Here is a 41,596-nt window from a genome sequence, read left to right as displayed (position 1 = left end):
CGGCGCGCCCGGTCGCGCCCGCGGCGGCGCCAAGGCGGCGAGCGCGCGCAAGCAGGATGGCGACCGGCCGTTCAAGTCAGGCGGCAAGCCCGGCACCAAGTCAGTGGGCAAGCCTCGCACCAAGGCCCCCGTCGCCAAGGCGGCGACACCGACCCCGGCGGTCGCGGCCAAGTCCAATCCGGCCAAGGGCGTCAGCCTGGACGTGCGGCAATATCGGGTGCAGGCCGATGACGATGGCATCCGCCTCGACCGCTGGTTCCAGCGGCATCTGCCCGATGTCGGCTTCAACATCGTGTCGCGCTGGTCGCGTACCGGCCAGTTGCGTGTCGATGGCGCCCGCGCCGCGCCCGGCGACCGCATCGCCGAAGGCCAGATGATCCGCGTGCCGCCGGCCGAGCCCAAGGTGGCGGCGGCCGACAAGCCCAAGCGCGTCCGCGTCATCGACCTGACCGAGGACGAGATCGCCTATGTCCAGGACATGGTGATCCACCGCGACAAGCAGGCGATCGTCATCAACAAGCCGCCCGGCCTCGCCACCCAGGGCGGGACCAAGACCGACGAGCATGTCGACCGGCTGCTCGACGGGCTGATCTTCGACGCGGAATCCCGGCCCAAGCTGGTCCATCGCCTCGACAAGGACACGTCGGGCGCACTACTGCTCGCCCGCTCCAGCCGCTCGGCCGCGCATTTCGCCAAGGCCTTTTCCAGCCGCACCGCGCGGAAAGTCTATTGGGCGATCGTCATCGGCGTGCCCAGCATCGACGATGGCATGATCGAACTGCCGATCACCAAGCAGCCGGGCACCGGCGGCGAGAAGATGCATGTGGACGAGGAAGAGGGCCTGCCCGCCCGCACCCGCTATCGCGTGATCGAGCGCGCCGGCAATCGCGCCGCCTGGGTCGAGTTGCAGCCCTATACCGGCCGCACCCACCAGTTGCGCGTCCATATGGCGGCGATCGGCCACCCGCTGGTTGGCGACGGCAAATATGGCGGCAAGGACAGTTTCCTGTCCGGATCGATCAGCCGCAAGATGCACCTCCATGCCCGCCGCATCCGCGTCGACCATCCCGATGGCGGCCGCATCGACATGAAGGCGGAACTGCCCGAACATTTCCTCAACAGCCTGGTCGCGCTCGGCTTCGACCTGTCGCTGGGCGATATGCCGCTGGATGACGAGATCGACCGGACGCCGACCCGCGAGGACGAGAAGAAAGCGGCCCGCGCCCATGCCAAGCAGATCCGCAAGGGCCGGCGCGGCGAACGGCGCGGTCGCGGCGAGAAATAAGGGGCGGGGCATGAGCAACCGCCTTGCCGTCTTCGATTGCGACGGCACGCTGGTCGATAGCCAGCACAGCATCTGCACCGCGATGGCCCATGCCTTCGAGGGCGAGAAGCTGACACCGCCCGACCGGCTGGCGATCCTGTCGATCGTCGGCCTGTCGCTGCCCCATGCGATGGCCCGGCTGCTGCCCGATGCGGAGCCGGACTATCACCAGTTGCTGACCGATCGTTACAAGGCGGCCTTCCACGCCCTGCGCAGCGCCAATGCCGTGTCCGAACCGCTCTATCCCGGCATGGCCGACCTGGTGCGGGCGCTGGACGGCGATGGCTGGCTGCTGGGCGTCGCCACCGGCAAGTCCGATCGCGGCCTCAACCTGTGTCTTGCCCATCATGATCTGGCGCATCATTTCGTGACCCTGCAGACCGCCGATCGCCACCCGTCCAAGCCGCACCCTTCGATGCTGCTGCAGGCGATGGCGGAGGCGGGCGCGGTGGCCGAAACCACGGTGATGATCGGCGATACCCATTTCGACATCGACATGGGGCTGGCCGCCGGTACCCGCGCGATCGGCGTCGGCTGGGGCTATCATGCGCCGGCCGAACTGGTGCAGGCCGGCGCCCATGCGGTGGCGATGGACAGCGACGAATTGCGCCGCCATATCGACGCGCCATGAACGACATGCCTCCCATCCCGCCGGTCGACCCGGAAAAGATCGCGCGCCAGCGCCATTTCGCGCTTGGCCTGTTCCGCCTGTCGGGTGCCTTCCTCGTCATGTTCGGTTTCCTGGCGATCATGCAGCGCTTTTCCTGGGTACAGGGCGACAAGGCCAAGGCGTTCGGCCTGATCATGGTCGTCGCCGGCCTGTTCCAGTTCATCATCGTGCCGCGCCTGATGCTGGCCCTGTTCAAGCGGAGCCGCCCGTGAAGCGTTTCTACAAGGATGTGACGGTCGAGCCGGTCGAGGGCGGTTTCGCGATCCGGCTGGATGGCCGCCCGGTGCGCACGCCGGCCCGCGCTGAACTGGCGCTGCCCAATGCAGTGCTGGCGGAGGCGGTGGCGCAGGAATGGCGCGACCAGGGCGAGACGGTCGATCCGGCGACGATGGCGTTCACCGGCCTTGCCAATGCCGCGATCGACCATATCGCCGGCAACCGCGCGAAATTCGCGGCCGACATTGCCGAATATGGCGGCACCGACATGCTCTGCTACCGGGCCGAGGGGCCGGAGGCGTTCGTCGCGCGTCAGGCCGCCGCCTGGGATCCGCTGCTCGACTGGGCGAGTGCCCGGTACGACGTTGCCTTCGTCACCACCCAGGGCATCATCCATGTCGCCCAGCCCGACGCGACGCTGGAACGGCTGGCGGCGGCGGTGGACGGACTGGATCCCTTCACCCTGGCCGGCCTGTCGCGGCTGGTGACCTTGAGCGGCTCGCTGGTCTGCGGCCTGGCGGTGCTGGAAGAGGCGTTCGACGCAGATTCCGTATGGGAAGCGGCCGAGATCGACGAGCGCTGGCAGGCCGAACAATGGGGCGAGGATGCCGAAGCGCTGGCCCGTTCGGCGCGCCGCGCGGGCGAGTTTGCCGTGGGTCGAGCCTTTTGCGGGATGGCACGAGCCTAGGGGGCTGGGAACGGGACCGCTCGTTCGTTCATTCTTGTGTTGGCGGATGCCCTGACTGCATCCGCCACATTGGATCAACGACCAGGGAGACCCTGACCTTGCAGTCCCGCCTTTTGGTTCCTGCCTTTCTTGCCCTTTCCACCCTCGCCGCACCGGCCCTGGCACAGGATGCCCCGGCAGCCAGCGCTGCCCCCGCCGCCGGCCAGATGACCCCCGAACAGATCAACGCCTTCAACCAGGCGGTGACCGATTTCACCGCCGGCCAGACCGCGCTGCAGGCGGGCGACAATGCCACCGCCGCAACCAGATATGAGGCGGCGATGCCCGCCATCCGCACCGCGGTGGAGGTCGACCCGACCAAGATCGACAATGTCAATTTCCTCGCCAACGCGCTTTATGCCGATGCCGCTGCCCAGGGCGCGCTCGGCAAGATGGACAAGGTGATCGCGCTTTATGGCGAATCCCTGCCGCACTGGCGCAAGGTGGTGGAGGCCAAGCCCGCCGATGCCACCAGCCGCAATATCCTGGCCGGTATCCTGATCCAGTTGGGCAACCAGAAGCTGGGCGCGCAGGACAAGGCCGGCTCCGCGCCGCTCTATCAGGAAGCGCTGGGCCTGGCCCGCAAGTCGGCGGCGGCCAATGCGGCCGATCCGGTGACGAAGAATATCCTGCTGTCGGCGCTGATCGGCGCCAGCCAGGCGACCGACGATGCCGCGCTCAAGACCGAAGCGGCGACGATGAGCAAGGCGATGCTGGCCGACGGTTCGGTCGATGCGTCGAACAAGCCTGCCGCCCAGGCGCTGAGCGGCGTCAAGGCCGGCTGAGCATGAAGAGGCCTCGCCCGGTGATCCGGGCGGGGCCTTTGCCGGTCAGGCTTCGACCATGCCGGTAATCTTGTTGGCATAGACCATGCGGCCCGGCCCCAGCATACCCAATACCTGCGGCACCATGTGGCGGGCGAGCGCGAAACAGCCCTCGCTGCGGCCGCACTTGCCCCAGGCAGCGACATGGTCCTCGCTGACATAGTCGGCGCCATGGATGACGATGGCGCGCATTTCGGCATTGTTGTTCTGCGGATCGAGCCCCGCCAGCCGCATTGACCGGCCATGCTGGCCATCATAGACGGTCAGCGTCTTGTAGGCGCCCGACGAACTGGCAAGCGAATTGGGCTCGTTGGAAAAGCTCTGCAGCCAGCCCGAATGGCCCGGATCGGACCCGCGGCCGTGCGACACCAGATAGCTGTTGGCCTGGCCACCGATCAGGTCGACGATATGGAACCGAAATTCCTTCGACGGCGCGTTGAAGTCGGCGATGGCGATGCGGTCGCGCAGGGTGAAGTCGCGCGCATGCTGGTCGAGCGCGGCCTTCGCCTCTTCCAGCAGCAGCGCATAGGGCTTGCGCGAAAAAATCGGTGCGGCCGATGGAGTCGCGGGAACCGGAGGGCGGTTCGCGGGTTCAGGCGCTACCGGTAGTGCGGCCTTGCCAACACTATCGGTCAAAAACGAGAAGGCGAGTCCGCTTAAAGCGAACTTCGTGAATTTGCGGCGATCCATGTGCCGTCTATAACAAATCAACGCCCCCGCTCCAAGACGGGGGCGCCCTTCGTCACAGGCTGCTATTGCCCGCTTCGTCCGCTCCCTGGCTCCCCTCGCCGTTTTCGCGCAGGCGTGAGGTCATGCCGCTGGCTTCGGCATCATCCAGAATCTGCTGCTGTTCCGACACGGACGGCGGCGGTGCCGGAGTCGGGGTGACGACATTTTCCGGCTCGGGCGGCAGCGCTTCCGGCTCGTTCACGATGACATTCTCGACCGGCGGTTCGACCAGATTATTGGTCGCCGGGGCTTCCTCTTCCTTCTGGCCGCAGGCGGCAAGCAGCAGCGCGCCCGACAGGGCGGCGAAGGTCAGGGGGCGGGCAAAATGGCGCATGGGGATCAGTCCTTGGCTGCGGGGGCGGTCGAATTGACCGCAGTGGGGTCGACGCGGCGGCTGGAGGCCTCGATCTTCTGGGCCAGCAGCTTGTCCCAGTCATAGGGATCGGCGCGGAAGTTCATGGTGCCGTTGCTGCTGGCAAAGGCGGTCCAGTAGAGCAGATAGACCGCGACCTGCGAGGGCAGCGACACGCGCTGGGTCTTGTTGGTGTCGATCAGGCTCTGGATCTGGCCCGACAGGCTGGGATCGCTCGCCACCATGAGTTCGGCCAGCGATACCGGCTTTTCCAGGCGGATGCAGCCATGGCTGGCAAGCCGGTCATAGCTGGAGAATTTCCCGCGCGAAGGCGTGTCGTGCAGATAGACGGCGAAGGGATTGTTGAAATCGAACTTCAGCCGGCCGAGCGCGCTGTTGGGACCGGCGGGCTGGACGATGCGCTCGCCGCCCTCGGGCGTCTTCACGATCTTGTAGCCCTGCTTGGCCAGGGTTGCGCGGCCCTTGGGGAACAATTCCTTCCTGGCGATCGACATCGGCACGTTCCAGGGCGGATTGACCACGATGGAATGGATGTTCGACGACAGCATCGGCGTCTGGTTAGTCGGGCTGCCGGTGACGGCGCGCATCGATGTGACGGGTTCGTCGCCCTGGAACACGGTCAGCACGGCGGCGGCGATGTTCACCTGGACGCGGTTTACCGGCAATTCGCGCGGCATCCAGCGCCAGCGTTCCATATTGGCCATGATCGCGGCGATGCGATCATCCACCGACACGTTGAGCGCGGTCAGGGTGCGTGCGTCGAGCAGGCCGGTGGGGTTGAGGCCATAGCGGCGCTGCGCGCGTTGCAGCGCGGCGGTCAGCGGCTCGGTGCCGGTGACGCTCTTGTCCTCCAGCGCCAGGCGGGCGCGCACGACATCGGCCGAGGCGCCGGCCGACAGGCTGGGCCAGCCGCCGGTGTCGCGGATCTTCTCATAGGTGGCGAGGCCCTTGCGCAGCCCGTCATAGCCCGAATAGGGCGGGGTCAGGCTGGCGGCCCATTGCGGCAGCCGATCCTCGGCAATCGCCTTGGCGAGCGAGGGGCGCGGATCGAAGGCGGCAGGGCGCAGCGCCCAGACCTCCAGAAAATCGGCGGTATCGACCCGGCCGGTGCTGAGCGCGCGGCCGCGATCCAGCAGTGCGTTCAGCAATTGCTGCCCGTGCATCGGCGCGGTCGGCTTGCTGCGCGCCATCAGCCCTTCGGCCATGCCGCTCTTGAGCCATTCATTCGCCCAGTCATCCTGCGCCTGGGACAGGGCAGGCAGCGGCACGGGCGGGGGCATCACCGCCATCGGCGGAGGCAGCACGACCTGGCCGGCCGGCGGCGCGCTCTGGGTCGGTGTCACCGCCGGTGGCTGCGCGACGGCCGGGATGGCGGCGGCGGCCAGCAGGGGCAGGGCGAGGAAACGGATCAAATCGGGACGGTTCATGCTGGACCAGATAGCGCAAAGCGGCCATCTATCAAATCGCGATAGCGGGAAAAGATCATGCTGCACGTCGTTCACCATCCCGCCTATGTCTCCCCGGCCACAGACGGCCAGCAGGCGCGCTTCGACAAATATGGCCTGGTGATGGACGTGCTGGCCGAAAGCGGCGCGCCGATGACCGTTCATGCGCCCGATCCGATGCCCGCGTCCTGGATCGCGGCGGTGCATGATCCCGCCTATGTCGAAGAGGTGCTGGCGCTCGCTGTGCCGCCCGAAAAGGAACGGCGGATCGGCTTTCCGGTAACCGAGCGGGTGATGCGCCGGGCGCTGCTGTCGCCCGGCGGCACCTGGCTGGCGGCGAAGCTGGCGCTGGTCCATGGCTATGCCGCCAATGCCGCCGGGGGCAGCCACCATGCCCTGGCCGACAGCGGCGCGGGCTATTGCGTGTTCAACGATCTGGCGATCGCGGCCAACCGGCTGATCGCGGAGGGGGATGTGAACCGCATCCTGATCCTCGACCTCGACGTGCATCAGGGCGATGGTACGGCGTCGCTGATGGCGGGGCGGGGCGATGTCTTCACCCTGTCGATCCATGCGAAGAAGAATTTCCCGGTGCGCAAGGCGCGCTCGACGCTGGATCTGGGCCTGGCCGACGATACCGGCGACGCAGACTATCTGGCGGCGCTGGGCGAGATGCTGCCGCGCGTGCTGAATGATTTCGTGCCGGACCTGATCCTCTATCAGGCCGGAGTGGACGGTCATGTGGATGATCGGCTGGGCCGGCTGGCGCTCAGCGACGAGGGGCTGGCCGCGCGCGACGGACTGGTGATGGGTCAGGCGCTGGCGCGCGCCATTCCGGTCGCCAGTTGCATGGGTGGCGGCTATGGCGCGGACCGGATGGCGGTCGCGCGGCGCCATGCCGCCTGCATGCTGCGGATGGCGTCAGTGGAGCGTGCTGTCTGACGCGCTGGGCTTCGCGGCGCGCCCTTCCATCAGCTTCGCGGCGATCAGCCCGGCCACGCTCAGCGCGACCAGATCGCTCAGCGCCAGATAGAGGCTGTAGCCCCAGGGCGCATGGTTGAACACGGCCTGGCCGATATGCAGCCACAGCACCGTGGCGAGCGCGAACAGGATCGACACCCGCGCCCGGCTGTTGAAGTCGCCGGTGACGAAGCGCAGCGCGAGCGCAATCAGCACACCGGTCGCCAGCGCCAGCAGCAGCCCGCCGATCAGGCTGGAGCCGTCCATCACCGGGAAGCCGCCATTATTGTAGAAAAGCATCGCCACCGGCCCCTTGCCATAGAGGATCGTGCCCTGCGCCGTGGCGGGATCGGGGATGACATAAACGCCGGTGCCGCTGCGGGCCAGCGCCTGCGCCATCGCGGCCTGGAGATTGGCGCTCGCCTGCGGATCGGCACGACTGAGCGCCAGCGCGCTCAGGGGCGTGCCCCAGAAGAGGAAGCCGATGATGAACATGGCGAAACCGCCAAGCAGTCCGCCCAGGATGGTCCGCAGCATCATAGCCTCACTCCCCGTTCCAACGCGCTCCGACAGTGGAGGCTGATCTACAAACGCCGGGAAGGCAATGTCTTTCCGTGGAGCGGATCAATCCTTTGGACGGGCGGCCTTTTCGACCAGGCCCGACAGGCCTTCGCGCCGGTCCAGTTCGTCGAGCACATCGTCGAAGGGAATGCCGCAATCGGCCAGCAGCACCAGCAGGTGGAAGAGGAGGTCCGCGCTTTCGCCGACCAATTCGGCCCGATTATCGGCCATGGCGGCGATCACCGCCTCGACCGCTTCCTCGCCGACCTTCTGGGCGATCTTGCCCCGGCCGCGGGCGGTCAGCTTCGCCACATAGGATGCCGATGGATCGGCCTTCCGTCGCTCGGCGATGGTCTGTTCGAGGGTTTGAAGGGTCGCGCGCATGGGCTGCATCAAGCGTCCCGCGCGCGACCCGTCAAATGAATTTTACTTCTGCTTGCGGCGCGCGAAGAAGACGCGGCCGGCCAGAACGGCGGCGCCCATGCCGAACAGCGCCATCTGTTCGGGTTCAGGCACCGGGGTCGGCGTGCCACCGCTGCTGCCGCCCGACGAGGTGCCGCCGCCGCTGGAGCCGCCGCACTTGAACCAGCAGAAGGTGGCGTTGGCCGGGGCGGGGATGGCGAGGCCCATCAGGCTGGCCGAACCCGCTACGAGAAGAAGTTTGCTGATCTGCATAAAAGTCACCCTGTTTCAAAATGGACAAATCGCTTCGAAACGACCCTGCGCCCTGTCTACGCAGTAACCGTGCCAATTTTGCCAAGTGACGTTTTTCTGCGGTTGGCGACCGATGGCCGCCAAAAGCCCCATATGGTTAATGTCAATTAACCCGACATTTTGGCGCTTTTCTGCGCTTTAATGGCCCCGAACGGGGATGCCGGCGCGGGCCAGCGCCTGATGCGCTTCAGCAATAGTATGTTGACCGAAGTGAAATATCGAAGCGGCCAGCACCGCGCTGGCATGGCCTTCGACCACGCCCGCGACCAGATGGTCGAGCGTGCCGACGCCGCCGCTGGCGATCACCGGGATCGACACGGCATCGGCGATCATGCGGGTCAGCGCCAGGTCATAGCCCTGCTTGGTGCCATCGCCATCCATCGAGGTGACGAGCAGTTCGCCTGCGCCAAGCTCCGCCAGGCGCAGTGCATGTTCCAGCGCGTCGATGCCGGTCGGCTTGCGGCCGCCATGGGTGAAGATTTCCCAGCGCCCCTCGCCCACCTTGCGGGCATCGACCGAGCCGACGATGCACTGCGCGCCGAAGCGATCGGCGATGTCGGCCACCAGTTCGGGGCGGGCGACGGCGGCGCTGTTGACCGCCACCTTGTCCGCGCCCGCCAGCAGCAGGGCGCGGGCGTCCTCCGCGCTGCGCACGCCGCCGCCGACGGTGACGGGCATGAAGCAGACTTCCGCGGTGCGGCGCACCACGTCCAATATGGTGCCGCGTGCCTCATGAGTCGCGGTGATGTCGAGGAAGCAGAGTTCGTCGGCGCCGGCCGCGTCGTAGAGCTTGGCCTGCTCCACCGGATCGCCGGCATCCTTGAGGTCGACGAAATTGACGCCCTTCACCACGCGGCCATTGGCAACGTCGAGGCAGGGAATGACGCGGGTGCGGACGGTCATTGAAACAGGCTCCCAGATCCGGTGGGGAGGGGGTCAGGCCGCCGCCTGCGCGACCGCTAGCGCGGTCTTGAGGTCGAGGCGGCCGTCATAGATGGCGCGGCCGGTGATGACGCCTTCGATCCCGTCATCGGCATGGAGGCTGAGGACGCGGATATCCGCGATCCCCGCCACGCCGCCGCTGGCGATCACCGGCATGTCGGTGGCGCGCGCGAGATCGACGGTCGCATCGATATTCACGCCCTTGAGCAGGCCGTCGCGGCCGACATCGGTGAAGAGCAGGCTGGCGACGCCCGCATCCTCGAACCGGCGGGCGAGGTCGATCACCGGCATGTCGCTCTTTTCCGCCCAGCCGTCGGTGGCGACGAAGCCGTCGCGCGCATCGACCGCGACGACGATGCCGCCGGGGAAGTCGCGCGCGGCCGCCTTGACGAAGGCGGGGTCTTTCAGCGCAGCGGTGCCGATCACGATGCGCGATACGCCCAGGTCAAACCAGCGTTCGACCGATTCCCGGTTGCGGATGCCGCCGCCGAGCTGGACATGGCCGGGAAAGGCCTCGACGATGCGTTCGACCGCTTCGGCATTGACCGCATGACCGGCAAAGCTGCCATCCAGATCGACGACATGGATATGCTGGGCGCCGGCCGCGGCAAAGATCAGCGCCTGCGCGGCGGGATCGTCGCCATAGACGGTGGCACGGTCCATGTCGCCCTCGGCCAGGCGGACGACCTGGCCGCCTTTGAGGTCGATGGCGGGGAAGACGATCAGGGACATTATCCGATTTCCGTTCGGTTCGAGCTTGTCGAGAACCCACGCGCAACGGTTCTCGACAGGCTCGAACCGAACGGGGGTAGGGGCGGTATCACGGCTTCCAGTCCAGAAAGCGCGCGAGGAAGGACAGGCCGTAGCGCTGGCTCTTTTCCGGGTGGAACTGGCAGCCGATGATGGTGTCGCGCGCGACGGCGGCGACCAGCGGCCCGCCATGGTCGGTGACGGCGGCGACATGGGCCGGATTTACGGCCTCAAAATGATAGCTGTGCAGAAAATAGGCCTCGCCGGCCTCGATCAGCGGCGGCTCGCCGTTCAGCACCACATCGTTCCAGCCCATATGCGGCACCTTGATCGAGGCATCGGTCGGTTCGATCAGGCGCACCGTGCCGGGAATCCAGCCCAGCCCCTCATGCCGGCCGAACTCCTCGCCGGCGTCGGCGAGCAACTGCATGCCGACGCAGACGCCCAGAAAGGGGATGCCGCGCTGGTTCACCGCCTCGTTCATCGCGTCGACCATGCCGGGGATCGCGACCAAGGCATCGCGGCAGGCGCGGAAGGCGCCGACGCCGGGCAGGACGATGCGGTCGGCCTTCGCCACGACATCGGCATCGGCGGTGATGGTCACATCATCGGCGCCCGCCTTGCGCAGGGCATTGTGGACCGAATGGAGATTGCCCGCGCCATAGTCGATCAAGGCAATGATCATGGCAGCAGCGTGTCCAGATTGACGCTGGCGGCACGCGCCGGGAGGAACTCGATCAGGTCGAACGATGCCGCGCCGTTGACGACGAAGGGATCGGTCGCGGCCTTCGCCGCGATCTCGTCACGTTCGCCGCGCGCCAGCAAAATGCCGCCGGTGCGCGGTTCGCGCCGGCCGGCGAGCAGCAGCCAGCCATCGGCAATGCCCTGGTCCAGCCAGGCCCGATGATCGGCCAGATGGCCGTCCAGCACATCGATCGGCGCCGTATAGGTCAGCGAAATGATGAACATGGGGTCGGCCTTTCTATGGAAATGATGCTTAGAGCATGCCCTTGGTCGAGGGGATGGCGTCGGCCTTGCGCGGGTCGATCTCCACCGCCTGGCGCAGCGCGCGGGCCAGGCCCTTGAACGCGCTTTCGACGATATGATGATTGTTGCTGCCATAGAGCAGCTCGATGTGCAGCGTGATGCCGGCGGCCTGGGCCAGGCTGTGGAAGAAATGCTCCACCATCTCCGTGTCCCATTCGCCGACCTTGGTGACGGTGAAGGGCAGCTTGCACACCAGCCAGGGGCGACCGGAAATGTCGAGCGCGACGCGGCTCAGCGTTTCGTCCATTGGCGAATAGACGCTGCCGTACCGGCTGATGCCGCGCTTGTCGCCCAGCGCCTTGGCCAGCGCCTCGCCGATTGCGATCGCCGTATCCTCGGTGGTATGATGCTGGTCGACATGCAGGTCGCCGACGGTCTTGACGGTCATGTCGATCAGCGAGTGACGCGACAGCTGCTCGATCATATGGTCGAGGAAACCGATCCCGGTGGAGACGGTGTAAAGACCGGTGCCGTCGAGGTTGACGGTCACGTCGATCTGCGTTTCCGCAGTGTTGCGGTGAATCTCGGCCGTGCGCATGCGCGCCCTATAGCGCGTCGCGCGCGCCATGCAATCTGATGATGTACCTCTCGGGCGGGGGTTGACCGCCGCTTTCGCGTCGTTAGGACATATGCCCCATGAGTGAAGACCTGCCCGACAGCCTGATTCCCTATGACGAAATCGTGCAGGAGGCCCTGCGCGCGGTCGTCGGCCGCGTGCTGGGCGAAGTGCAGCAGACCGGCGGCCTGCCGGGCGCGCATCATTTCTACATCACGTTCAAGACGCATGCCGCCGGGGTGGATATCCCCAAGCATCTATCGGAACGTTTCCCGGACGAGATGACCATCGTCCTCCAGAACAAGTTCTGGGATCTCAAGGTCAGCGACCGCCATTTCGAGGTCAGCCTGACCTTCAACCAGGTCGCGGCGCATCTGGTCATTCCCTTCAGCGCGATCACCGCCTTCGTCGATCCCGCCGTCAATTTCGCGCTGCAGTTCCAGGTTCAGGCCGACGAAGAGCCCGAACCCCATGACGTGGCCGAAAATGACGCGCCGCTGGTCACGACCGAGGATGGCTCCAACGTCGTCACGGTGGATTTCGGCAAGAAGAAGTGAGCCCGGCGGCCGGCATCGGCCGCAGGCTCAAAATTCGTGGCGATAGGAGAAGCGCAGCTTCTGGCTCGTCCCGAAACTATTGTCGACATAGCTGATATTGGCGCCGACCGTGTCGCGACGCGTAAGATGGTAGGACAGGCCACCACCCAGCGCCACGCCCGAAAAATCATGGGTGCCCTTGGTCACATTGCCGCCCGCCATCGCGGTCAGCTTCGGTCCCAGCGGCCGCAACAGGAACAGCCCGACATAGCCGCTGTTGCTGCTGAGCGCGATCGGCAGGCCATCGCTCTGGTCGATATCGCTGACCGGGCCATGCCCATTGGTATAGGTATAGCCGAAGGGCACGAATATCTGCAATTTGCCGGTCTTCAGCCCGATTTGCGACAGGGGCACGAAGCCGCCGAGCGAATAGCGCGTCTGTTCCACGCCCGAATCGAAATGACTCTTGCCGGCCGAGAAGGTCAGGATCGCGACCGGGAGCAGATAGGATGCGCCGACCGACCAGAGGCCCGATTCCGACACGCGGGCATTGAATTTCAACTTGGGGCCGACCGCGACCGATCCGGACAGCGAAAATTCGTCGGAGGCGCGGGTGATGCCGACCTTGGTCGCGATCTTGGTGGGGTCGTCGGACGATTTTTCTTCTTCTGCTGCGTGGACCGGAGCCGTCGTGGCGGCAAGGCAGAGGAGGAGGGCAAGGACGGGGCGATCGGACATGCGGTTTTCCTCCTGGATGCCGGGCAGGATATCGGGCCGCGTGCGCCGATCAATTGCGGTAAACCCCGGTAAAGGCGCAGATCCTGCCTCTGCATGACGGCCTGTGGCCCGCCGTGCGGATGGGCCATAGGGATATGCGATATTCGCAAGTTTCGCCTTGGAATTTCCCGCCCCGGCCCTACATCGGAACCAGTTTTGCGATTGATTCTTAACTGGGAGTTCTGAATGTCCGCTACCCGCACCGAAACCGACAGCATTGGCGCCATCGAGGTGCCGGCCGACGCCTATTGGGGCGCCCAGACCCAGCGCAGCATCGAGAATTTCCCCTTCGGCGCGACCGAGCGGATGCCGATCGGCATCGTCCATGCGCAGGCGATCGTGAAGCAGGCGGCGGCGCGGGTGAATGCGAAACATGGCCTAGACGCGACGATCGTCGCGGGCATCGAGAATGCCGCGCAGCAGATCGTCTCCGGCGCGCTCGACGACCAGTTCCCGCTCGTCATCTGGCAGACGGGCAGCGGCACCCAGACCAACATGAACGTCAATGAGGTGATTGCCGGCTATGCCAATGAGCAGCTGGCCGGCACGCGCGGCGGCAAGAGCCCGGTCCATCCCAACGACCATGTGAACATGAGCCAATCGTCGAACGACAGCTTCCCGACCGCGCTCCATGTCGCGACCGTGCTGGCGACCCGCGACAAGCTGATCCCGGCGCTGGAGAAGCTGACCGGCGTACTGACCGCCAAGGCAGAAGGCTGGGGTCATATCGTCAAGATCGGCCGCACCCATACGCAGGATGCGACGCCGCTGACGCTGGGCCAGGAATTTTCCGGCTATGCCGCGCAGCTGGTCAGCAGCAAGGCGCGGATCGAGGGGGCATTGAACGGCAATATCCGCAAGCTGGCGATCGGCGGCACGGCGGTCGGCACCGGTCTCAACGCACCCGATGGCTGGGCGGACGACATGACGGCGGCGATCAGCGACATTGCCGGCACCCCGTTTGAAAGCGCACCCAACAAGTTCGAGCAGCTGGCCGCCAAGGATGGCCTCGTCTTCTTCTCCGGCGCGCTCAACACGCTGGCGGTGGCGCTGACCAAGATCGCCAATGACATCCGCTTCCTGGGCTCCGGCCCGCGCTCGGGCCTGGGTGAGCTGGACCTGCCCGCCAATGAGCCGGGCAGCTCGATCATGCCGGGCAAGGTCAACCCGACCCAGTGCGAATCGCTGACCATGGTGGCGGCGCAGGTGATCGGCAATCATCAGGCGGTGACCGTCGGCGGCATGCAGGGCCATTTCGAACTCAATGTCTTCATGCCGCTGATCGGCGCCAATGTGCTGCGCTCGATCCATCTGCTCAGCGTCGGCATGGAAAGCTTCGCCGACCGCTGCGTCGAAGGGATGCAGGCCAATGAGGGCCGGATCGCCGAACTGGTCGAACGCTCGCTGATGCTGGTGACCGCGCTGGCGCCCGAGATCGGCTATGACAATGCCGCGACCATCGCCAAGCATGCGCACAAGAAGGGGCTGACGCTCAAGCAGGCGGGCCTCGAACTGGGGCTGGTCGATGAGCCGACCTTCGACCGGCTGGTGCGGCCGGAAAATATGGTCTGATCCAGATCAACTGGCGGAACCGGGGCGGGTGCGATACATTAATCCCCTATGAAGAAAACGCCCGCCCCGACCGCCGCAAAGCTTCCGTCCACCGCGACGCGCGTTCGCAAGTCGAGCCTGTTTCGCAAGGCGGCACGGCTCGGCGCGACGGTGGTGGCCGCACGGGTCGCCGCCGACACGGGCAAGAAGGGCGTGATCGGCCTGATCGCCGGGGCCGGCGCCAAGCGCCTCATCATGCGCTATCCGGTCGGCGCCATGGTCCTTACCGGCGCCTATCTGGCGGGCAAGCTCTATGAGGCCAAGCGCGAGGCGGACCGCAAGATGGCGACCAAGCTGCTGACCGACGCCAGCGCCAAGCCGATCCTGATCGACGAGGCGCGTGCCGCCCGCAAGAAGGCGGGCTAAAGCGCGCCCTGCCAGGCCTTGATCGCGTCGATCGGCCAGGCGAGCATCAGGACATTGAGTGTCAGATTGTCGCGGATCACCGCCAGTGCCAGCAATTCAAAGCCGATCGCGACGATGATTGTCAGCCAGACGGGCGCGCGCGACGCGAACAGGAAGCCCAGGGCCATCATGCCGATATCGCTCATCGAATTGAGGATGGAATCGCCTGAATAGCCGAGTGCGATCGTCGCCGTGCGGTAACGGTCGATGATGATCGGTGAATTTTCGAGGATTTCCCACACCGCCTCGATCGCCACCGCCACCGACAGGCGGACGCCGAGCGGCCTGCGTCGCATCAGAAAATGGGTCGCGCCATAGAAGAGGAAGCCGTGGATGACGTGGCTGAGGCTGTACCAGTCGGACAGATGCTGGCTGTTACCGCTGTCGATCGGCCCATGCCATAGCGCGATCGTGCCGCAGGTGCAGATCGGCGGGCGGCCCATCAGATAGAGGATCGCGGCAGCCGCCAGCGCGATCAGCAGGGCGAGGATAAAGCCCCGCTGTTTCATTCCTTTACGCGATCGCGCCAAGCCTCTTCTCCCCCAACCTCTTGCAAAATGCCGTCCACGACGCCACTAGCGGCCATGGCCGACAACATTCCCACCGACACCCCCGATTTCAAGCGCCGCGGCGTTCTCTTTGTCCTGTCCTCGCCCTCGGGCGCCGGCAAGTCGACGATTGCACGCAAATTGCTGGCCTGCGAACCGGACCTGTCGATGTCGGTGTCGGCGACGACGCGGACGATCCGGCCGGGCGAAGTCGATGGCAAGGATTATCATTTCGTCGACCTGGAAGAGTTTCGCCGCATGGCGAACGACCATGAGTTCCTGGAATGGGCGCATGTCTTCGGCCAGCGCTATGGCACGCCGCGCGCGCCGGTCGAGGCGATGCTCAAGAGCGGCAAGGATGTGCTGTTCGACATCGACTGGCAGGGCGCGCAGCAGCTGCATCAGATTGCCGGCGGCGACGTGGTCCGCATCTTCATCCTGCCGCCCTCGATGGAGGAGCTGGAAAAGCGTCTGCGTGGTCGCGCGACCGACAGCAATGAAGTGATCGAGGGCCGCATGGCGCGCGCCGCGGGCGAGATCGCCCACTGGGACGGCTATGACTATGTGCTGTGCAATGTCGACGTCGAGGAATGTTTCGAGCGCGTGCGCACCATCCTGCACGCCGAACGGATGAAGCGCAGCCGCCAGACCGGCCTCATTGGCTTCATCCGTCGCCTCAGCCGCTATCATCAGGAAGATTGAAATCTAGTGGATTGATTTTGACATTTGCATCCCTTGTCGATGGGCTGGATTTGCAAATGTCAAAATCGTAAAATCCACTAGAAACAAATATTTCTAGTGGTCCGAACAGATTCTGACATTCGTGTGCGACATCGCCTCAAGCGGTATCGAATGTCAGAATCGGACCACTAGCGGCCAACGGGGCCGCTATTTCTCGAATCCTGCCGGGTCGGCCCAGTCGGGGTGGACCCAGGCCATCACCTTGAACAATGTCCCCATCTCCGCTTCGTCGGTGAGGCGGTGGCGCTGCGCCTCCAGTTCGGCGGCGCGCTGCGGGCTGCCCTTGGCCAGCACGGAAGCGCGCACGTCGATGCCCAGATGCTGCAGGAAATGGCCCTGCGTCACCGCGCCATGGACGCGCAGCCCGGCCTGGCGCGCGACATTGGCCAGCATCATGAAATCGACATGGGTGGTAAGGTCGCTCTCGCCCGGATCGGTGAAGGGATCGGTGAACTGGTGGTTCTTCACCGCCTGCAGCGTGTCGCCCAGGGCCGGGCCTTCATAACCATAGTCGATGATGATCGCGACGCCGCCCTGGCGCGCGATCCGGCTGGCAAGGGCATAGCCCGCGGTGGCACCGGCCTGCGCCACTTCGATGATCGCGCCCTCGGGCGCCTGCGCGGCGATCGGCGGCAGGCCCGATTCGATCCGGCGATAGCCCGGCACCGCCATGAAGCGGCCTTCTTCCTCGCGCCGGATCACCACCCGTTCACGCCATTCGTCGCCGACGCGGATCATCTGCCGCACGGGCAGGGCATCGAAAAATTCATTGGCGACCACCAGCAGCGGCGACTGGTCGGGCAGGCTTTCGACGCTGTCATGATGGACGACATGGGGAATCTGGGCGCGCTGCCGCTCGCGCAGGGTCGGGCTGGTCTCGACGAAATGGATGCGCGAGGTGACGTCGGCGCCCTCCAGCGCGCGCAGCGCATCGCCTGCCAGCGTGCCGCGCCCCGGCCCCAGCTCGACATAGAGCGGATCGGCGCGCCGGCCCGATCGCAGCCAGACATCGGCCAGGCACAGGCCGATCAGTTCGCCGAACATCTGGCTGATTTCCGGGGCGGTGGTGAAGTCCCCCTCCAGCCCCAGCGGATCGCGCGTGCCATAATAATGCTGGTTCGCCTCGCCCATATAATGGGCGATGGAGATCGGCCCGCCGGCGTCGATCTGGCGGGCCAGGCGCTCGGGCAGGCCCATCGCGCCGGGCAGGGCGTCAGCTGACACTGGCGCTGCCCGCGATCGGTTCGACGCGCACACGCCGGCCCTTGGCGGTGACGATCAGGTAGAGGCCGCCCAGGATCATCGGCACGCACAGCCACTGGCCCATGTGCAGGCCGGTGCGAGCGGCAAATTCCATCAGCTGGGCATCAGCCTCGCGGAAATATTCGACGCCGAAGCGGAACACGCCATAGAAGAAGACGAACAGGCCGACCAGCATGCCCGGCTTGTAGCGCGCCTTGGTCTTCCAGAAGGCGAAGGCAAGGATGCAGAACAGGATGATGCCTTCGAAAAAGGCTTCGTAAAGCTGGCTCGGATGGCGGGCGAAGGGGCCGCCGGTCGGGAAGATCATCGCCCAGGGCACGTCGGTTTCCTTGCCCCACAGTTCGCCATTCACGAAATTGGCGAGGCGGCCGAAGAACAGGCCGAAAGGCACGACGCAGGCGACATAGTCATGGATGCGCAGCCAGCTCAGCTTCTCCTTGCGCGCCATGTAGAGGATGCCGAGCGACACGCCCGCCGCGCCGCCATGGAAGGACATGCCGCCATTCCACAGCTTGAAGATGTCCAGCGGATGCTGGAGGATTTCGGGCTGGTAGAAGAAGACATAGGCGAGCCGGCCGCCGATGATGATGCCCAGCGTCGCATAGAAGATCATGTCGTCGGCATGGCGCCGGGCCATCGGCGAACCGGGCTGGGCAATGAGCTTCAACAGATACCAGTAGCCGATCAGGATGCCGGCCAGATAGGCCAGGCTATACCATTTGAGCGTGAAGAAGCCCAGGTCCAGGGCGACGGGGCTGAGCCCCAGCTGGTCGAAGCGGATGGCGCTCGAAGCGGCGGCGACAAGGTCCAGGATCAAAATGGCATTCCCTCGGCAATCAGGCCTGCGGCCATAGAACAAGCGGCCGGCAAGATGAAGAGGGGCGATCCCGATTGCAGGATGATCGGGGCAAATAGGCCGGACATGCCCGGCGCGGCGACGTCAGGCCGCTTCGCTACAGTCCAGCAGCGCCGCGCGATCCCGGATTTCCACCATGCGGCGGCCGGGCAGGGCGATGATGCCGATCCGCTTGAGGTCGGTCAGCTGCCGGCTCACCGTCTCGATCGTCAGGCCCAGCACGTCGGCGATCTGCTGGCGCGACAGCGGCAGGTCGAACCGGTCGAGCGGGGGCTGGCCTTCGCGGGCCAGCCGGCGCGACATGTCGAGCAGGAAGGTGGCGATCTTCTCGCGCGCATTCTTGCGGCCGAGCAGCAGCATCCAGCTGCGCGCCCGGTCGAGATCGTCGAGCGTGCGTTGCAGCAGCCGATGCTCCAGCTCGGGATGCTCGCGGGCAAAGCCGTCAAAGGCGCCGCGGGTGAAAAGGCACAGGCGCGCGTCGGTGAGCGCCGTGACGCTGTGCGGCGTGCTGCGGCCGAAGGGGCGGCCGATGAAGTCGGATGGATAGACCACGCCGACAATCTGCTCGCGCCCGTCACCGGTCGAGGCCGACAATTTGAGCGTGCCGTCGATCACATTGGCGACGATGGTGGCGTCGTCGCCTTCCCACATCACCGTCTGCCCCGCCGCGATCGTGACGCGCCGGCCCAGGCGATTGAGCGCGCCGCGCTCATCCTCTTCCAGCGTGGCGCAGATGGCGCGGTCGCGCACCTCGCAGCGCTGGCAGAAGCTGGCGTCGGAGCAGGGGGCAGGAACGGGCATGCCGCCGGGCAGGGTTTGCGCGAGATCAAAATGCATGTTCATGACCGCTGCTTGGCGCGGCGGCGGGGCGGGCACTATCCGTAAATCCCCTATGGGACTTTCTGTCCTATTCGACCCCCGCCTGGAAGGCGATGCGCAGCGTTTCCGACAGGCTGTGGACCTGCAGCTTCTGCATCAGGTTGGCGCGATGAATCTCCACTGTGCGCGGGCTGATGCCCAGGTCATAGGCGATCGTCTTGTTGGGCAGGCCGTCGACCAGGCCCTTGAGCACTTCGCGTTCCCGATCGGTCAGGATGTTGAGCCGGGCGCGGGCGGTCTCGCGCTGGCTGTTGCGGCCCTGGTCGGCGCTTGCCTGCGCGCAGGCGGCTTCGATCGCGGCGAGCAATGCCGCCTTCTCGAACGGCTTTTCGATGAAATCGGTGGCCCCGGCCTTCATCGCGGCGACCGCCATGCCGACATCGCCATGGCCGGTCATGATGATGACCGGCAGCATCATGCCGCGCGCGCGCAACTCGCGCTGCACTTCCAGCCCGTCAATGTCGGGCATGCGCACGTCCAGCAGCACGCAGCCGCCCTCCAGCGTCCCGACCTCCTTCAGGAATTCGGTGCCGCCCGAGAAAAGCCGCACCGAAAAGCCGCTGGTCTTGAGCATGAAAGAGAGAGACCGGCGGATCGCCTCGTCATCATCGACGACATGGATGGGCTGGTCGGTGGGCAGGCTCATGGCAGGCGGTCCGCAGAATCGAGAGTGAAGTGGAAGGCGACGCCGCCCCAGTGCGAGGCGTCGGCCCAGATCCGTCCGCCATGCCCCTCGACGATGGTGCGGCTGATCGACAGGCCTACGCCCATGCCGGCGGGTTTCGTCGTGCTGAACGGGGTGAAGAGCGATCGCGCGACCGCCGGATCGAGGCCGGGGCCACTGTCGGCGATGATGAGTTCGACCTGTCCGTCCTCGGCCGGCACCGCCGACAGGCGCAGGATGCGGCGATTGCGGCCGTCCATCGCCTCGACCGCGTTGCGCACCAGGTTGATGATGACCTGCTGCACCTGCACCCGGTTGGCGATCACCCGGCCGACGCGCGGGTCGACGACGATGTCCATGTCGATGCCCCGGCTGTCGATGCCGATGAAGGCCAGCGCGACCCCCTCGGCCAGCAGCGTGGCGGCCGGTTCGGCCTGGCGATCGGCTTCGCCTCGGCGGATGAACTCCCGCAGCGACCGGATGATCTGGCCCGCGCGCATCGCCTGGCGCGCGGCTTCGTCCATCGCCTCGCCCAGCAAGTCGCGGTCGACCGGTGCATCGGTGCGCAGCAGGTCGCGGCCTGCCTCCATATAATTGGCGATCGCAGTCAGCGGCTGGTTCAGTTCATGCGCCAGCGCCGCAGCCAGCGTGCCCATCGCCGTGACGCGGGCGGCATGGCTGAGTTCCGCCTGCAGATCCTGCAGGCGGCGCTCGGCCTTCTGCCGATCGGTCAGGTCCCGCACGAAGCCGGTGAACAGCTTTTCGCCATGGTCCTGCACTTCGCCGACCGCCAGCTCGATCGGAAAGGTGGAGCCATCGCGCCGGCGCGCGGTGGTCAGTCGGCCGATGCCGATGATCCGCTTTTCGCCGGTGTCATGATAATGTTGCAGGTAGGAATCATGGCGCTCGCGATCGGGCGAGGGCATCAGCATCGCGACATTGCGGCCGAGCACATCGGCCTCGGCATATTGGAACATGCGCTGGGCGGCCGGGCTGAACGAGACGATATGCCCGGTCGCGTCGATCACGATCAGCGCATCGGGCACCGTTGCCAGGATCGATCCCAGCAGAGCCTGTTCCCGGCTGGTCGCATTATCCTGCGGATCGCCATCGTTGAACGCCATGTCCGATCACTGACCGTAAATCAGTGCGCCAGCAAGAGCGGAACCCGTGTTTCGGCCAGAATATAGCGGGTTACGCCGCCAAAAATGGTTTCCCGCAGCCGGCTGTGGCCAAAGGCACCCATCACCATCCAGTCGATCGACAGTTCCTGGCAGGCATGGGACAGCGCTTCTTCCACGCTGCGATCCTTGCGCGGCCATTCGTGAATCTCGACCGCAATGCCGTGGCGCGAGAGATATTCGGCCGCTTCGGTCGGCGGGAAGTCGCGCTTCGACCGCTCGTCCACGGTGACGACATGGACTTCGCTCGCCACCCGCAACAGGGTGCGGCTCGCGGTCAGCGCCGACGCCGCCTCATGCGATCCGTCCCAGGCAACCATCGCGCGGCCGGTGCAGCGAAAGCCCTTGGCCATGCTCGGGATCGCCAGCACCGGGGCGCGGCTGTTGACCGCCAGGTCGGCGACGATCGGCGCTGGATCATCGGCCTGCCGGCGGCCCGGCGGCGGCAGGGAAACGAGCATCGCGTCGGCCAGGCGACCGGTTTCCAGCAGGCCCTGGACCAGGTCGCCGCTGCGATAATGCCAGTCCCACGCCATGCCCTCGCGCCGCAGGCGCTCTTCCAATCCGAGCCGCATTTCCTCGTCCCGGCGGCGCACCGCATCGATCGCCTCGGGCACCAGATAGCCGCTGCCATAAAGATCTGCGGCGACCAGTTCGGGCAGCGGCGCGATCTGCAGGCAACTGATATGGGCGCCGGTCGCGCGCGACAGGTCGAACGCGGCCTGCAGGCGGCTTTCCATGCCGTTGTCCGCGCGGATGTGCAGCAAGATGGTCTTCATCGAACATGTCCCGACAAGAGGGCGCCGATGCAGCGCCGCATGATCGTCATCCTGACTAGTAGCCCGCTCGGCTCGTCTCTATCCGCAAATTTCCCTATTTCGATCGCCGATCCAATGGCACATTCGGGGGGCAACGATCATAGCAAGGGATGCCTTCTTCATGACCGACAAGGATATTCTGGAAACCCGCACCGGCATTCGCGTCCAGGTGCGCCCGGCGCAGGATGGCGATGCCAAGGCGCTGGCCCATTTCTTTTCGGCCGTATCCGATGATGATCGCCGCTTCCGCTTCCTCAGCAGCGCGCCGGGCGTCAGCGCCGGGCAGATTCATGATCTGATCCATGGCGACCCCGATAATTGCGAGACCTTCCTGGCGACCGACGAGAAGGGCGCCATACTGGCGGCCGCGACCCTGGCCGCCGATCCCGACCGGACACGCGCCGAAGTCGCTATTTCGGTGCGCGCCGACCATCGCGGCAAGGGCGTGGGCTGGAGCATGCTGCGCCACGCCACCGACCGCGCGCAGGAAATGGGTGTCGGCCTGCTGCAGGCGATCGAGAGCCGCGCCAATCATGCCGCGATCGAACTGGAGCGCGAACAGGGCTTTGTCGCCCGCAGCGTCGATGACGAGCCGTCGCTGCTGATCCTGGAAAAGCGTTTCTGATCGCATGGCTGGTAAAATGATGAAGGGGCCGGAGCGGCGATCCGCTCCGGCCCCTTCCTTCTGGTCCACCCCCCGGAGGATCAGAAGCGCATGCCGACGCCCACGCCGAACACGAAGGGATCGAGCGATACCTTGACGTTCTGGGTGCCGGCCGCCGCGGTGGTCAGCCGCACCTTGGTGTCGATGTCGATATATTTGACGTCGAGGTTGAGGAAGATCTTGTCGTTGAGGTCGATGTCGACCCCGACCTGGCCGGCCCAGCCGAAGCTATCGGACATATGGACCTTGGTCTTGCCGACCGCATCCTCCAGCCCGCTCGACGCATCCTCGTTGTAGAACAGCGTATAGTTGACGCCGGCGCCGATATAGGGGCGGACATGGCCTTCGACGATCGGGTGATATTGCATCGTCAGCGTCGGCGGCAGCACCCAGGTGGAGGCCAGCTTGCCGATCCCGCCGGTGGTGCCGCTGCGGCCGCTGGCGCTATGCTTGGTGGTCGCGGCGATCAGTTCGAAGCCGATATGGTCGGTGGCCATGTAGGTGACGTCGACTTCGGGCGCGATGCCGTTGTTCACCGACACCTTCTCGCCGGGGAAGCCGGGCAGGATGCTGCCGCTCTTTTCGGTGGGGGCGACCATGATGCCGCGCACGCGCACCAGCACGTCGCCCTGCTTGGCTTGGGCCGGGGCGGCGGCCAGCGCCGTGCCCATGGCGCCCATCGCGGCGACAATCATCATCTTTTTCAAGTGCATGTCTTTTCTCCATCCCTGATCGTGGGTCAGTGATGGCGCTCTGCTCCCGATCGGGGCGGCCTTCCTTGATGCGGCGCAATCGGCGATTTGATCCTGCGCAATGTTCGGCATCGGGCGCCATGGCAGGCGGGGCGCCATGTTCCGCTATCATCCCGACCTGCTCGCCGCGCCGGTGCCGCGCTACACCAGCTATCCCACTGCTGCCCAGTTCGGCGAGGATGTCGGCGCGACCGACATGGCGCAGCGGCTGGACGCGATGTCGGCGGACGCGCGCCTGTCGCTCTATGTCCATATCCCCTATTGCCATGACATTTGCTGGTATTGCGGGTGCAACACCGGGGCGGCGACCCGGCCCCGCCGCCTGTCCGCCTACGTCGATGCGCTGGAGCGGGAAATGGCGCTGGTTTCGGCGCGGCTGGGCGGGCGTGGCCGCGTCACCCATGTCGCCTTTGGCGGCGGCAGTCCCAATTCTCTGCCGCTGATCGACTGGGTCCGGCTCAATCATCAGTTGCTGCTCTGCTTCGACGCCAGCGCGGCGGCGATGGCGGTGGAACTGGACCCGCGCCGGATCGACCGGGCCTGGATCGACGCCATGGCCAAGGTCGGGGTGACGCGCGTCAATCTGGGGGTGCAGACCTTTGCCACCCATGTGCAGCAGCGGATCGGCCGGGTGCAGCCGGCCGAGACGGTGGCGATGGCCGTCGGTGCGTTGGCCCGTGCGCGCATCCAGGTGGGGTTCGACCTGATGTATGGCCTGCCGGGGCAGAGCGAGGCGGATCTGGCGCAGACGCTGGAGGACAGCATTCGCCTGTCTCCCTCGCGCATCGCGCTGTTCGGCTATGCCCACATGCCGCGCCTGCTGCCGCGCCAGCGGCGGATCGACGCGACCGAATTGCCGGGCGTCGAACAGCGCTTTGCGATGGCGAAGCTTGGCCATGCGATGCTGACGGCGGCCGGCTATCAGGCGATCGGCTTCGATCATTTCGCGCTGCCCGACGATCCGCTCGCGGTGGCCGCCGCTGCCGGAAGGCTGCGCCGCAATTTTCAGGGCTTTACCGAGGATGACAGCGATGCGCTGATCGGCATGGGCGCGAGCGCGATCAGCCAGTTTCCCGACCTGATCGTCCAGAATGAGAAGAATGCGGGCGCCTATCGTGAAGCGCTGTCGGACCATCGGCTGCCCGCGGCCCGTGGAGTGCGGCGCAGTGCCGACGACCAGCGGCGGGGCGCGTTGATCGAACGGCTGCTGTGCGACGGTCGGGCGGCCTGTGGCGACCTTGCCGAACCGGCGCTGCTCGACCGGTTCGAGCGGATCGGCCTGCTCCGGCGGGAGGGGGACGAGTTGCTGCTGCAACCCGGCGCGGCGCCCTATGCCCGGTCCATCGCCGCCTGTTTCGATGCCTATCTGCGTCCGGCCGAAACGCGCTTCAGCGTCGCGGTCTGATCGCCGGCCCGGCCACTGCCGGGCCGGCGATCGCACGTCGGATCAGAAGCGCACGCCCACGCCCATCCAGACACGGGCCGGGTCGATCAGATAGCCCGCCGTGTCATAGTTGAGCCGCTTGTCGAGCAGGTTCTGCACCCCGGCATGGACGGTGAAGGCGGGCGTGATCTTGTAGGATGCGCCCATGTCCACCACCGTATAGTCGGGCGACACGATATTATTGCCGCTGATCTGCGCCTCGGTGACGGCTTCCTCGCCGCGATAGACGGCGCGCACGAAGGCGGAGAAGCGCTTATCCGGGCGCCAGTTGAGCGAGGCGCTGGCCTGCTGCTTGGGCGTGTCGTTAAGTGCCGCGCCGATATTGGCGCCGCTCAGCTGTTCCGAATCCGTCAGCGTGCCGGTGGCGTTGAGCCGCAGCGTGTGGGTCAGCGGCACGTCGACCGAGACTTCGACGCCGCGTACCCGCGCTTTGTCGACATTGACATAGGTCGTGGGAGGACGGCCGATCGAGCTGAGCGGTTCATCGACGCACCAGGCCCCCGCCACTTCGCAGGTCACGCGCGTGATCTTGTCGTTGAAGCGGGTGTCATAGGCAGTGACGCTGGCGTTGAAGCCATTCCGCGAGAAGAGCAGGGCAGCCTCGATCGTGCGGGAGGTTTCGGCTTCTAGGTCGGGATTGCCATAGATGGTGCCGCCACGGCTGGTCTGGCCCCAGTCGGGAATCGTCTGGCGCAGGCTCGGCGCGCGGAAGCCCTGCGAATAACCGCCCTTCAGCGTCAGGGACGGGGTGATGTTCCACACCGAATAGACGCGCGGGGTCCAGTGGACGCCATATTGTTCGTCATGGTCCATGCGGATGCCGCCGGTCAGCGCCAGTCCGTCGAGCAGCTTCAGCTCATTTTCGGCAAACAGCGCCCAGCTGGTGCGGGTGGTGCCGGTGGTGGTCGATCCCGACAAAAGGTTGCCGGTCAGGTCCGACAGATCCTCATAGCGATAAAAGCCGCCGACGGTCAGCGTGTTGGACGGCAGCGGGATCACCCACAGGCTTTGGCCGACCGTGTTCTTGATCCGCTTCTGCGCCTCGACATCTTCGGCATCCTCATATTGCAGATAGGATTCGGAACTGGCGAAGCCCCACTGGCCGCTATGGCTGATCGATGCGACCTTGCGCTTCTGGGTCTGGGTGGTTTCGGTGCCGAGCGGCGCGGTCGCCGATGTCTCGGTCGTCTCGCCGGCAACCTCGATCACCTTCTGCCGATAATAGCCGCCCTCCAGCAGGATCTGGTGGTTGGCGCTGAGGTTGAAGCCCAGCTTGCCGGCCAGGCTGTCATCATGCCGCTCGGGCGTGCCGCCGATTTCCGTGTCGCCCTCGCGCCGGTTCATCGATCCCTGCAATTGCAGGCCGATGCCGTTGGTGACGGGGCCGGACAGATAGAAATTGCCGTCGGTATAATTGCCGAAATTGTCCGCCAGCTGCATCGTGCCGTTGACGCGTGCGCTGCCGCGCCAATGATCGCTGATCCGGCGGGTGATGATGTTGACGACGCCGCCCATCGCGTCCGATCCGTAGAGCGAGGACATGGGGCCACGCACCACCTCGATGCGCTCGATCGCTTCGAGCGGCGGCAGCAGGCCACCTTCGCTGACATTGCCGCCATTGGTGCGGGATTCGCGCGACGACAGCCGCTTACCGTCGACCAGGATCAGCGTATATTGCGGCGCCATGCCGCGGATCGAGATGTCGCGGCTATTGCCTTCGCCCGGCGTGACGGTGACGCCGGGGATTTCCATCAGCGCATCGGTCACTTCGCGATAGGGCATGGCGTCCAGCGTCTCGCGGGTGATGACGCTGATCGAGGCTGGCGCGTCGCGGACCTCCTGTTCGCGGCCGGCGGCGGTGACGACGATCTGGTTGGAATCCTGGTCGGCCTCGGCCGCCAGCGCCTGCTGTGCGCTGGTCAGCGCGACAAGGGCCGCGGTCGCCCGCAGCAAATGGATGGATGGCATGGAAATCCCCTGTTCTGGATAGACGGGCACCCGCCAGCCACCCGGCCGGACGGGTGCCGGAAATCAGTGGTGCGGGCCGGGCCCGATCGGTGGAACGAATATCATGGCGCGTTCATTTGCGATCGATTGTCAATTGCAAGTGGCCGTTGCCAGAAGCGCGGGGCGGCGCCAAATATCGATATCGGATAAGGCTTATGCGGCCTTGCTATGGGGCAGGGCTGCGTCGCTGCCGCAATGGTCGGCGAACATGTCGCACAGCCAGGCGATGGCCGGGTCGCGATGCGACCGCTCGTTCCACAGCAGCCGATAGCCGAAGGTGCCGACCAGGTCCGGCGCGGGCAGGCAGGCCAGGTCATGGGTCCGGGCGATTGCCTCGGCCGCGCGCGTCGGCAGCGTCATCAGCGCGTCCGATCCCCGGATCATGTGCGGTGCCGCCTGGAAATAGGGCAGGCGGGCGATCACCCGCCGGCGCGGCGCCAGATCGCCCAGGCGCAGTTCGATCCGGTCGAAGCCGCTGTCGCTGACGACGAAGCTGATATGCGGGCAGGACAGGAAATCCTCGACCGACAGGGATCGGTCGGTCGGATGCGCCGCCAGCTTGTGATGGCGATCGACGACGCAGCTGAACGTTTCGGTGAACAGGAAGCGCTCATAGGTCTGGGCCGGATCGGGATCGAGCCCGCTGATGATGAGGTCGATCTCGCCTGCGGTCAGCCGCGCCACCATGTCGCCGGTCAAAGGCACGATGTCGATCGCCGCCAGCGGCGCCGCGCGGCCGATATGCGGCAGGGTCGGCGCCACCACGGCGGCGACGCCGAAATCGGTCGATGCGACGCGGAATCGGCGATCAAGCGTCGCCGGATCGAAACAGGGCGGTTCCAGCAGGCCGGCGGTCGTCGCCAGCCAGTCCTGGAGCGAGGGCGCCAGTTCCTCCGCCCGCCGGGTCAGTTCCATGCCGCCGGCGGTCCGCACCAGCAGCGGATCGCCCAGCAGGCTGCGCAACTGCGCCAGCGACCGGCTGACCGACGGCTGGCTGACGCCCAGTTGCTGCGCCGTGCGGGTGACGCTTTTCGTGCGCAGCAACAGGCCCAGTATCACCAGGCTGTTGAGATCGAAATGCACGCCGCCAAGCAAGAGAGACCGGTCCGTTCCTTAAGGATAATGCGGACCATTCTTAACTTCAGGGGTGGTCAGGGTCCAGTCCCGTTGCATTTCCGGACTGTTGCGCGGCGCGATCGGTGCCGATTGACAGGCCCCTTAATCCGGATTTATGAAATAACCTGTATCACATCTTCGTCGATCAAGAGGCTGTGCGCCTGCAATCATTGTGTCCGGGGCAACAGGTGCGACGATGATGAAAGGGATGGGCGCCGTCTGTGCGGCGCTCGACGCCGTGACGGTCGATCCAGCATATAAGGGCCGCGCGGTCTGGATGGGAGGATGCCATGACACGCCGTTTCCGGACGTTGCTTCTCTGCGCCTGCGCGACTCTGCCCACCCTGCCGATCGAGGCCCAGGCGCAGGATAAGGCGCAGGACAGGGCCAGCGTGACCCAGGACATCATCGTCACCGCCCGCCGGACCGAGGAACGGCTACAGGACGTGCCGATCTCGATCACCGTGTTCAATCAGGAAGAACTGGCCAACCGCAATGTCGTCAATGCGCAGGATCTGGCCGCCTATACCCCCTCATTGTCCGCCAACGGCAATTTCGGCAGCGAAAATAGCAGTTTCGCCATCCGCGGCTTTGCCCAGGACATCGGCACCGCGCCCTCGGTCGGGGTCTATTTCGCCGATGTGGTCGCGCCGCGCGGCGCCTCCAACGGCCTGCCCTCGGGCGATGGCGCTGGGCCGGGTGCCTTTTTCGACCTGCAGAATGTCCAGATATTGAAGGGGCCACAGGGCACCCTGTTCGGCCGCAACACGACTGGCGGCGCGATCCTGCTGGTGCCGCAGAAGCCGACCGACGAATTTTCCGGCTATGTCGAAGGATCGGTCGGCAATTTTGACATGTGGCGCGGTCAGGCGGTGGTCAACGCGCCGCTCGGCGACCGGGCGCGGATGCGCATCGGGGTCGACCGGCAGAAGCGCGACGGCTATATGCGCAACGGCAGCGGCATCGGCCCCGACCGGTTCGGCGATGTCGATTATATCGCGCTGCGCGCCAGCCTGGTCGTCGATCTGACCCCCGATCTCGAAAACTACACCATCCTCTCTTACAGCGATTCCAGCAATAACGGCCCGATCCAGAAGCTGGTCGCGGCCGCGCCGGAGGGGCTGGGCCAGCTCGCCTATGGCCAGTTGCTGCGCCAGGGCAACGGTTTCTATGATGTCATGCAGTCACTGGAGGATCCCTATTCCAGGACCGAGCAATGGCAGTCGATTAACACCACCAGCTGGCAGGCGAGCGATACGCTGACGGTCAAGAATATCGTCAGCTATGCGCAGTTGAAGCAGCGCATGAACGCGCCGCTGTTCGGCACCGATTTCGTCGTGGATTTCGCCGCGATCAATCCTTTCCTCGCCGCGCTGGGCAGCTATCATCTGCCCTTCACCACGGTGACGTCGATTCCGGGCGGCTATACCGCCAACCAGTCGACCTTTACCGAGGAACTGCAAGTGCAGGGGCGCTCGGGCGATGGCCGGCTCAACTGGCAGGCGGGGGCCTATCTGGAGGTCAGCGAACCGCTGGGCATGAGCGGCAGCCAGTCGCCCTTCCTGGCGTCCTGCACCGATTCCGCCACGCTGCAATGCACCGATCCGATGGGCTTCCTGTCCAATCTCGATCCGACCATCCCGGCGTTCGCCAAGCCGATCCATGCCGGCACCGTCAATTACACGGCGGGGCGCACCAATTTCCACAATGTCGGCCTCTATGCGCAGGCGACCTATGCACTGACCGAGCAATTGAAGCTGACCGGTGGTTTCCGCTACACTTGGGATCATTCGCGCAATGTCAGCGACCAGCGCACCTATATCGTCGCCTATCCGCCGCAATATGGCGCCTTCAATCCGGTCGCACCCTATCGCTGCACCAATCCGCAGGCGGCGGCGACCAATTGCGTGTCGCACTATTATCAGTCGTCGGAAAAGCCGACCTGGCTGGTCGACCTGGATTACAACCCGACCCAGGACATATTGCTCTACGCCAAATATGCGCGCGGCTATCGCGCCGGCACGATCGTGCCGAACATCACCGCGCCGCTCAACATCGTCGAGCCGGAGAAGGTGGACAGCTATGAGCTGGGCCTCAAGACCAGCTTCGGCGGGGCGCTGCGCGGCACCTTCAACCTGGCCGGCTTCTATAATGATTTTTCCAACCAGCAATTGCAGGTCGGCTTCAATGCGCGGCCGCTGTCGGGGCAGGCGTCCACCGCCGCGCCGGTCAATGCCGGCAAGTCGGAGATATGGGGGCTGGAGGCCGATGCCTCGCTCACCCCGTTCCAGGGACTGGTGCTGACCGGCGGCTACAGCTATTTGCGCACCAAGATCAAGTCGGTGCCCGATTTCTCCAGCTTCAACGATCCCAATTATATCCTTGCCGCGCCGTTCCAGCCCGGCGATCCCGAAGTGCTGTCGCCGCGTCACAAGGTCACGGTCAGCGGCACCTACACCCTGCCGCTGGACGAGGAGAAGATCGGCCGCATCTCCTTCGGCGCGACCTTCACCCATCGTTCCTCGATGCTGGTCAACTATACCGACCGCACCAATCCCGATCCGTCGATCGCCGCGCTCAGCACACTGGCGCCGCTCGATCTGCTGAACCTCAACGCCAGCTGGAACAGTATCGCCGGCGCCCCCATCGACCTCAGCCTGTTCATGACCAATGTGACCAAAGAAAAATATTACAGCTTCATCGCCGGGCTGGGTTCGCCCAGCGTCAATTTCGAGACGGCGACGCTGGGCGAGCCGCAAATGTATGGCGCGCGCCTGCGCTTCCGCTTCGGCGGATGAACGGGCGCCGACGACTGCGAAAATTGATCCATGTCTAGGACGGCGCTTCCGGCGGCTGATAGGTTGCATGGCAATCAAGCGGAGTCGGTTCGATGGACGTGATCACGGATGCTGCCTATCTGTTTCGCCGGTCGCGCGACGAGACGCGCAAAGCCGACGAAGCCCGTGCGCGCGGCGATGCGGTGTGCGTGATTGCTGCGCACAATGAACTGGCGCTGCGCTACAAGGTTCGCGCCCTGTCGCTGTCCAGCGGCGCGGTCCCCTGCATCGACGCGACCGGGCGACGATCGGCCTAGGGGCGATCGACATTCAGATGATGACGTGACGAAAATGGTGGTTTTCCGTGACCCGGAGCGCAGCGTACTTAAAGTACGTGAGCACCGGAAGCGCGGAGAACCGCCATTTGCAGGCCGTCAGGGCTGAATGTCGATTGACCCTAATCCTTCTCGCCCTGCAGGCTGATACGGCCGGTTTTCAGCCCCGGCGCGCTGACCTGTAGCGTGATTGCGCCCGGCTTGCCGGTGCCGCGCAGGAAGGCGACCGCCTTGCCGCCCACCGCCGCGCGCTGCGGCGAGGCAAAGGCGGTATGGTCGGTGACGCTGCCATTGTCGAAGGCGACGACGCGGCCCGGCCCCGATACCGTCGCGCTGAGCAGCGGCGTGGCGCCGGGCACCAGCACGCCCTTCGCGTCCACCACTTCGGCCCGCACCGCGACGACATCGTCGAAGCCGCCGCCGACTGCCTTGGCCTCCGGCACCAGCCGAATTGCAGCGGGCGCGCCGGCGCTGCGCAGAATATCTTCCGCCACCTTTGCGCCGCCGCGATAGCCGACCGCGCGCAACTCGCCCGGCGCATAGTCGACGTCCCATGTGATCGCGCTGTCGTCCGCGTTGCGCGGCTTGCGCCCCAGCGACTGGCCGTTGAGGAACAGCTCGACCTCGTCGCTGTTGCTGTAGACCTCGACCTTTTCCTTGTGCGCGGCGCGATTGTCGGGCGACCAGTCGGCTAGCGCGCCCGGCCCCTTGGGTTGGGGCAGGGCGATGCCGACCATGGTCGGCATTTCGCTGATGTCGATCACCTCGGTCACGCGCCGGGCCAGCTTCACCACCGGCTTTTCCGACCACCAGCTCGCCCGTTCCCAGCCGATCGGCTTCACGCCATCGACCCGGTCGACCAGACCGGACGGGTTGCTGATCGCCGGCCAGCCGGCCCGGTCCGCCTCGCCCAGATAATCGACGCCGGTCCACAGGAACATGCCGGCATAGGCCGGGTCGTCGCGCACCACGAGCCAGCTTGACCGGTTCTTGCTGTTCTCCGTGCCGATGATCTTGCGGCTGGGCTTGTCGGCATGCGCCTTGGCCAGTTCATTCTCGCGATAATTCTGGCCCACCACGTCCAGCAGGTCGGCGGTGCCATTGTCATAATCATGGGTGGTGTTAGGGCGGAACAGCGCCATCGTCACCGGCCGGGTCGGATCCTCGGCATGGAAGATGTCCTGCAGGCGGGTGATGATCGACTGCGCCACCAGCGGATAGGGCGTATCGTGAATCTCGTTGCCGATCGACCAGATGACGATGCTGGGATGATTGCGATCGCGCCGCACGAAATCGCGTGCATCGATCGACGACCAGTCGGTGAAATAGAGGTGATAATCCTGCGGATTCTTCGCCACCGTCCACATGTCGAAGCCCTCGTTCATGACGATCAGGCCGAGCCGGTCGCACAGGTCGAGAAATTCGGGCGAGAAGGGGTGATGGGCGGTGCGCACCGCATTGATGCCCAGCGCCATCAGTCCCTTGAGCCGCCGTTCATAGACGGCCAGCGGCACCGCCATGCCGAACGGTCCGCCATCGGCATGGATCGCCACGCCCTTCAGCTTGATGTTGCGGCCATTGAGCCAGAAACCGCTCGCCGCCTCGAACCGGGCATCGCGCATGCCGAAGGGGACGCGTTCCTCATAGAGCAGCCGCCCGTCGGTCGCGCGCACACGCAGCAGCGCCTGGTGCATCGCCGGATCGCCAATGTCCCAGCGGCGCGGATCGGCCAGGGTGCCGGTGACATCCATCTGGGTCGCGCGCCCGGCGGGCAGGCTGATGCTCTGGCCGGTGAAGGTCGCGATGCTGCGGCCGTCCGGCCCCTCGATCACCGCCTCCAGCCGCGCCTCGACCGGGGCACTGCCCTGGTTCATCACGCTGCTGCCGATGGCAAGGTCCGCGCTCTTCGCGTCGAGCCTGGCCACGCGCACCGTGCTGCCCCAGGTTTCGGCATGGACATCACCCAGGGTGATGATGCGGACATGGCGGTAGATGCCGCCGCCCGCATACCAGCGCGAGGCTGGCTGGGCGGACGTGTCGGCACGCACCGCCAGTACATTCTCCTGCCCGGCGGGTTTCAAATGCTGGGTGATCTCGTAGCGGAAGCTGGCATAGCCGCTCGGCCGATGGCCGACATGCTGGCTGTTGATCCACACGCCCGACCGTTCCATCACCCCGTCGAACTCGACGAAGACGCGCTGGCCGGCGCTGGCAGGCGGCAGGGTGAAATGCTTGCGATACCAGGCGACGCCGGTGGGCAGGAAGCCGCCCGATCCGGTCGCGGGCGCATGTTCGTCGAACGGCCCGGCGATCGCCCAGTCATGCGGCAGGTCGACCGACTGCCAGCTTGCATCGGCAAAGCCGGGCTGTTCCGCGGTCGCGACATCGCCCTGATGGAAGCGCCAGCCGGCATCGAAATTCTGCGCGCCGGTCGGCTGGGCAAAGGTGGGGGCGGGCAGAGCGATCAATAGCGCCAGCGCCAGACCGGCGGCACTCCGCCCGATCATCCTGCGCATCCGTGCGGTCCGTCCCGTCGCCATATCGGCCCCCTCTCCAGAATATGTCCACTATGTGGCGCTGTGGCGCCCTATGTGGGTATATGGCTACAGGAGTGGCGGGCCGATGCCAAGCGGCTTTGCTGGCCCTGCGGAACGGGCGGTGACGCGACAGGCAAATCTCCTACGAAGTTCACAGTGTCGTGCGCGGATTCGAGCGAAATGCGCCGCAAACGCCCCCATGACGCGCCTGCCACGCGACGGCGACGCGTCGGTCGGGTCATGATGCGGGTCATCCCGACGCGTCGCCGACGCGACATCCAGGCGACAGATCAGCGCTGCTGATGCGCGTGAACGGAGGGAGGCATGGAGGGGGCGGGCCATCCGACAGGATAGATCAGAGAAAGGCCGAGTAGGAAAGCGGGTGTCCGGAAGCGTCCCGCGCGTCATCGGTGTCGGTGCGGACTGAGGGCCATGCTTGCAGGCAAGCTACAAAATTATTGGGACAATTGCATGTCCAGGCCAAGCAAGCTGGCAAGTTTGAAGGTGGCGAACAGCAGGCCGACGAGCAATAGCGCCAGGATCGCGCTTATCTTGCCAACGGCGGTCAGGACATCGCCTTTCCGTGCCTTCCTGTCCTGATCATAATGCCATTTGACGGCAAAGAACATGCCGGTGCCGAGGACCGCAATCTTGAATATTATGAATATGACAGGGAATGAATCCATCACCCAAATTATTCCGGTGTAATTCTTGAAGCTAATGATTTTTTTACGTCGCTGGAACGGTGGCGAACATTGGACATAATGCCCGCCCTCGATCGAGGCCGCTTTCAGTGTCAGACCTGACCCGCTGGTGGAAAGCGAGGATGTGCCCCTTCAGCGCACCTTGAAACTATATGTGCCGCTGACCGGCTGATGGTCATTGCCCATCACCGTCCATTGAAGATCATAGCTGCCGGTCGGCAGGGCGCGGGGCAGGGTGATGACCAGGCCCTTGCCATCGGCGGCCGCGGCGGTGGTGAAGCCCTTGATCGGCATTGGCGGATGATCGGCCATGCCCGGCATGCCGGTCATGGTGAGCGTGATGCTGCTATGGTCGGCCTGCAGCGCTTCGGAAAAGCCCAGGGTCAGCCGGGTCGGCTTGGCAACGCTGGCATTGGCGGCGGGGTTGGCCGCAACGAGCTGCGGCTTGGCGAAGGCGGCGCCGGGCAGGGCGGTCAGCACAAGGGCAGCAGCGATCAGGGGCAGGCGGGGCATGGCAAACTCCGAAAAAATGCGCGTCTTGCAGGGGAATACGCATTGTCCTGTCGCATCCCTCACGCGCCGCGCTATTTTGTTCGAGGGATGGGCCGGCCGGATGCGTATCGTCAGGCAGGACATGAAGGACGGGACGATGGACGATCTGGATGACATGCTGGCCGGGCTGCGCGACGCGCCGGCGGCGGCGCGCTTCGACGGGCTGGAGGCTGCGGTGATGCAGGGGCTGGACCGCCGCCGCGAACGCAGCGTCGCGCGGCGCAGCCTGATGCTGGCCGGCGTGATGGCGATCGGCATCGGCTGGATCGGCAGTAGCGTGCCCGCGCAGCCGGCGCAGGCGGCGCCCGGCCCGCTGCTGATCGGCATGTCCGACTATGCGCCCTCGCGCCTGCTGGAGCGATAGGCATGGGCAAACGCTATTGGCTGGTGGCGCTGGTCGCCTTTGCCGCGGCGCTGGCCGCCGTGCTGGTTGCGCGCACCTGGCTCGCGCCCGCGCCGCCGGTGGAGAATGAAGTTCATGCCCTGCTCCATGATCGGCTGACGCTGGACGCCGGCCAGAAGCAGCGCATCGCCGATCTGGAAGCCGCCTTCGCCCAGCGCAAGGCGGCGCTCGACGCGGAAATGCGCGCCGACAATCAGCGGCTGGCCGCGGCGATCGCCGCCGAACATGGCTATGGCCCGCGCGTCGCCCAGGCGGTCGACCGGTCGCACCAGGCAATGGGCGAATTGCAGAAGGAAACATTGAAGCACATCTTCGCGATGCGCGGCGTGCTGCGGCCCGATCAGGCCGCGCTGTTCGACGCCGCCGTCGTCAAGGCGCTGACCCAGCCTGCCGGGTGATAGCCGACGATCCCGATGATGCCACGCTGGCGGCGCAGGCGCTGGCCGGGCGGCAGGCGGCCTATGGCGCGCTGATGCGGCGGCACCGCGATGCCGTCTATCGGCTGGCCCGCGGCCATGTCGGCGATGCGGACGCGGCAATGGACATCGTGCAGGAAAGCTTCGTCGCCGCCTTTGCGTCGCTGGCCCGCTATGATGGACGCCGGCCCTTTCGCGGCTGGATCGCGCGGATCACGATCAACAAATGCCATGACTGGGCCCGCCGCCGCGCGGTGCGTCGCTTTTTCAGCTTCGCCCGGCCGATCGAGGACGCCGCCCATGTCGCCGACGCGGCGCCCGATCCCGAGCAGGCGGCCCAGTCCCGCGCTGGCGTCGCCCGGATCGAGGCCGCGGTAGCGGCGCTGCCGGTGGCGCTGCGCGAGGTGGTTTTGCTGCGCGGGATCGAGGGCATGAGCCAGGCCGAGGTCGCGGCGATATTGGCCGTCAGCGAAAAGGCGGTGGAAACCCGCCTTTACCGTGCCCGCCGGCAATTGCAGGAGATGTTGAGGGAAAGCGACGCGAACCGCGTATAGAGCAGCATGACCGACCTGCCTTCCCTCCCTGTCGACCGCCGCAGCCTGATCCGGGGGGGCGCCGCGCTTGCACTGGCGCAGGCCTTGCCCGGCTGGGCCGCCACCGGCACGCAGGACGCGGCGCAGGGCGCGCTGTCGGGCGAGGCGATCGCGCTCAGCATCGGCGACGGGCATTTTGCGACCGGCGGCCGATCGGCCCATGCGATCAGTGTCAATGGCGGCACACCGGCGCCGCTCATCCGCCTGCGCGAGGGGCAGCATGTCAACATCGCCGTCACCAACCGGCTGAAGGAGGATAGCTCGATCCACTGGCACGGGCTGATCCTGCCCTTCCAGATGGATGGCGTGCCCGGCATCAGCTTCCCCGGTATCGCGCCGGGCGAAACCTTCACTTATCGCTTCCCGGTGCGGCAGGCCGGCACCTACTGGTATCACAGCCATTCCGGCATGCAGGAGGCGATGGGCCTTTATGGCCCGATCATCATCGATCCCGCCGGCGCCGATCCGGTGGCCTATGACCGGGAGCATGTGATCCTGCTCGCCGACTGGAGCCCGGTCCATCCGCACAGGTTGCTGCAACGGCTCAAGCAGATGGGCGGCTATTACAACATGCAGCGCCAGACGCTGGCCGGGTTGCTGGCGGGGAAGGATCAGGCCCTCAAGGACCGGATCGACTGGGGCGCGATGCGCATGGACCCGACCGATATTTCCGACGTCACCGGCGCGACCTACAGCTATCTGGTGAACGGCATGGGCACGGCCGAAAACTGGACCGGCCTGTTCGCGCCGGGCGAGCGGGTGCGGCTGCGCATTATCAACGCGTCGGCGATGACCAATTTCAATGTTCGCCTGCCCGGCCTGCCGATGACCGTGATCCAATGCGACGGGCAGGATGTGCAGCCGGTCGAGACCGACGAGTTCCAGATCGGCATTGCCGAAACCTATGACGTGATCGTCCAGCCCGGCGAAGCGAAACCCTATGCCCTGATTGCCGAGGCGATCGACCGGTCGGGCCTGGTCCGCGCCACCTTGGCGCCGCAGGTCGGCATGGTCGCGCCCGTGCCGGCCCGGCGCGCCCGGCCGCTGCTGGGCATGAAGGATATGGGCATGGACATGGGCGGCATGGATATGGGCCATGGCGGCGTGATCGACCTCAGCCAGCCGGCCAATGAAAGCATGTCCGGCCACAGCATGAAGATGCGCGACAAGTCGGTCGCGCCCGGCGTGAAAATGGGGCCGGGCGTCGCCACCCTGTCGCCGATGCCGGCCGATCGCACCGCCGACCGGCCGACGGGGCTGGAGGATGTCGATCATCGCGTGCTGACCTATGCCGATCTGCGGTCGCTGACGCCGAACAGCGACCTGCGCACGCCGACCCGATCGCTCGACATCCACCTGACCGCGAACATGGAACGCTATATGTGGTCGTTCGATGGGGTGAAGCTGTCCGAAGGGGCGGAGCCGATCGCCTTCCGCCATATGGAACGGGTGCGCGTGACCCTGATCAACGACACGATGATGCCCCATCCCATCCATCTGCACGGCCATTTCTTCGAACTGGTGACCGGCGAGGCTGCGCATAATCCGCGCAAGCATACGGTGAATGTGCTACCCGGCGGCAAGGTGAGTTTCGACCTTACCGCCGATGCGCTGGGCGACTGGGCGTTCCACTGCCATATGCTGATGCACATGCATGCCGGGATGATGCGGGTCGTGACGGTCCGCCACGAGGAGGACGCGGCATGAAGCTGATCGCGCTCCTGCTGCTCGCCGCCGCTGCGCCGGTGCAGGCCCAGACGATGGATCATAGCCAGATGGACCATGGAGCGATGGGCCACAGCATGCCCACCACCGACGCCGCCATCCCGCAAGGCACGGCCCCGCCGGTGCCGACCGACCATGCCGCCGACGCGCTCTATGACCCCGCCGCCATGGCCAGCGCCCGCGCGGCGATGATCGCGGAAGGGGGCGGCATGACCTATTCGCAATGGATGCTCGATCGGCTGGAATATCGCGCCGGCAAGGGCGCGGATGGCTATGCCTGGGAAGGCGAAGGCTGGATCGGCGGCGACATCAACCGCTTCGCGGTCAAGAGCGAGGGTGAGGGGACGGTCGGCGGATCGCTCGAACGGGCCGAGGTGCAGGCGCTCTACAGCCGGGCGATCGACCCCTGGTTCAACCTGCAGGCGGGCGTGCGGCAGGATTTCGGCGAAGGGCCGGACCGCAGCTATGCGGTGATCGGCATCGACGGCCTGGCGCCTTACTGGTTCGAGGTCGGGGCCGAAGCCTTCCTGTCGACCAGGGGCGACGCCCATCTGCGGCTGGAGGCGAGCTATGACCAGCGCATCACCCAGCGGCTGATCCTGCAGCCCGCCGCCGAGTTCAATCTGGCGGCGCAGGCCGTGCCCGAACTGGGGATCGGCGCCGGCCCGTCCGATATCGAGCTGGGGCTGCGGCTGCGCTACGAGATTGCCCGCGAATTCGCGCCCTATGTCGGCGTCAATTGGGAACGCAAGCTGGGCGACACGGCCGACCATGCCCGTGCTGCCGGCGATAGGCCGTCGGCCACCAGCCTAGTGATCGGCCTGCGCGCCTGGTTCTGAGAGGCGCTTGCAGCCCGCCTGATATTCGATTATCGATCCCGCCGATCCTGCGCCGCACGGCATGGGATCATGATCGCGCCGGTGTCCCGAAAGGGGCTTAATAGGGAATGCGGTGCGGACGGGTGACTGTCCAAATCCGCAGCTGTCCCTGCAACTGTAAGCGGTGAGCGCGATGTACATGTGCGGACGGCAGAATGACCGATCCGCCAGCCACTGGGCCGGACGCTAAATCCTGCGAGGCCTGGGAAGGCCGTGCATCAAGCGATGACCCGTGAGCCAGGAGACCTGCCGGCGTCTGGTCGCTCTTGCCTTGGTCCAGGGGATGGCCGCGGCACGGTAACTTCCGTCTGAGCGACGAACGAGCGGCTGGGGCCGCTGCGACAAACGCGCGTCGGTTGCCCATGGGCGCCCGGCCGGCGCGTGTGTCGGACGTTCGCGCGCGTGCCGCTCGTGAAGGTTGCCCCCGCCCGTCGAACGCGGCGCCGGATGGGGGAATATATGAAGTCCATTATCGTTTCGCGGGCCGCCTTGGCCCTTTCGCTCGCCTTTGCATCGCCGGCTCTGGCCGACGAAGGAGAAGGCGACAGCATCGTCGTCACCGGCACCAGCCTGGAAGAGACGCTGCCGCAGCAGCTGTCGCGCTATGGCCATGCGATCGAGATCGTCACCGACACGCAGATCCGCGATGCCGCCGCGATCGATACCGCCCGCGCGCTCGAAGGGGTGCCGGGCCTGTTCATCCGGTCGCAGTCCGGGCCGTTCAGCTATGTCGACATTGCGTTGCAGGGATCGCGCACCAAGGATGTGCTGTGGACGATGGACGGCATCCGCCTCAACAACCGCCTCTATGGCGGCACCTCGCCCAACGACACCATGGCCGCCAGCATGATCGAGCGGATCGAGGTGCTGAAAGGCGGCGAAAGCCTGTTCTACGGCACCCAGGCGGCGGCCGGTGTCATCAATGTCGTCACCCGCGACTTCAGCGATGATCTGGGCGGCCAAGTCAATGCCAGCCTCGACAGCTTTGCCGGCACTAGCCTGGATGGCTATGTTCGCGGCGCGATCGGCCAGCATCGCTTCGTGGTCTGGGCCAATCGCAGCCAGTCGGACGGCTATCGTCCCTATGACGTGATGCAGCCCAGCGCCACCGATCGCGCGCGCGGCTATGATCTCTGGTCGGCGGGCATCAAATATCAATATGATATCGCGCCGGACCTGCGCCTCAACGCGCTCTACCAGCACACCAAGGCCGATCTCGACAATATCAGCGCGACCCGGACGAAGGAGAGCCGCAACGACCGCAATGAGGAAGTGGCCAGCCTGCGCCTCGATTATACCGGCGAGGATGGGGTGCAATTCTTCCTCAAGGGCTATTTCCACGACTGGAAGACCGCCTATGTCCAGATCCGCAACCCCATTCCGGCGGGGCCGCCGCAGGTCATCTACCCGGCCGGCACCTTCTGGGGCTATCAGGATTATGGCGGCAGCGCGGTGGTGCAGCTCAACATGCTGCGCGGCATCGACACGCTGATCGGCTATGATTTCCAGAGCTTCAACGGCCGCGACGACGTCCTGCTGATCGCGCCGACCGATGAACAGGTCCATGCCGGCGTCTTCCAGCTGCGCACCAATGACGAATTGTCGAGCAAGGGACGGATCGCCGCGGGCCTGCGCTACAACAAGGCGAAGGGATCGGAAAAGACGATCTGGAACGTCTCGGGCCGTTATGATGTGAGCGAGGCGCTGTTCGTGGAGGCCAATGGCGGCACCTCCTTCGTGCTGCCCGACGCCTCGCAGCTCTATGGCAATGATCCCTGTTGCGAGGTCGGCAACCCGAATTTGAAGCCCGAGGAAAGCCTGAACCTCAACGCCGCGCTGGGTGGCGCGCTGGCGGGCGGGGCGATCCGGTGGAAAGCGACCTGGTTCAACCGGCGCATCACCGACCTGATCGACACCACCTATGATGATCCGGCCTTTCCGGAAGGCACCTATATCAACGTCAGCGACAAGGTGCGGGCCAGGGGCGCCGAACTGGAGCTGAACGCGAATTTGACCGGTGGCTGGGGCCTGTCGGCCAGCTACACCTGGTCGCGCGTCCGCAATCAGGGCAGTTCGGTGCAGCGCGATCGCAATCCGGAACAATATGGCCGCGCCGCGATCGTCTATGCGCCGCAGACCGGCCACTTCGGCGCCAATCTGTCGGCCAATTGGGTGGGCGATGTCTGGTCGACCGCATCGGGCTTTGGCCGGATGAACTATGGCAATTATGCCGTGGTCGATGCGGGCGCGCATCTGTGGCTGGATCAGGCGCGGCGCAACCGGTTCGGCATCAATGTCGAAAATCTGTTCCACCGCGATTACGCCTCCACCGGCTATCGCTCGGCGGTCAGCGATGCAGGAGTATTGGACGGCAGCAACAGCCGCTTCCTCTACTTCTACCGGGGCGTGCCGCGCACGCTGCGGGTCAGCTATGGCCTGAGCTTCTGACCATGATGCGGCCGGTCCTGCTGCTGCATCGCTGGCTGGGCATCCTCATCGGCGCCGTCATGACGCTGTGGTGCCTGTCCGGCTTCGTGATGCTCTATGTCGACTATCCGCGCCTGACACCGGCCGCG

General features: G+C 65.7%; 46 protein-coding genes and 1 riboswitch (1 of these 47 running past the window's edge). Of the genes, 21 read left to right on the top strand and 25 right to left on the bottom strand.

The features are described 5' to 3' along the window. The 5 genes from A0U87_RS25900 to A0U87_RS25880 form a co-directional block, all read left to right on the top strand. On the top strand, positions 1-1,285 hold a 1,285-nt coding region (locus A0U87_RS25900; RefSeq protein WP_240700638.1), incomplete at its 5' end, for an RluA family pseudouridine synthase. Positions 1,286-1,295: 10 nt separating this feature from the next. Beyond that, the gene (locus A0U87_RS25895; RefSeq protein ID WP_010339638.1) at positions 1,296-1,955 is read left to right on the top strand and encodes an HAD-IA family hydrolase; all 660 of its coding nucleotides are present in this window, start codon (positions 1,296-1,298) and stop codon (positions 1,953-1,955) included. Next, positions 1,952-2,206 (top strand): hypothetical protein, encoded by a 255-nt coding sequence (locus A0U87_RS25890; protein ID WP_004208582.1) that lies wholly within the window; start codon positions 1,952-1,954, stop codon positions 2,204-2,206. The genes A0U87_RS25895 and A0U87_RS25890 overlap by 4 nt, the downstream gene beginning before the upstream one ends. Continuing rightward, the gene (locus A0U87_RS25885; protein ID WP_010339639.1) at positions 2,203-2,898 is read left to right on the top strand and encodes an ATP12 family protein; all 696 of its coding nucleotides are present in this window, start codon (positions 2,203-2,205) and stop codon (positions 2,896-2,898) included. The genes A0U87_RS25890 and A0U87_RS25885 overlap by 4 nt, the downstream gene beginning before the upstream one ends. Positions 2,899-2,996: 98 nt before the next feature. Next, positions 2,997-3,722, top strand: a complete 726-nt coding sequence (locus A0U87_RS25880) for a hypothetical protein (protein ID WP_048937444.1) — start codon at positions 2,997-2,999, stop codon at positions 3,720-3,722. Between the two features lie 45 nt (positions 3,723-3,767). Here A0U87_RS25880 and A0U87_RS25875 read toward each other — a convergent pair whose 3' ends face one another. The 3 genes from A0U87_RS25875 to A0U87_RS25865 are packed head-to-tail and all read right to left on the bottom strand — an operon-like array spanning position 3,768 to position 6,290. Beyond that, positions 3,768-4,451 carry a murein L,D-transpeptidase catalytic domain family protein gene (locus A0U87_RS25875; RefSeq protein ID WP_010339641.1) on the bottom strand — a complete coding sequence of 228 codons (684 nt, stop codon included), beginning with the start codon at positions 4,449-4,451 and terminating at the stop codon, positions 3,768-3,770. A gap of 52 nt (positions 4,452-4,503) precedes the next feature. Then, positions 4,504-4,824, bottom strand: coding sequence for a hypothetical protein (locus A0U87_RS25870; RefSeq protein ID WP_010339642.1), 321 nt, complete (start codon positions 4,822-4,824; stop codon positions 4,504-4,506). Between the two features lie 5 nt (positions 4,825-4,829). Continuing rightward, a complete protein-coding gene (locus A0U87_RS25865; RefSeq protein ID WP_017500103.1) occupies positions 4,830-6,290 on the bottom strand; it encodes a L,D-transpeptidase family protein in 1,461 nt (486 codons plus the stop codon). A 57-nt stretch (positions 6,291-6,347) separates the two neighbouring features. Here A0U87_RS25865 and A0U87_RS25860 point away from each other — a divergent pair, with 57 nt between their 5' ends. Continuing rightward, complete coding sequence (locus A0U87_RS25860) at positions 6,348-7,250, top strand: histone deacetylase (protein ID WP_048937442.1); 903 nt, start codon at positions 6,348-6,350, stop codon at positions 7,248-7,250. Here A0U87_RS25860 and A0U87_RS25855 read toward each other — a convergent pair. The 8 genes from A0U87_RS25855 to hisB form a co-directional block, all read right to left on the bottom strand. Continuing rightward, positions 7,230-7,808, bottom strand: a complete 579-nt coding sequence (locus tag A0U87_RS25855) for a hypothetical protein (protein ID WP_004208574.1) — start codon at positions 7,806-7,808, stop codon at positions 7,230-7,232. The genes A0U87_RS25860 and A0U87_RS25855 overlap by 21 nt on opposite strands. Positions 7,809-7,892: 84 nt before the next feature. After that, on the bottom strand, positions 7,893-8,213 hold the full coding sequence (locus A0U87_RS25850) for a phosphoribosyl-ATP diphosphatase (protein WP_029548007.1): 321 nt from the start codon (positions 8,211-8,213) through the stop codon (positions 7,893-7,895). A 42-nt stretch (positions 8,214-8,255) separates the two neighbouring features. Continuing rightward, a complete protein-coding gene (locus A0U87_RS25845) occupies positions 8,256-8,504 on the bottom strand; it encodes a PEP-CTERM sorting domain-containing protein (protein WP_004208572.1) in 249 nt (82 codons plus the stop codon). 177 nt (positions 8,505-8,681) lie between these two features. After that, the gene (gene hisF, locus A0U87_RS25840) at positions 8,682-9,446 is read right to left on the bottom strand and encodes an imidazole glycerol phosphate synthase subunit HisF (protein ID WP_010339646.1); all 765 of its coding nucleotides are present in this window, start codon (positions 9,444-9,446) and stop codon (positions 8,682-8,684) included. Between the two features lie 33 nt (positions 9,447-9,479). Then, positions 9,480-10,217 (bottom strand): 1-(5-phosphoribosyl)-5-[(5-phosphoribosylamino)methylideneamino]imidazole-4-carboxamide isomerase, encoded by a 738-nt coding sequence (gene hisA / locus A0U87_RS25835; protein WP_004208570.1) that lies wholly within the window; start codon positions 10,215-10,217, stop codon positions 9,480-9,482. An 88-nt stretch (positions 10,218-10,305) separates the two neighbouring features. After that, positions 10,306-10,920 carry an imidazole glycerol phosphate synthase subunit HisH gene (gene hisH / locus A0U87_RS25830; RefSeq protein ID WP_010339647.1) on the bottom strand — a complete coding sequence of 205 codons (615 nt, stop codon included), beginning with the start codon at positions 10,918-10,920 and terminating at the stop codon, positions 10,306-10,308. Next, positions 10,917-11,204 (bottom strand): YciI family protein, encoded by a 288-nt coding sequence (locus tag A0U87_RS25825; RefSeq protein WP_004208568.1) that lies wholly within the window; start codon positions 11,202-11,204, stop codon positions 10,917-10,919. Before A0U87_RS25825 ends, hisH begins: the two co-directional genes overlap by 4 nt. A 28-nt stretch (positions 11,205-11,232) precedes the next feature. After that, positions 11,233-11,820: an imidazoleglycerol-phosphate dehydratase HisB gene (hisB, locus tag A0U87_RS25820; protein WP_007710360.1), complete on the bottom strand. Its 588-nt coding sequence runs from the start codon at positions 11,818-11,820 to the stop codon at positions 11,233-11,235. 98 nt (positions 11,821-11,918) lie between these two features. Between hisB and A0U87_RS25815 the strand changes: the two genes are divergently transcribed. Beyond that, complete coding sequence (locus tag A0U87_RS25815; RefSeq protein ID WP_004208566.1) at positions 11,919-12,395, top strand: ClpXP protease specificity-enhancing factor SspB; 477 nt, start codon at positions 11,919-11,921, stop codon at positions 12,393-12,395. Between the two features lie 27 nt (positions 12,396-12,422). Here the strand turns inward: A0U87_RS25815 and A0U87_RS25810 are convergent, their stop codons facing one another. After that, the gene (locus A0U87_RS25810; RefSeq protein ID WP_010339648.1) at positions 12,423-13,112 is read right to left on the bottom strand and encodes a hypothetical protein; all 690 of its coding nucleotides are present in this window, start codon (positions 13,110-13,112) and stop codon (positions 12,423-12,425) included. 225 nt (positions 13,113-13,337) lie between these two features. Between A0U87_RS25810 and fumC the strand changes: the two genes are divergently transcribed. Then, entirely contained in the window at positions 13,338-14,723 is a 1,386-nt protein-coding gene (gene fumC / locus A0U87_RS25805) for a class II fumarate hydratase (protein WP_048937441.1), read from the top strand. Between the two features lie 48 nt (positions 14,724-14,771). Then, positions 14,772-15,128, top strand: coding sequence for a hypothetical protein (locus tag A0U87_RS25800; protein ID WP_004208562.1), 357 nt, complete (start codon positions 14,772-14,774; stop codon positions 15,126-15,128). Here the strand turns inward: A0U87_RS25800 and A0U87_RS25795 are convergent. Then, positions 15,125-15,676: a DUF2585 domain-containing protein gene (locus tag A0U87_RS25795; RefSeq protein WP_048937440.1), complete on the bottom strand. Its 552-nt coding sequence runs from the start codon at positions 15,674-15,676 to the stop codon at positions 15,125-15,127. The genes A0U87_RS25800 and A0U87_RS25795 overlap by 4 nt on opposite strands. 75 nt (positions 15,677-15,751) lie before the next feature. Between A0U87_RS25795 and gmk the strand changes: the two genes are divergently transcribed. Further along, positions 15,752-16,417, top strand: coding sequence for a guanylate kinase (gene gmk, locus A0U87_RS25790; protein ID WP_004208560.1), 666 nt, complete (start codon positions 15,752-15,754; stop codon positions 16,415-16,417). A 186-nt stretch (positions 16,418-16,603) separates the two neighbouring features. Here gmk and A0U87_RS25785 read toward each other — a convergent pair whose 3' ends face one another. The 6 genes from A0U87_RS25785 to A0U87_RS25760 all read right to left on the bottom strand — a co-directional run bounded on the left by A0U87_RS25785 (position 16,604) and on the right by A0U87_RS25760 (position 22,078). After that, the gene (locus tag A0U87_RS25785) at positions 16,604-17,653 is read right to left on the bottom strand and encodes an SAM-dependent methyltransferase (RefSeq protein ID WP_170978474.1); all 1,050 of its coding nucleotides are present in this window, start codon (positions 17,651-17,653) and stop codon (positions 16,604-16,606) included. A gap of 16 nt (positions 17,654-17,669) precedes the next feature. Further along, positions 17,670-18,536: a prolipoprotein diacylglyceryl transferase gene (gene lgt, locus A0U87_RS25780; RefSeq protein ID WP_004208558.1), complete on the bottom strand. Its 867-nt coding sequence runs from the start codon at positions 18,534-18,536 to the stop codon at positions 17,670-17,672. Positions 18,537-18,659: 123 nt separating this feature from the next. Beyond that, entirely contained in the window at positions 18,660-19,418 is a 759-nt protein-coding gene (locus A0U87_RS25775; RefSeq protein ID WP_010339652.1) for a Crp/Fnr family transcriptional regulator, read from the bottom strand. A 64-nt stretch (positions 19,419-19,482) separates the two neighbouring features. Next, the gene (fixJ, locus tag A0U87_RS25770) at positions 19,483-20,100 is read right to left on the bottom strand and encodes a response regulator FixJ (protein WP_048937438.1); all 618 of its coding nucleotides are present in this window, start codon (positions 20,098-20,100) and stop codon (positions 19,483-19,485) included. Beyond that, on the bottom strand, positions 20,097-21,242 hold the full coding sequence (locus tag A0U87_RS25765; RefSeq protein WP_004208555.1) for a PAS domain-containing sensor histidine kinase: 1,146 nt from the start codon (positions 21,240-21,242) through the stop codon (positions 20,097-20,099). Before A0U87_RS25765 ends, fixJ begins: the two co-directional genes overlap by 4 nt. Before the next feature lie 20 nt (positions 21,243-21,262). After that, the gene (locus A0U87_RS25760; protein WP_137406125.1) at positions 21,263-22,078 is read right to left on the bottom strand and encodes a universal stress protein; all 816 of its coding nucleotides are present in this window, start codon (positions 22,076-22,078) and stop codon (positions 21,263-21,265) included. Positions 22,079-22,238: 160 nt separating this feature from the next. Here A0U87_RS25760 and A0U87_RS25755 point away from each other — a divergent pair, with 160 nt between their 5' ends. After that, on the top strand, positions 22,239-22,742 hold the full coding sequence (locus A0U87_RS25755) for a GNAT family N-acetyltransferase (RefSeq protein ID WP_010339656.1): 504 nt from the start codon (positions 22,239-22,241) through the stop codon (positions 22,740-22,742). A gap of 80 nt (positions 22,743-22,822) precedes the next feature. Here the strand turns inward: A0U87_RS25755 and A0U87_RS25750 are convergent, their stop codons facing one another. Further along, positions 22,823-23,494, bottom strand: a complete 672-nt coding sequence (locus A0U87_RS25750) for an OmpW family outer membrane protein (RefSeq protein WP_004208552.1) — start codon at positions 23,492-23,494, stop codon at positions 22,823-22,825. A gap of 136 nt (positions 23,495-23,630) precedes the next feature. On the opposite strand from A0U87_RS25750, the gene hemN reads away from it, so the two are divergent. Further along, positions 23,631-24,938, top strand: a complete 1,308-nt coding sequence (hemN, locus tag A0U87_RS25745) for an oxygen-independent coproporphyrinogen III oxidase (protein ID WP_048937458.1) — start codon at positions 23,631-23,633, stop codon at positions 24,936-24,938. Positions 24,939-24,980: 42 nt separating this feature from the next. On the opposite strand, the gene A0U87_RS25740 is transcribed toward hemN, so the two are convergent. Beyond that, positions 24,981-26,945: a TonB-dependent receptor gene (locus A0U87_RS25740; RefSeq protein WP_048937436.1), complete on the bottom strand. Its 1,965-nt coding sequence runs from the start codon at positions 26,943-26,945 to the stop codon at positions 24,981-24,983. A 192-nt stretch (positions 26,946-27,137) separates the two neighbouring features. Further along, positions 27,138-28,067 carry a LysR family transcriptional regulator gene (locus A0U87_RS25735; RefSeq protein ID WP_234415717.1) on the bottom strand — a complete coding sequence of 310 codons (930 nt, stop codon included), beginning with the start codon at positions 28,065-28,067 and terminating at the stop codon, positions 27,138-27,140. A 323-nt stretch (positions 28,068-28,390) separates the two neighbouring features. Here A0U87_RS25735 and A0U87_RS25730 point away from each other — a divergent pair, with 323 nt between their 5' ends. After that, positions 28,391-30,898 carry a TonB-dependent receptor gene (locus A0U87_RS25730; RefSeq protein WP_048937434.1) on the top strand — a complete coding sequence of 836 codons (2,508 nt, stop codon included), beginning with the start codon at positions 28,391-28,393 and terminating at the stop codon, positions 30,896-30,898. 92 nt (positions 30,899-30,990) lie between these two features. Then, positions 30,991-31,194: a hypothetical protein gene (locus tag A0U87_RS25725; RefSeq protein ID WP_010339662.1), complete on the top strand. Its 204-nt coding sequence runs from the start codon at positions 30,991-30,993 to the stop codon at positions 31,192-31,194. A gap of 140 nt (positions 31,195-31,334) precedes the next feature. Here the strand turns inward: A0U87_RS25725 and A0U87_RS25720 are convergent, their stop codons facing one another. From A0U87_RS25720 to A0U87_RS25710, 3 genes are all read right to left on the bottom strand, one after another. Next, complete coding sequence (locus A0U87_RS25720) at positions 31,335-33,719, bottom strand: glycoside hydrolase family 2 TIM barrel-domain containing protein (protein ID WP_240700637.1); 2,385 nt, start codon at positions 33,717-33,719, stop codon at positions 31,335-31,337. A gap of 485 nt (positions 33,720-34,204) precedes the next feature. Further along, positions 34,205-34,435 (bottom strand): hypothetical protein, encoded by a 231-nt coding sequence (locus A0U87_RS25715; RefSeq protein ID WP_037521144.1) that lies wholly within the window; start codon positions 34,433-34,435, stop codon positions 34,205-34,207. A 150-nt stretch (positions 34,436-34,585) separates the two neighbouring features. Continuing rightward, on the bottom strand, positions 34,586-34,966 hold the full coding sequence (locus A0U87_RS25710; protein ID WP_048937432.1) for a copper resistance protein CopC: 381 nt from the start codon (positions 34,964-34,966) through the stop codon (positions 34,586-34,588). A gap of 100 nt (positions 34,967-35,066) precedes the next feature. Between A0U87_RS25710 and A0U87_RS25705 the strand changes: the two genes are divergently transcribed. The 7 genes from A0U87_RS25705 to A0U87_RS25675 form a co-directional block, all read left to right on the top strand. After that, positions 35,067-35,369, top strand: coding sequence for a hypothetical protein (locus A0U87_RS25705; protein WP_017500954.1), 303 nt, complete (start codon positions 35,067-35,069; stop codon positions 35,367-35,369). Positions 35,370-35,371: 2 nt separating this feature from the next. After that, positions 35,372-35,806 carry a periplasmic heavy metal sensor gene (locus tag A0U87_RS25700; protein ID WP_048937431.1) on the top strand — a complete coding sequence of 145 codons (435 nt, stop codon included), beginning with the start codon at positions 35,372-35,374 and terminating at the stop codon, positions 35,804-35,806. Next, positions 35,803-36,378 carry an RNA polymerase sigma factor gene (locus A0U87_RS25695; RefSeq protein ID WP_048937430.1) on the top strand — a complete coding sequence of 192 codons (576 nt, stop codon included), beginning with the start codon at positions 35,803-35,805 and terminating at the stop codon, positions 36,376-36,378. Before A0U87_RS25700 ends, A0U87_RS25695 begins: the two co-directional genes overlap by 4 nt. 6 nt (positions 36,379-36,384) lie before the next feature. Next, positions 36,385-38,124 carry a copper resistance system multicopper oxidase gene (locus tag A0U87_RS25690; RefSeq protein WP_048937429.1) on the top strand — a complete coding sequence of 580 codons (1,740 nt, stop codon included), beginning with the start codon at positions 36,385-36,387 and terminating at the stop codon, positions 38,122-38,124. Continuing rightward, positions 38,121-38,981, top strand: a complete 861-nt coding sequence (locus A0U87_RS25685) for a copper resistance protein B (RefSeq protein WP_048937428.1) — start codon at positions 38,121-38,123, stop codon at positions 38,979-38,981. The genes A0U87_RS25690 and A0U87_RS25685 overlap by 4 nt, the downstream gene beginning before the upstream one ends. A 62-nt stretch (positions 38,982-39,043) precedes the next feature. Next, positions 39,044-39,289, top strand: a riboswitch (cobalamin riboswitch). A 190-nt stretch (positions 39,290-39,479) separates the two neighbouring features. Then, positions 39,480-41,468 carry a TonB-dependent receptor gene (locus A0U87_RS25680; protein ID WP_048937457.1) on the top strand — a complete coding sequence of 663 codons (1,989 nt, stop codon included), beginning with the start codon at positions 39,480-39,482 and terminating at the stop codon, positions 41,466-41,468. Positions 41,469-41,470: 2 nt separating this feature from the next. Continuing rightward, a protein-coding gene (locus tag A0U87_RS25675) for a peptidase (protein WP_048937427.1) crosses the window boundary here: on the top strand, positions 41,471-41,596 show its start. The gene runs 1,374 nt beyond the window's last position; the window shows 126 of its 1,500 coding nt (coding positions 1-126); its start codon is at positions 41,471-41,473; the stop codon falls past the right edge of the window.

The sequence above is a fragment of the Sphingobium sp. MP9-4 genome (genome assembly GCF_005281675.1).
Classification (GTDB): Bacteria; Pseudomonadota; Alphaproteobacteria; order Sphingomonadales; family Sphingomonadaceae; genus Sphingobium; species Sphingobium yanoikuyae.
The sequence above is the reverse complement of the archived record's forward strand: the minus strand, read 5'-3'. Positions and strand labels throughout refer to the sequence as shown.

Excerpts from the sequence above, each read along its gene's own strand:
- A0U87_RS25825 (WP_004208568.1), bottom strand. The coding sequence starts at position 11,204 with ATGTTCATCATTTCGCTGACCTATACGGCGCCGATCGATGTGCTGGAC.
- A0U87_RS25785 (WP_170978474.1), bottom strand. The coding sequence starts at position 17,653 with ATGGGCCTGCCCGAGCGCCTGGCCCGCCAGATCGACGCCGGCGGGCCG.
- A0U87_RS25895 (WP_010339638.1), top strand. The coding sequence starts at position 1,296 with ATGAGCAACCGCCTTGCCGTCTTCGATTGCGACGGCACGCTGGTCGAT.
- A0U87_RS25715 (WP_037521144.1), bottom strand. The coding sequence starts at position 34,435 with ATGGATTCATTCCCTGTCATATTCATAATATTCAAGATTGCGGTCCTC.
- A0U87_RS25680 (WP_048937457.1), top strand. The coding sequence starts at position 39,480 with ATGAAGTCCATTATCGTTTCGCGGGCCGCCTTGGCCCTTTCGCTCGCC.
- fixJ (WP_048937438.1), bottom strand. The coding sequence starts at position 20,100 with ATGAGCCTGCCCACCGACCAGCCCATCCATGTCGTCGATGATGACGAG.
- A0U87_RS25775 (WP_010339652.1), bottom strand. The coding sequence starts at position 19,418 with ATGAACATGCATTTTGATCTCGCGCAAACCCTGCCCGGCGGCATGCCC.
- hemN (WP_048937458.1), top strand. The coding sequence starts at position 23,631 with ATGTTCCGCTATCATCCCGACCTGCTCGCCGCGCCGGTGCCGCGCTAC.
- A0U87_RS25845 (WP_004208572.1), bottom strand. The coding sequence starts at position 8,504 with ATGCAGATCAGCAAACTTCTTCTCGTAGCGGGTTCGGCCAGCCTGATG.
- gmk (WP_004208560.1), top strand. The coding sequence starts at position 15,752 with ATGGCCGACAACATTCCCACCGACACCCCCGATTTCAAGCGCCGCGGC.
- A0U87_RS25755 (WP_010339656.1), top strand. The coding sequence starts at position 22,239 with ATGACCGACAAGGATATTCTGGAAACCCGCACCGGCATTCGCGTCCAG.
- A0U87_RS25800 (WP_004208562.1), top strand. The coding sequence starts at position 14,772 with ATGAAGAAAACGCCCGCCCCGACCGCCGCAAAGCTTCCGTCCACCGCG.
- hisB (WP_007710360.1), bottom strand. The coding sequence starts at position 11,820 with ATGCGCACGGCCGAGATTCACCGCAACACTGCGGAAACGCAGATCGAC.
- A0U87_RS25710 (WP_048937432.1), bottom strand. The coding sequence starts at position 34,966 with ATGCCCCGCCTGCCCCTGATCGCTGCTGCCCTTGTGCTGACCGCCCTG.
- A0U87_RS25760 (WP_137406125.1), bottom strand. The coding sequence starts at position 22,078 with ATGAAGACCATCTTGCTGCACATCCGCGCGGACAACGGCATGGAAAGC.
- A0U87_RS25685 (WP_048937428.1), top strand. The coding sequence starts at position 38,121 with ATGAAGCTGATCGCGCTCCTGCTGCTCGCCGCCGCTGCGCCGGTGCAG.
- A0U87_RS25730 (WP_048937434.1), top strand. The coding sequence starts at position 28,391 with ATGACACGCCGTTTCCGGACGTTGCTTCTCTGCGCCTGCGCGACTCTG.
- hisA (WP_004208570.1), bottom strand. The coding sequence starts at position 10,217 with ATGTCCCTGATCGTCTTCCCCGCCATCGACCTCAAAGGCGGCCAGGTC.
- A0U87_RS25705 (WP_017500954.1), top strand. The coding sequence starts at position 35,067 with ATGCGTATCGTCAGGCAGGACATGAAGGACGGGACGATGGACGATCTG.
- A0U87_RS25720 (WP_240700637.1), bottom strand. The coding sequence starts at position 33,719 with ATGATCGGGCGGAGTGCCGCCGGTCTGGCGCTGGCGCTATTGATCGCT.
- A0U87_RS25750 (WP_004208552.1), bottom strand. The coding sequence starts at position 23,494 with ATGCACTTGAAAAAGATGATGATTGTCGCCGCGATGGGCGCCATGGGC.
- A0U87_RS25865 (WP_017500103.1), bottom strand. The coding sequence starts at position 6,290 with ATGAACCGTCCCGATTTGATCCGTTTCCTCGCCCTGCCCCTGCTGGCC.
- A0U87_RS25890 (WP_004208582.1), top strand. The coding sequence starts at position 1,952 with ATGAACGACATGCCTCCCATCCCGCCGGTCGACCCGGAAAAGATCGCG.
- A0U87_RS25690 (WP_048937429.1), top strand. The coding sequence starts at position 36,385 with ATGACCGACCTGCCTTCCCTCCCTGTCGACCGCCGCAGCCTGATCCGG.
- A0U87_RS25740 (WP_048937436.1), bottom strand. The coding sequence starts at position 26,945 with ATGCCATCCATCCATTTGCTGCGGGCGACCGCGGCCCTTGTCGCGCTG.
- A0U87_RS25765 (WP_004208555.1), bottom strand. The coding sequence starts at position 21,242 with ATGGCGTTCAACGATGGCGATCCGCAGGATAATGCGACCAGCCGGGAA.
- A0U87_RS25725 (WP_010339662.1), top strand. The coding sequence starts at position 30,991 with ATGGACGTGATCACGGATGCTGCCTATCTGTTTCGCCGGTCGCGCGAC.
- fumC (WP_048937441.1), top strand. The coding sequence starts at position 13,338 with ATGTCCGCTACCCGCACCGAAACCGACAGCATTGGCGCCATCGAGGTG.
- hisF (WP_010339646.1), bottom strand. The coding sequence starts at position 9,446 with ATGACCGTCCGCACCCGCGTCATTCCCTGCCTCGACGTTGCCAATGGC.
- A0U87_RS25860 (WP_048937442.1), top strand. The coding sequence starts at position 6,348 with ATGCTGCACGTCGTTCACCATCCCGCCTATGTCTCCCCGGCCACAGAC.
- A0U87_RS25815 (WP_004208566.1), top strand. The coding sequence starts at position 11,919 with ATGAGTGAAGACCTGCCCGACAGCCTGATTCCCTATGACGAAATCGTG.
- hisH (WP_010339647.1), bottom strand. The coding sequence starts at position 10,920 with ATGATCATTGCCTTGATCGACTATGGCGCGGGCAATCTCCATTCGGTC.
- A0U87_RS25810 (WP_010339648.1), bottom strand. The coding sequence starts at position 13,112 with ATGTCCGATCGCCCCGTCCTTGCCCTCCTCCTCTGCCTTGCCGCCACG.
- A0U87_RS25850 (WP_029548007.1), bottom strand. The coding sequence starts at position 8,213 with ATGCGCGCGACCCTTCAAACCCTCGAACAGACCATCGCCGAGCGACGG.
- A0U87_RS25795 (WP_048937440.1), bottom strand. The coding sequence starts at position 15,676 with ATGAAACAGCGGGGCTTTATCCTCGCCCTGCTGATCGCGCTGGCGGCT.
- A0U87_RS25700 (WP_048937431.1), top strand. The coding sequence starts at position 35,372 with ATGGGCAAACGCTATTGGCTGGTGGCGCTGGTCGCCTTTGCCGCGGCG.
- A0U87_RS25875 (WP_010339641.1), bottom strand. The coding sequence starts at position 4,451 with ATGGATCGCCGCAAATTCACGAAGTTCGCTTTAAGCGGACTCGCCTTC.
- A0U87_RS25855 (WP_004208574.1), bottom strand. The coding sequence starts at position 7,808 with ATGATGCTGCGGACCATCCTGGGCGGACTGCTTGGCGGTTTCGCCATG.
- A0U87_RS25870 (WP_010339642.1), bottom strand. The coding sequence starts at position 4,824 with ATGCGCCATTTTGCCCGCCCCCTGACCTTCGCCGCCCTGTCGGGCGCG.